Origin of the sequence: Klebsiella sp. 2-CIP_Kleb. (genome assembly GCF_050378715.1) — a bacterium.
Lineage (GTDB): Bacteria > Pseudomonadota > Gammaproteobacteria > Enterobacterales > Enterobacteriaceae > Klebsiella > Klebsiella quasipneumoniae.
In genome coordinates this window covers 1,178,232-1,235,902 of the sequence record NZ_JBNRLG010000001.1, presented here as the reverse complement: position 1 = coordinate 1,235,902, position 57,671 = coordinate 1,178,232, and the positions used below count along the sequence as shown (strand labels likewise).

The 57,671-nt window shown below is 52.7% G+C and carries 42 protein-coding genes and 1 pseudogene (2 of these 43 cut by a window edge); 29 read left to right on the top strand and 14 right to left on the bottom strand.

Annotation, left to right across the window (positions count from 1 at the left end):
- The 9 genes from xylB to ACQUTP_RS06035 form a co-directional block, all read left to right on the top strand.
- A protein-coding gene (gene xylB / locus ACQUTP_RS06075; protein ID WP_285755072.1) for a xylulokinase crosses the window boundary here: on the top strand, positions 1-548 show its end. 916 nt of this gene lie to the left of the window's left edge; the window shows 548 of its 1,464 coding nt (coding positions 917-1,464); its start codon lies off the left edge, out of view; the stop codon is at positions 546-548.
- Positions 549-617: 69 nt separating this feature from the next.
- Positions 618-1,895, top strand: a complete 1,278-nt coding sequence (dalT, locus tag ACQUTP_RS06070; RefSeq protein WP_064189981.1) for a D-arabinitol transporter — start codon at positions 618-620, stop codon at positions 1,893-1,895.
- Positions 1,896-1,943: 48 nt separating this feature from the next.
- The gene (locus tag ACQUTP_RS06065; protein ID WP_285755069.1) at positions 1,944-2,606 is read left to right on the top strand and encodes an HAD family hydrolase; all 663 of its coding nucleotides are present in this window, start codon (positions 1,944-1,946) and stop codon (positions 2,604-2,606) included.
- A 297-nt stretch (positions 2,607-2,903) separates the two neighbouring features.
- Positions 2,904-4,058: a mandelate racemase family protein gene (locus ACQUTP_RS06060; protein WP_004214749.1), complete on the top strand. Its 1,155-nt coding sequence runs from the start codon at positions 2,904-2,906 to the stop codon at positions 4,056-4,058.
- A gap of 119 nt (positions 4,059-4,177) precedes the next feature.
- Positions 4,178-5,800 (top strand): ABC transporter substrate-binding protein, encoded by a 1,623-nt coding sequence (locus ACQUTP_RS06055; RefSeq protein WP_004180553.1) that lies wholly within the window; start codon positions 4,178-4,180, stop codon positions 5,798-5,800.
- Entirely contained in the window at positions 5,797-6,834 is a 1,038-nt protein-coding gene (locus ACQUTP_RS06050) for an ABC transporter permease (RefSeq protein WP_032456380.1), read from the top strand. Before ACQUTP_RS06055 ends, ACQUTP_RS06050 begins: the two co-directional genes overlap by 4 nt.
- A complete protein-coding gene (locus tag ACQUTP_RS06045; protein ID WP_004200464.1) occupies positions 6,831-7,736 on the top strand; it encodes an ABC transporter permease in 906 nt (301 codons plus the stop codon). The genes ACQUTP_RS06050 and ACQUTP_RS06045 overlap by 4 nt, the downstream gene beginning before the upstream one ends.
- The gene (locus tag ACQUTP_RS06040) at positions 7,708-8,571 is read left to right on the top strand and encodes an ABC transporter ATP-binding protein (RefSeq protein WP_004175147.1); all 864 of its coding nucleotides are present in this window, start codon (positions 7,708-7,710) and stop codon (positions 8,569-8,571) included. The genes ACQUTP_RS06045 and ACQUTP_RS06040 overlap by 29 nt, the downstream gene beginning before the upstream one ends.
- A 10-nt stretch (positions 8,572-8,581) precedes the next feature.
- Positions 8,582-9,355: an ABC transporter ATP-binding protein gene (locus ACQUTP_RS06035; RefSeq protein WP_285755066.1), complete on the top strand. Its 774-nt coding sequence runs from the start codon at positions 8,582-8,584 to the stop codon at positions 9,353-9,355.
- A gap of 240 nt (positions 9,356-9,595) precedes the next feature.
- Here the strand turns inward: ACQUTP_RS06035 and yegS are convergent, their stop codons facing one another.
- The 8 genes from yegS to ACQUTP_RS05995 form a co-directional block, all read right to left on the bottom strand.
- Positions 9,596-10,492 (bottom strand): lipid kinase YegS, encoded by an 897-nt coding sequence (yegS, locus tag ACQUTP_RS06030; protein ID WP_017899357.1) that lies wholly within the window; start codon positions 10,490-10,492, stop codon positions 9,596-9,598.
- A 242-nt stretch (positions 10,493-10,734) separates the two neighbouring features.
- Positions 10,735-12,096: a tRNA 5-hydroxyuridine modification protein YegQ gene (yegQ, locus tag ACQUTP_RS06025; RefSeq protein WP_222903550.1), complete on the bottom strand. Its 1,362-nt coding sequence runs from the start codon at positions 12,094-12,096 to the stop codon at positions 10,735-10,737.
- Between the two features lie 317 nt (positions 12,097-12,413).
- Positions 12,414-13,136, bottom strand: a complete 723-nt coding sequence (gene baeR / locus ACQUTP_RS06020) for a two-component system response regulator BaeR (protein WP_048325120.1) — start codon at positions 13,134-13,136, stop codon at positions 12,414-12,416.
- Entirely contained in the window at positions 13,133-14,629 is a 1,497-nt protein-coding gene (baeS, locus tag ACQUTP_RS06015) for a two-component system sensor histidine kinase BaeS (protein WP_017899359.1), read from the bottom strand. Before baeS ends, baeR begins: the two co-directional genes overlap by 4 nt.
- Positions 14,626-16,041, bottom strand: a complete 1,416-nt coding sequence (locus ACQUTP_RS06010) for an MFS transporter (protein WP_017899360.1) — start codon at positions 16,039-16,041, stop codon at positions 14,626-14,628. The genes baeS and ACQUTP_RS06010 overlap by 4 nt, the downstream gene beginning before the upstream one ends.
- A 1-nt stretch (position 16,042) precedes the next feature.
- Positions 16,043-19,120, bottom strand: a complete 3,078-nt coding sequence (gene mdtC / locus ACQUTP_RS06005) for a multidrug efflux RND transporter permease subunit MdtC (protein WP_135722251.1) — start codon at positions 19,118-19,120, stop codon at positions 16,043-16,045.
- Complete coding sequence (locus ACQUTP_RS06000; RefSeq protein ID WP_017899361.1) at positions 19,121-22,243, bottom strand: MdtB/MuxB family multidrug efflux RND transporter permease subunit; 3,123 nt, start codon at positions 22,241-22,243, stop codon at positions 19,121-19,123.
- Positions 22,243-23,481, bottom strand: a complete 1,239-nt coding sequence (locus tag ACQUTP_RS05995; protein WP_004201552.1) for an MdtA/MuxA family multidrug efflux RND transporter periplasmic adaptor subunit — start codon at positions 23,479-23,481, stop codon at positions 22,243-22,245. The genes ACQUTP_RS06000 and ACQUTP_RS05995 overlap by 1 nt, the downstream gene beginning before the upstream one ends.
- Before the next feature lie 300 nt (positions 23,482-23,781).
- On the opposite strand from ACQUTP_RS05995, the gene ACQUTP_RS05990 reads away from it, so the two are divergent.
- Positions 23,782-25,056, top strand: coding sequence for a dicarboxylate/amino acid:cation symporter (locus ACQUTP_RS05990; protein WP_032456376.1), 1,275 nt, complete (start codon positions 23,782-23,784; stop codon positions 25,054-25,056).
- Between the two features lie 274 nt (positions 25,057-25,330).
- Here the strand turns inward: ACQUTP_RS05990 and ACQUTP_RS05985 are convergent, their stop codons facing one another.
- The 5 genes from ACQUTP_RS05985 to yegD all read right to left on the bottom strand — a co-directional run bounded on the left by ACQUTP_RS05985 (position 25,331) and on the right by yegD (position 30,650).
- On the bottom strand, positions 25,331-25,942 hold the full coding sequence (locus ACQUTP_RS05985; RefSeq protein ID WP_004201550.1) for a helix-turn-helix transcriptional regulator: 612 nt from the start codon (positions 25,940-25,942) through the stop codon (positions 25,331-25,333).
- Positions 25,943-26,058: 116 nt separating this feature from the next.
- Entirely contained in the window at positions 26,059-26,199 is a 141-nt protein-coding gene (locus ACQUTP_RS05980; RefSeq protein ID WP_004146563.1) for a small membrane protein, read from the bottom strand.
- Between the two features lie 237 nt (positions 26,200-26,436).
- Positions 26,437-27,138, bottom strand: a complete 702-nt coding sequence (locus tag ACQUTP_RS05975; protein ID WP_428902357.1) for a response regulator transcription factor — start codon at positions 27,136-27,138, stop codon at positions 26,437-26,439.
- A gap of 14 nt (positions 27,139-27,152) precedes the next feature.
- Entirely contained in the window at positions 27,153-29,009 is a 1,857-nt protein-coding gene (locus tag ACQUTP_RS05970; RefSeq protein ID WP_049116340.1) for a sensor histidine kinase, read from the bottom strand.
- A gap of 288 nt (positions 29,010-29,297) precedes the next feature.
- Positions 29,298-30,650 carry a molecular chaperone gene (gene yegD / locus ACQUTP_RS05965; protein ID WP_004201546.1) on the bottom strand — a complete coding sequence of 451 codons (1,353 nt, stop codon included), beginning with the start codon at positions 30,648-30,650 and terminating at the stop codon, positions 29,298-29,300.
- Between the two features lie 137 nt (positions 30,651-30,787).
- Here yegD and alkA point away from each other — a divergent pair, with 137 nt between their 5' ends.
- The 4 genes from alkA to asmA all read left to right on the top strand — a co-directional run bounded on the left by alkA (position 30,788) and on the right by asmA (position 34,942).
- A complete protein-coding gene (gene alkA, locus ACQUTP_RS05960) occupies positions 30,788-31,636 on the top strand; it encodes a DNA-3-methyladenine glycosylase 2 (RefSeq protein ID WP_053810147.1) in 849 nt (282 codons plus the stop codon).
- 114 nt (positions 31,637-31,750) lie between these two features.
- Positions 31,751-32,392 (top strand): uridine kinase, encoded by a 642-nt coding sequence (gene udk, locus ACQUTP_RS05955; RefSeq protein ID WP_002912442.1) that lies wholly within the window; start codon positions 31,751-31,753, stop codon positions 32,390-32,392.
- A 90-nt stretch (positions 32,393-32,482) separates the two neighbouring features.
- Entirely contained in the window at positions 32,483-33,064 is a 582-nt protein-coding gene (dcd, locus tag ACQUTP_RS05950) for a dCTP deaminase (protein ID WP_004151145.1), read from the top strand.
- A 30-nt stretch (positions 33,065-33,094) separates the two neighbouring features.
- Entirely contained in the window at positions 33,095-34,942 is a 1,848-nt protein-coding gene (gene asmA / locus ACQUTP_RS05945; protein ID WP_285755059.1) for an outer membrane assembly protein AsmA, read from the top strand.
- 241 nt (positions 34,943-35,183) lie between these two features.
- Here asmA and ACQUTP_RS05940 read toward each other — a convergent pair whose 3' ends face one another.
- Positions 35,184-36,767: a TerC family protein gene (locus ACQUTP_RS05940; RefSeq protein ID WP_117263282.1), complete on the bottom strand. Its 1,584-nt coding sequence runs from the start codon at positions 36,765-36,767 to the stop codon at positions 35,184-35,186.
- 758 nt (positions 36,768-37,525) lie between these two features.
- Here ACQUTP_RS05940 and galF point away from each other — a divergent pair.
- From galF to gndA, 15 genes and pseudogenes are all read left to right on the top strand, one after another.
- Positions 37,526-38,499, top strand: a pseudogene (gene galF / locus ACQUTP_RS05935) (GalU regulator GalF).
- 315 nt (positions 38,500-38,814) lie between these two features.
- Complete coding sequence (locus ACQUTP_RS05930) at positions 38,815-39,444, top strand: phosphatase PAP2 family protein (protein WP_080847733.1); 630 nt, start codon at positions 38,815-38,817, stop codon at positions 39,442-39,444.
- A 958-nt stretch (positions 39,445-40,402) separates the two neighbouring features.
- On the top strand, positions 40,403-41,842 hold the full coding sequence (locus ACQUTP_RS05925) for a capsule assembly Wzi family protein (protein WP_428902356.1): 1,440 nt from the start codon (positions 40,403-40,405) through the stop codon (positions 41,840-41,842).
- A gap of 145 nt (positions 41,843-41,987) precedes the next feature.
- The gene (locus tag ACQUTP_RS05920; RefSeq protein WP_080847736.1) at positions 41,988-43,127 is read left to right on the top strand and encodes a polysaccharide export protein; all 1,140 of its coding nucleotides are present in this window, start codon (positions 41,988-41,990) and stop codon (positions 43,125-43,127) included.
- A gap of 6 nt (positions 43,128-43,133) precedes the next feature.
- Positions 43,134-43,568 carry a protein tyrosine phosphatase gene (locus tag ACQUTP_RS05915; protein ID WP_080847737.1) on the top strand — a complete coding sequence of 145 codons (435 nt, stop codon included), beginning with the start codon at positions 43,134-43,136 and terminating at the stop codon, positions 43,566-43,568.
- A 17-nt stretch (positions 43,569-43,585) separates the two neighbouring features.
- Positions 43,586-45,748, top strand: coding sequence for a polysaccharide biosynthesis tyrosine autokinase (locus ACQUTP_RS05910; RefSeq protein ID WP_080847739.1), 2,163 nt, complete (start codon positions 43,586-43,588; stop codon positions 45,746-45,748).
- A 101-nt stretch (positions 45,749-45,849) separates the two neighbouring features.
- Positions 45,850-47,277: an undecaprenyl-phosphate galactose phosphotransferase WbaP gene (gene wbaP, locus ACQUTP_RS05905; RefSeq protein ID WP_080847741.1), complete on the top strand. Its 1,428-nt coding sequence runs from the start codon at positions 45,850-45,852 to the stop codon at positions 47,275-47,277.
- 38 nt (positions 47,278-47,315) lie between these two features.
- Positions 47,316-48,230 (top strand): glycosyltransferase family 2 protein, encoded by a 915-nt coding sequence (locus ACQUTP_RS05900; protein ID WP_080847744.1) that lies wholly within the window; start codon positions 47,316-47,318, stop codon positions 48,228-48,230.
- 163 nt (positions 48,231-48,393) lie between these two features.
- Complete coding sequence (locus ACQUTP_RS05895) at positions 48,394-49,644, top strand: hypothetical protein (protein ID WP_080847747.1); 1,251 nt, start codon at positions 48,394-48,396, stop codon at positions 49,642-49,644.
- Between the two features lies 1 nt (position 49,645).
- Positions 49,646-50,776 carry a polysaccharide pyruvyl transferase family protein gene (locus ACQUTP_RS05890; RefSeq protein WP_080847749.1) on the top strand — a complete coding sequence of 377 codons (1,131 nt, stop codon included), beginning with the start codon at positions 49,646-49,648 and terminating at the stop codon, positions 50,774-50,776.
- Between the two features lie 11 nt (positions 50,777-50,787).
- Positions 50,788-51,978, top strand: coding sequence for an O-antigen polymerase (locus ACQUTP_RS05885; protein ID WP_080847751.1), 1,191 nt, complete (start codon positions 50,788-50,790; stop codon positions 51,976-51,978).
- Positions 51,979-51,995: 17 nt separating this feature from the next.
- Positions 51,996-52,919 (top strand): glycosyltransferase family 2 protein, encoded by a 924-nt coding sequence (locus ACQUTP_RS05880; protein WP_080847752.1) that lies wholly within the window; start codon positions 51,996-51,998, stop codon positions 52,917-52,919.
- A 1-nt stretch (position 52,920) separates the two neighbouring features.
- A complete protein-coding gene (locus ACQUTP_RS05875; protein WP_428902355.1) occupies positions 52,921-54,048 on the top strand; it encodes a glycosyltransferase WbsX family protein in 1,128 nt (375 codons plus the stop codon).
- A gap of 205 nt (positions 54,049-54,253) precedes the next feature.
- Positions 54,254-56,212: a pyocin knob domain-containing protein gene (locus ACQUTP_RS05870; protein WP_142256707.1), complete on the top strand. Its 1,959-nt coding sequence runs from the start codon at positions 54,254-54,256 to the stop codon at positions 56,210-56,212.
- A 146-nt stretch (positions 56,213-56,358) separates the two neighbouring features.
- Positions 56,359-57,671, top strand: partial view of an NADP-dependent phosphogluconate dehydrogenase gene (gene gndA, locus ACQUTP_RS05865; RefSeq protein WP_080847758.1) — the 5' portion only. 94 nt of this gene lie beyond the right edge of the window; only the first 1,313 of its 1,407 coding nucleotides appear in the window; its start codon is at positions 56,359-56,361; its stop codon lies off the right edge, out of view.

Here is a 57,671-nt window from a genome sequence, read left to right as displayed (position 1 = left end):
GCCTCACCGGCACCACGGAGGTGGCGCTGCTGGCGGAGATTGCCGAGCTAAGCGAGGAGGAGAAAGCCAACGCGCCGTTCTTCCTGCCTTATCTCTCCGGGGAACGAACCCCGCATAACGATCCTGACGCCCGCGGCATCTTCTGGGGCATGACCCACTCCAGCCTGCGTGCCCAGCTCGGCTACGCGGTGCTGGAAGGGGTGAGCTTTGGCATCAATGACGGTCTGCAGGCATTGAAAGAGAGCGGGACACCGATCGCGCAGTGCTCGCTGGTGGGCGGGGGCGCCCGCAGTCCGTTCTGGGCCCAGCTGCTGGCCGATATTCTCGCTATGCCGGTGGTGACCCACAAAGGCGGAGAGACCGGCGGCGCACTGGGCGCGGCGCGGCTGGCCTGCCTGGCGACGGGCAAACCCATTGACGCGGTGTGTGAAAAACCGGAAGTCTGGCAGACCTGGCGTGCGGATCCTGTTCGCCACCACACCCTGATGCAACGCTACGCGCAGTTTAAGGCCCTGTATTTAAACGATCTGCACTATCGGCAGCACTGATTTTACCACCACAGCCGCTTCGTTGAACGTCGCGGAGCGGCCACCCTGTACCCTGAAAACGAGGTCATTATGTCTATCAATAATAAACAGTGGCTCGGTTTACCCCTGAACCTGCTCTGGGGATACATCGCCATTGCCGTATTTATGACCGGCGACGGTTTTGAATTAGCGTTTCTCTCACACTATATCAAAGCGCTCGGCTTCTCTCCGGCGGAGGCCTCCTTTGCCTTTACCCTCTACGGCCTGGCCGCCGCGCTGTCGGCGTGGATTTCCGGCGTGGTGGCGGAAATTATCACCCCGCTGAAAACGATGATGATTGGCTTCGTACTGTGGTGCGTGTTCCACGTGCTGTTCCTCGTTTTCGGCCTCGGTCACGCCAACTATGCGCTGATCCTGCTTTTCTACGGCATCCGCGGCTTCGCCTATCCGCTGTTCCTCTACTCGTTTATCGTGGCGATTGTCCATAACGTCAAAAGCGACAACGCCAGCTCGGCCATCGGTTGGTTCTGGGCGGTCTATTCCATCGGCATCGGGGTCTTCGGCAGCTATATTCCGAGTTTCACCATTCCGCATATTGGCGAAATGGGCACCCTGTGGCTGGCGCTGGCCTTCTGCCTTACCGGGGGGGGGATTGCTCTGGCTTCCCTGCGCCATATTCAAACGCCGCAGCATATGCAGAATCTCACCACCCGTGAGAAGTTTGCCGAGCTGGGACGCGCCGCGACGCTGCTCTATACCAACCGCAATATTCTGCTGTCGAGCATGGTCAGGATCATCAATACCCTCTCGCTGTTCGGGTTTGCGGTGATTATGCCGATGATGTTCGTTGATGAGCTGGGCTTCAGCACTTCAGAATGGCTTCAGGTGTGGGCGGTCTTCTTCTTCACCACCATTTTCTCTAACGTGCTGTGGGGCATTTTGGGTGAAAAACTGGGCTGGATGAAGGTGGTGCGCTGGTTCGGCTGCATCGGGATGGCGCTCTCCAGCCTGGCGTTTTACTACATTCCTCAGCACTTTGGCCATAGCTTTGCGATGGCGCTGATCCCCGCCATCGCCCTCGGGATCTTTGTCGCCGCCTTCGTGCCGCTGGCGGCCGTGTTCCCGGCGCTGGAGCCGAAGCATAAAGGCGCGGCCATTTCGGTCTATAACCTGTCGGCGGGGATGTCGAACTTTCTCGCGCCGGCGATTGCCGTGGTGCTGTTGCCGTTCTTCAGCACCATTGGGGTAGTCATCGCCTATACCGCATTGTACGTGGTGGCCTTTTTCCTCTGCGCCTTTATTCGCGTGGAGCAGCCGGGGTTCTCCCACAAGGAAGCGACTGCCCGCGAGCAGGTTGAATTCTCATAGGTACTGCGGCTGGCATGCGCTTCATGCCAGCCTTAATGAGGTGAACGAATGGGTATGCAGGCGGTTATTTTTGACATGGATGGCGTGATTATTGATTCCGAGGCGCTCTGGCGTCAGGCGCAGATTGACGCCCTTGCGCAGTGGGGAGCAACGGCGAGCGTGGCTGAGTGTGAAACCCTGACCAAGGGCAAGCGTCTCGACGAAATCGCCGACACCTGGTGCCGCTATTTTCAGCTTAACCTTGCCCCATCGCTGCTGGAAGAGGCCATATTGCAGCGCATCACCGGCCTGATTGCCGCCGATGGCGAGCCGATGCGTGGGGTGCAGGAGGCGTTACGCTATTTTCGCGAAGCGGGTTATAAGATTGCGCTCGCCACGTCATCATCTCGTCAGGTTATTGCCGCTGTGCTGAACAAGCTTTCGCTCTGGCACTTTTTTGACGCGATCTCCAGCGCGGATGATGAACCACACGGCAAACCGCACCCGGCGGTGTACCTCACGACGCTGCGGAAGCTCAATCTCAACGCCAGCCAGTGTCTGGTGATTGAGGATAGCTTTACCGGCTTTTGCGCGGCCCAGTCGGCGGGGATTGCCACGATAGTGATTGCAGAAGATAGCCAGCACGCGCGTTTTAAGGCCGCCGCTGGCCGCTATCAAACCTTACCTGAACTGCTGGAAGCGCTTAGCGCGGAGCCAGCGGCGGCGGTTTAAGTCAGCCATTTGTGGGCGCAGACATTCCCGGGATGTAGCTGGTCGGTTAATCTCTTCTCTGCGCTCACGCCCTTTTTTCTCCTGGTCGATCTGCCTCACATTTCGCTCATCTTTTGTGAAAACAGTCACGTCTTGTTGTGCCAATGCCCAAATTTATGGCCTTGCTTAGCGGTGTTTGTCCGAGGCACTACTACGAAGTTGTGCTTAGATTATATATTGAAACGTATTTTCAATAATGTGAAACCGCTTTGCCGATTTGATTATGTCGATCGGATTTGGCCGTGATAAGGACCGAGCATGAAAATTGAATCTGTGAATGTCACCGTTTTCCAATATCCCACTCGTCGGGTTTCCGACAGCGCCGGGCACTCCCATCCGGGGGGTGAAAGCATGGCCAAAATGGCGATGCTGACCATCACCGCTGATGATGGGGCGCAGGGCTTTTCGTTTGCGCCTCCGGAAGTCGTGCGCCCGTTCGTGGTGAATACTTTTTTTCGCAAAGTGCTGGTGGGACAGGACCCGTTTAACCGTGAGCGTATCTGGCAGGATCTTAACCACTGGCAGCGCGGCAGCGCACATCAGCTAACGGAGCGCGCGCTGTCGTTTGTTGAACAGGCGCTGTGGGACCTGATCGGCCGCAGCCTTAAGATGCCGGTTTATAAGCTGCTCGGCGGCTATCGCGACACTGTCCCGGCTTACGGTAGCACCATGTGCGGCGACGATCTGCCGGGCGGCCTGTCGACCCCGGAAGAGTATGCGGCTTTTGCTGAGAAGCTGGTCGCCCGCGGCTACAAGGCCATCAAGCTGCACACCTGGATGCCGCCAATCTCTTTTGCGCCCAATCCCAAAATGGACATTAAAGCCTGCGCGGCGGTGCGCGAAGCCGTAGGGCCGGATATTGACCTGATGATTGATGGCTATCACTGGTACAGCCGCGCCGAGGCGCTGTGGATCGGCAAAGAGCTGGAAAAACTCAATTTCGCCTGGTTTGAAGAGCCGATGGAGGAGGATTCGATGTCCTCCTATGCGTGGCTGGCGGAAAACCTGTCGATTCCCATCGTCGGGCCGGAGAGCTTCGGCGGCAAGCACCACATGCGCGCCGAATGGGTGAAAGCCGGGGCCTGCGACATTCTGCGCGCCGGCGCTAACGGCGTGGGGGGGATTACACCGACCATGAAGGTGGCGGCGCTGGCGGAATCTTTCGGCATGGATTGCGAAGTCCACGGCAACGGAGCGGCAAGCCTGGCGGTGGTGGGCGCGATCCGCAACTGCCGCTGGTACGAGCGCGGCCTGCTGCATCCGTTCCTCGACTACGATGAACCGGCGGCCTATCTCAACAGCATTGTCGACCCGATGGATGACCAGGGATTTGTGCATTTGTCACAACGTCCGGGTCTCGGTGAAGACATTAATTTTGCGTATATCGAAGCCAATACCGTTAGCCACGACTGATTTAAAAAAATAAATACCCGATGGCGCTGCGCTTATCGAGCCTGCGGCCCGGTAGACCGGATAAGCCGAAAATGCCGCCATCCGGCAACATGTACCCTACAGTACAGGCAAACAGAGATATGAAAAAAACCTCCTTACTGGGAGCGTGTATTCTCGCGCTCGCCATGTCGATGGGGAGCGGGGAGGCGGTGGCGAAAACGCCGCCCGACCAGCTGATCATCGGCATGAATATGAATAACCTGCTCACCCTTGACCCGGCGGCGATGACCGGTAACGAAGTGGTGGGGATCGTGGTCAACCTCTACGACTCGCTGGTGGAGCTTGACCCTGAGCAGCTCACCACCGTCAGGCCCGCGCTGGCGAAATCCTGGGATATCAGCCCCGACGGCAAAACCCTGACCTTTCATCTGCGCGATGACGTTAAGTTTCACTCCGGCAACCCGCTGACCGCCGCCGACGTCGTGTGGTCAATGCGGCGCATCCTGCACCTCAACCTGGCCCAGGCCTCAGTATGGAAATCCTATGGCTTCAGTAAGAAAAATATCGACAGCCAGGTCAGCGCGCCGGACCGCTTCACGGTGCAAATCGTATTACCCAAAGATAACGATCCGCAGCTGGTGATTTACTCGCTGGCGGCGCTGGGCAACCTCGGAGTGCTGGACAGTAAAACGGTGCAAAGCCACCAGCAGGATAACGACTGGGGTAACCGCTGGCTAACCACCCATGAAGCCGGTTCCGGGCCGTTTATCCTCGAAACCTGGCAGGCGAAAGATGTGCTGCGCATGAAGCGCAACCCTGACTACTGGCGCGGCGAGGCGAAAATGAGCCGCGTGGTACTGCGTCATTTCCAGGAGTCGCAAACTCTGCGCCTGATGATCGAAAAAGGCGACCTTGATATTGCCAACAATATGGCGGTTTCCGATATCAACGCCCTGCGCAGCGATCCGCAGCTGACCGTCGATGCGGTGCAGCGCGGCACCATGTACTACGTGGCGATGAGCATGAAAGAGGCGCACTTCGCCAATCCGAAAGTGCGCGAGGCGGTGCGCTATCTGATTGATTACCAGGGTATCAATAAAGCGCTGATGCCGGGCTACGGCGTGCTGCACCAGCGGCCTATCAAAGCGGGAATGCCGTCCACGCTACCCGATCCCGGCTACAGGCTGGATGTGGCGCGGGCGAAAAAGCTGCTGGCGGAAGCGGGATATCCCAACGGCTTTGATACCACGCTGCGGGTACTCTCCGATCAGCCATTTCTTAACATCGCTATCGCCGTGCAGTCGACGCTGATGCAGGCGGGGATTAACGCCAAAATCATCACCGGCACTGGTAACCAGATCTACGGCGCAATGCGCGAGCGTAAATTTGACCTGCTGGTAGGTCGCGGCGGCAGCGGGATGGAGCCGCATCCGCACTCCAGCCTGCGCGCGCTGGTCTATAACCCGGATAACAGCGATAAGGCGCGCCTGACCAACTTCCAGGGCTGGCGTACCGGTTTTTACGACCCGCAACTGAATACGATGATTGACCAGGCCCTGCTGGAACGCGATCCGCAAAAACAGGTGGCTGACTACCAGGCCATCCAGACACGCTACGACCAGCTGGTTCCGGCTTTAATTCCGCTTTCGCAGATGGTTGATTCGGTCGTCGTGCGCAACGAGGTACGGGAGTATCAGCCGCACCCCTCCGCCACCACTTTTCTGCGTGACGTCTATAAAGTCCGCGAAGGAGAGAAAGGATGAGTACCGCAATCCTTGCGCCCGGCTCACGCGGCCGGCGCTTATCAAAACGGCTACTGCAGGTGGTGATTACACTGTTCGGCCTGCTGCTGCTGACCTTTACCATTGGCCGCGTCATGCCCATCGACCCGGTGCTGGCGATTGTCGGCCCGGATGCTGACCAGAGTACCTATCAGCAGGTTTACCAGCAGCTGGGGTTTGATAAATCGCTGACCACCCAGTTTGGCATCTATTTCGTCAACCTGTTGCACGGCGATCTGGGCAACGCGCTGCTGACCGGGAAACCGGTGGTGGACGATATTATCCGCGTCTTCCCGGCCACCATGGAGCTGGCAACGATGGCGATTATTGTCGGCGCGGGTCTTGGTATTCCGCTGGGCGTGTTGGCGGCGGCGCGGCGCAATAGCGTCTCCGATTATGTGGTACGCATTATCAGCCTGGCGGGCTACTCGATGCCGATCTTTTGGGTCGGGATGATGGGGCTGCTGGTGTTCTATGCCTGGCTTGGCTGGGTAGGCGGCGCCGGGAGGGTAGAGCTCGGGCTGGATGGTGTGGTGCCGCGCTGCACCGGGCTGATGACCGTTGATGCGCTGCTGGCCGGCAACGGCCAGGTGTTCTGGAACGCCATTAATCATCTGATTCTTCCCGCCTCGCTGCTGGGTTTTCACTCGCTGGCTTATATCAGCCGTATGACCCGCAGCTTTATGCTGGCCCAGCTGTCGCAGGAGTTCATTATTACCGCCCGGGTGAAAGGGCTGACCGAGCGCCAGGTTATCTGGAACCATGCGTTTCGTAACATCCTCGTGCAACTGCTGACGGTGGTGGCGCTGGCCTACGGCGCGCTGCTGGAAGGCGCGGTGCTGATTGAAACCGTCTTCTCATGGCCGGGGTTTGGCTCCTACCTTACCGGAAGCTTGCTGCTGGGCGATATGAATGCGGTGATGGGCTGCGTGCTGCTGGTGGGGGTGATCTTCGTGATGCTCAACCTGCTCTCCGACATGCTGTATCAATTCTTTGACCCGAGGACAAAATCATGACCGTTTCTCTGGATTCGCCGCTTTCGGGTGGTGCGGGCGAAGGCCGTCAGCGGCTGCAACGCGCGGCGGCGCGGGCCGTCGGGTTTATCGGCAAAATGGCGCGCAATCCGCTCACGGCCATCGGCGGAGGAATTATCTTTATGCTGCTGGTGGTGGCGATTTTCGCGCCGCTGATTGCGCCTTATAACCCGCTGGTACAGGACCTGAATAGTGCGCTGGTCGCGCCGAATGCGCAGCACTGGTTCGGCACCGATGAGTTTGGCCGAGATATCTTTAGTCGCCTGGTGTACGGCTCCCGCATCACGCTCTATATCGTGCTGCTGGTCTCAGTGACCGTCGGTCCGCTCGGACTGCTGCTGGGCGTCAGTGCCGGCTATTTCGGCGGTAAAGTCGATATGGTGCTGATGCGCGTCACCGATATTTTCATCTCCTTCCCGAGTCTGGTCCTGGCGCTGGCGTTTGTCGCCGCTTTAGGACCGGGGCTGGAGCACGTGGTTATCGCCATCACGCTGACCGCCTGGCCGCCGATTGCCCGTCTGGCGCGCGCCGAAACGCTCTCTCTGCGCCAGGCTGATTTTATCTCCGCCGTGCGTCTGCAGGGCGCTTCATCGGCCCGCGTCCTCTGGCGCCATATCGTGCCGCTGTGTCTGCCCTCGGTCATTATCCGTATCACCATGAATATGGCCGGGATCATTCTGACCGCGGCCGGCCTAGGCTTTCTCGGCCTCGGCGCGCAGCCGCCAGAGCCGGAGTGGGGAGCGATGATCTCCAGCGGGCGCACTTATATGATGGAGTGCTGGTGGGTCGTAACCATTCCGGGGCTGGCGATTTTGATCAATAGCTTAGCGTTCAACTTCTTAGGAGATGGCCTACGTGACATCCTCGATCCCCGTAGTGAATAATGCACCGCTGCTCGACGTGCGCGATTTGTGCGTCGACTTTGTTAACGGTAGCGCGGTGACCCACGCCGTGCGCGGCGTCTCCTTCCAGCTGGGGCATGAGAAGCTGGCTATTGTCGGCGAGTCCGGTTCGGGTAAGTCCACCGTTGGGCGCGCGCTGCTGCAGCTGCATCCGAAAAAGGCCCGCGTCAGCGCCAGCCGGATGCAGTTTGCCGACCTCGATCTGCAGCATCTTAGCGAAGCGCAGATGCGCGGCGTACGCGGCAAACGTATCTCTATGATTATGCAGGACCCGAAATATTCGCTTAATCCGGTGGTCTGCGTGGGTAAGCAAATCGCCGAGGCCTGGCTTACTCATCATCCCGGGCGCAAAGATGAGGCGAAAGCCAGGGCGCTGGAGATGCTGGAGGTGGTGCGTATTCGCCAGCCGGAGCGCGTTTATCAGCTTTATCCGCATGAAATATCCGGCGGACAGGGGCAGCGCATCATGATCGCCATGATGCTGATTACCGACCCGGAGCTGATCATTGCCGATGAGCCCACCTCCGCGCTGGACGTGTCGGTGCGCCTGCAGGTGCTGGGCCTGCTGGATGACCTGGTCCAGTCGCGCGGGCTGGGGCTGATTTTTATCAGCCACGATATCAACCTGGTGCGCAGCTTCTGCGACCGGGTGCTGGTGATGTACGCCGGACGGGTAGTGGAGTCCATCGCCGCTAAAGATCTCGATCACGCCCGTCACCCCTACACTCAGGGATTGATTAACTCGCTGCCGGATATGCAGCATCGTCGCCCGATACTGCCGGTGCTGCAGCGTCAGGCCAGCTGGTTAACGGATTAAGGAGCGGATAATGATTGAAGTTCAACATCTCAACCTCGCGTTTGGCGAGGGGGAGAAGCGTAACCAGGTGCTGTATGACGTCAGTTTCCACGTTAAGCCCGGCGAGATCTACGGTCTGGTAGGAGAGTCCGGTTCCGGTAAAACGACGGTGCTCAAGTGCCTGGCGGGGCTGTTTACCCACTGGCAGGGGAAACTGACCATCGATGCTCAGCCCTTAGGGCATGAAATTAGCCGCGAGCGCTGCCGTCAGGTGCAGATGGTATTTCAGGACCCCTACGGATCGCTGCATCCCCGTCACACCATTGGCGATATCCTCGAAGAGCCGCTGCAGATCCATCGTATCAACGACCGCGACCGGCGGATCAATGTGCTGCTGGATAAAGTTGGCCTCAACCGCGCCTTTCGCGAGCGCTATCCGCATCAGCTCTCCGGCGGGCAGCGGCAGCGCGTGGCGATAGCCAGAGCGCTGATTCTTGAGCCTCAGGTGCTGCTGCTGGATGAGCCGACGTCGGCGCTGGATGTGTCGGTGCAGGCTGAGATCCTTAACCTGCTGGCAGAATTGCAGCGGGAGGCTAAGCTCACTTACCTGATGGTCACCCACGATCTTGGGGTTATTGCCCACTTATGCCAGAAAGTGGCGGTGATGCAGTACGGGAAGATCCTCGAAACCCTGACGGTCGATGCGCTGGTCAGCGGCCAGGCGCAGACGGCCTATACGCAGATGCTGGTTAACGCCAGTCGGCAATATACGCGCGAAATGGCGCGTGAGGTGGCGGAATACTAAGCTTTATGGCGCATTGTCTCACGGCAGATGCGCCCATTTTAATAGGTAACTATTTGATGTTATAGGTTTTTTGTGGTTGTGGGTATCGTCTATTAATGTAAGCGCGTTGTTTGGATCGATATCCTGCCTAGGTTTTTCCTGCAGCCGCAGGTGCCGTTTTACCTTAACATTCAGAGGCTCAATCAACGAACCCGGCTGCTGTATACCAGCCGGGCACCGTCTTTGCTTTGCGAAGCCTGATCAGCGTAGCAGCGGGCAGTCGGGCGGCAGCCGGCAGCGCAGGGCCGCCGGTAACAGCTCCATACGGAAGGTTTTGCCGCTGAGCGGCTCGCCGTCGAGGTTAAACGTCATCTCATGGGGGGCGGTGATCTCAAACCAGGAGGAGACGCCGTCGACAATATTCGGCGAGTTTTCCGGATTCGCCAGGGTGCTGAAGAGGGCAGGGATCAGCTCTTCGCCGGTGAAAATGCGCAGATGCAGCAGACCATCGTTAATCAACGCCTCCGGACATAGCTGCTGGCCGCCGCCCGCCTGGCGGCCGTTGCCGATGCCGATGACCAGCGCATCGCCCTGCCAGTGAAAGTTCTCCCCGCGGATCTCGCAGCGGTCCGGCTTCAGGGTATCCATGCGCATCAGGCCGTGGATTAAATAAGAGACACCGCCGAGCGCGGCTTTGAGCTTTTCCGGCGTTTCGGTGGTGATCCGGGTGCCGAACCCGCCGGTCGCCATATTAATAAAGCCGGTCTTATCATTAACCCGGGCGATATCTATCGGCACATCGCGACCGACGATCGCCAGCTTGAGGGCGCTCGCCAGATCCTGTGGAATACCGACGCTGGTGGCGAAGTCGTTGGCCGTGCCCAGCGGTAAAATCCCCAGCGCCATGTTGCTGCCGCGCTCCACCAGCGCGGTCGCCACTTCATTAATCGTGCCGTCGCCGCCGCCGGCGATCACCGTTTCAACGTTCAGCTGCAGGGCTTCATCGATAAACCGCGCGGCATCGCCCTTTTCCCAGGTCACGCGGACGTGAATATCAATCCCTTCATCGCGTAACAGGTTAACCGCTTCGCGTAGCTGCGGTTCATTGGCACCTTTGCCGTTAAGGATCAGTAAGCTGGCAGGAAACGTAGACATCATCAAGGGAACCTTTATTGCTCAATGTTGCATAAAGTGTACCGCATGACGCAAGTGAAGGCCGGAAGAGAGGCAAAAAAATAAGCCCGCGTAAGGGAGATTACGCAGGCTAAGGAGGTGGTTCCTGGTACAACTAGCATTTATGGGTTATGTTTTTCAGCGAAATGGATGATACCTGTTTCGATCGAAACGGTATGTGATCCGATTCTAATATCCTTACATCGTGAAAAAATAACGCAAATTAACTAGTTACCGTGCGGGTTTCTGGTTGTCTGACCAGTAAAGTTGCGCATCAGCAGCGCATACTGCAGGGGCAGGTCGTCCGGCACAGGCAACCATACGGTATAGCCGTCGCCCGGGGCCACCGGCATGGCTTCGCCTTTGCCATTTACCATATGCTCGAGGGTGAAGTTGACGTTACCCTGCGGAGTCATCAGTTCAAGGCTGTCGCCAACGCTGAATTTATTTTTGACCGCCACTGCCGCCAGCGGGCCGTTACGCTCCCCGGTGAATTCGCCGACAAACTGCTGGCGTTCGGAGAGGGAGTAGCCATATTCGTAGTTCTGGTAATCGTCATGGGTATGGCGGCGCAGGAAGCCTTCGGTGTACCCGCGATGGGCCAGCCCCTCAAGGGTTTCCAGCAGGCTGGTATCGAACGGTTTGCCGGCGGCGGCATCATCGATCGCCTTGCGGTAAACCTGGGCGGTGCGCGCGCAGTAGTAGAAGGATTTGGTGCGGCCTTCGATCTTCAGCGAGTGAATGCCCATCTGGGTCAGACGCTCAACGTGGGCGATAGCCCGCAGATCTTTCGAGTTCATGATGTAGGTGCCGTGCTCATCTTCGAAGGCGGTCATGTACTCGCCCGGACGTTTGGCTTCCTCGATCATAAAGACTTTATCGGTCGGCGCGCCAATGCCGAGGGTTGGCTCCACGGTCTGCACCGGAATCGGCTCATATTTGTGAACGATGTTGCCGACGTCGTCCTCTTTACCTTCCGCCACGTTGTATTCCCAGCGGCAGGCGTTGGTGCAGGTTCCCTGATTCGGGTCGCGCTTGTTGATATACCCGGAGAGCAGGCAGCGGCCGGAGTAGGCCATGCACAGCGCGCCGTGGACGAAAATCTCAATTTCCATCTCCGGCACCTGGCGGCGGATCTCTTCGATTTCATCCAGCGACAGTTCACGCGACAGGATCACGCGGGTGAGGCCCATCTGCTGCCAGAATTTGACCGTCGCCCAGTTGACGGCGTTGGCCTGCACTGAAAGATGGATCGGCATATCCGGAAAGTTTTCCCGCACCAGCATGATTAAACCCGGATCGGACATGATCAGCGCGTCCGGACCCATCTCCACCACCGGCTTCAGATCGCGAATAAACGTTTTCAGCTTGGCGTTATGCGGGGCGATGTTGACCACCACATAGAATTTTTTACCCAACGCGTGGGCTTCATTGATGCCGAGCTGCAGATTTTCGTGATTGAATTCGTTGTTACGCACGCGCAGCGAGTAGCGCGGCTGGCCGGCATAAACGGCATCGGCGCCATAGGCGAAAGCGTAACGCATATTCTTCAGCGTTCCCGCCGGGGAAAGGAGTTCTGGTTTAAACATGGTGTTCTCGTTCTGATGACAGGTCAGATTCGCCGCACCGGGTGCGGCGAGTTGGGGAGTGTCCCCACATTAAGGGCGGGCATTGTAGCGCCGCGGCGAAGGGGAGTAAATATCAGATGGGTATCTTTCAGTATGGCTAATTTGTTTGCCATTTTGAACCTGGGCAGTGCTCACACTGACAGCACTCATAACGCCTGGTGGGATAGACGCTACGGAGTTTCCCGGGTTGCGGGGTAAACGCCTTACCCGGGTTACGGATTGCAGACGGCGGTGGACTTGTAGCCCGGCTAAGCGCAGCGCGAGCCGGGAAAGGCTCACTACGCCAGCCGGCAGGCGTCGGCTTCCCAGCGGTAGCCAACCCCGTACACGGCGCGGATAAACGACTGTTCGGCGTCCAGCGCCTCCAGCTTGCGCCGCAGGTTCTTGATGTGGCTGTCGATGGTGCGGTCGGTGACTACCCGATAGTCGTCATACAGATGGTTGAGTAGCTGTTCGCGGGAGAACACTTTGCCCGGCTCCTGGGAGAGGGTTTTCAGCAGCCGAAACTCGGCGGGGGTGAGGTCCAGCAGCTTGTCGCGCCACGAGGCCTGAAAACGGCCCTCGTCGACAATCAGCGGACTCTGCGCGTCCAGCGCCTGCAGGTCGCGCTGCGGCTTGCAGCGGCGGAGAATGGTTTTCACCCGGGCGACCACTTCCCGCGGGCTGTAAGGCTTGCAGATATAGTCGTCGGCGCCAATCTCCAGCCCCAGCAGGCGGTCGATCTCTTCGATTTTCGCCGTCACCATCACCACCGGAACGTCGGAGAAGCGGCGAATTTCGCGGCACAGCGTCAGGCCGTCGGTACCGGGCAGCATCAGATCCAGCAGGATCAGGTGCGGCGGAGTCTGCCGAACGTAGGGCAGGACCCTGTCGCCATGGTTAATCAGCGTAGGCGCATAGCCGGCGGCCTGCAGATAATCAATCAGCAGCTGGCCGAGCTTGGGTTCATCTTCCACGATAAGAATGCGCGGGGTGTTTTCATCTACAGGCAATTCAGTCATACGTCTCTCGGTAAATCATGTTCCAGAGGTAACTCAACTTTAATGCTAACCCCGCCAAAAGGCGAATGGTCGGCACGCAGGGTGCCGCCGTGGGCCGCTACGATATTGAGGCAAATCGCCAGCCCAAGGCCGGAGCCACCGCTGGCGCGGTTGCGCGATCCTTCTGCCCGGTAAAAGCGCTCGCACAGGCGGGCCAGCTGCTCATCGCTGACCCCGGGGGCGCTGTCGGCGAAGTCGATCACCAGCATCCGTCCGCTGCGGCGGGCGGTGATGTGCAGGCTGCCGCCGCTGTCGGTATAGCGCAGGCTGTTTTCCAGCAGATTGTTAAAGAGCTGCATCAGGCGGTCGCGGTCGCCGAAGATCATCGCCTGCTCCGGGAGCGACACCTGGATGCTCAGCTGCCGGCCGGCGAAGCGCTCGCGAAAAGCGCCTGCAGCCACCTCCAGCAGGGTGATGATATCCAGCGAGGTTTTCTGGTAGGCCAGCGCTCCCTCATCGGACATCGACAGCTGATGGAGATCGTCTACCAGCTTGGTGAGGGTGGCCACTTCAGCCTGCAGAGAGGGAATGGATTCAGGGGTAAAACGCCGGACCCCGTCCTGAATCGCCTCCAGCTCGCCGCGCAGCACCGCCAGCGGGGTACGCAGTTCATGGGAGATATCGGCCATCAGATCGCGACGCATCTGCTGGTTGCGCTCCAGGGTGCTGGCGAGCTGGTTAAAATCCTGCGCCAGGCGGCCGAGCTCATCGCCGCCGGTCACCGTCACGCGGGTGGAAAAGTCGCCCGCCGCCAGCTTATGGGTGCCTTCCACCAGCCGTTTCACCGGCGCCAGCAGGCCGCGGGCCAGCGGGAAGGTGGCCAGCGCGGCAAGCAGGGTGGCGAGGGCGACAATCAGCCAGCTGGTGCGCTTCTGCTGCCGGTCGAAGTTAATGTCGGTATTGCGGGTTAGCCGCTCCACCGGCGAGGCGATCACTCTGCCTACCTCCACGCCGTTGACCATAATGCTGCGCTGGCTGCCGTCCTCCGGCACGCGCTCGCGGGGGCCCACCAGCACCCGGCCAGACTGATCGACCACCCAGAACATGGTGCGCCAGCCGTGGGGCGGCATTTCCGGCCTCGGGCGCGGGCCGTCAGGGGGACCATCCGGCGGCGGCCCATCGGGACCGGCGTCCGGCGCGTCCATCGCCCCCGGCTTCATGGCGTGCCCCGGCGGCGAGCGGTCGTCATTATCCCGTTCGAAGGTGCGCAGCAGCTGGAAGATAAAGCGGTCATTGTTGCGCAGAAATGCCCAGCTGCCGTGCTGGGCATACTGCTCGCTCAGCGCGTCGCTAAGCATGGTTAACCGCTGCTCATTGCCGCGCTTGATGTAATCGATAAACCCGCGTTCGAAACTGATGCGCACCGCCCAGTGCATGCTGATCAGCAGCACGATGCAGGTGGCGAAAATAGCGAGGAACAGCTTGCCGGTAATGCCCGGGCGCCAAAATTTCACGATCCACTCCTGTTGCGTCGACGGATGACGGTATTGCTGCCGACGTCATCCGGTACCCGGGAAAAGATGAGCGCCGGCAGGGCGATGATCGCCGCCATGCTCAGATAGGTATAGAGAAAGACCTGATGGGTGCCGGCGGCGTCGAGGCTCAGATGCTGCTGGCCGTACAGCCCCAGCAGCAGCCCGGCGATGGTCACGCCAATACTCATCGACAGCTGCATCACCATCGACAGCAGGCTGTTGCCGCTGCTGGCCAGATCGTCCGGGAGATCTTTCAGGGTCAGGGTATTCATCGACGAGAAGCGGCTGGCGTTGATCATCCCCTGCAGAAACAGGATCAGCGGCAGCGCGTAATACCAGCCCGCCAGGGCGCAAAACATAAACAGCAGGCTGACCGCCGCCAGCCCCAGAGTGCTGGCGACCAGCACCCGACGGTAGCCGAAGCGGTTGACCACCTGGACCACGATCCGCTTCATCCCCATGCTGCCGAGCACCATCGGGATCATCATCAGCCCGGCGTGGAAGGGGCTAAAACCGAGGCCGATCTGCAGAAACACCGGGGTCATAAACGGCAGCATGCCGCTGCCGATGCGCCCGGCGAAGCTGCCGCCGAGGCCAAGGGAAAAGGTGCGGTTGCGAAACAGGTTAAGGCTGAACAGCGCCCGGGCGTTACCGCGAGCGTGCCACAGGTAGAGCAGCAGGGCGGCGAGGCCGACGGCCACCAGTCCCGCCAGCCAGGCGGGGGAAATGCCGAGCCCTTTCTGGCCATCCAGCGCCAGGGTCAGGGTCGCCATCCCGGCCGCCAGCAGCACAAAGCCGGCGAGATCGAAGCGTCGGGTCTGCATGGTGTAGTTGGGCATCAGGCAGAGGGTGGCGATGGCGCCGACGATCCCCACCGGGATGTTAATGAGGAAGATCCAGTGCCAGGAGGCGTACTCCACCAGCACCCCGCCCAGCGCCGGGCCGAGCAGCGGGCCGATCTGGCCCGGCAGGGTAACGAAGGTCATCGCCGCCATGTACTGATCGCGCGGGACGATCTTCATCACCGTCAGGCGGCCGACCGGCACCATCATCGCGCCGCCGATACCCTGCAGCACCCGCGCCATCACCAGCTGGTCAAGGGTGCTGGCCTGGGCGCAAAACAGCGATCCAGCGGTAAACAGCACGATGGCGGTAAAGAAAATATTGCGCACCCCGACCCGGTCGGCCAGCCAGCCGCTGGCCGGCAGCATCACCGCCACCGTCAGGACATAGGAGACGATGATCATATGCATATGCAGCGGACTCTCCCCGAGGCTTTTGGCCATCGAGGGGAGGGCGGTGTTGACGATGGTGGTGTCCAGCGACTGCATAAAGAAGCCGAACGCCACTATCCATAGCTGCCAGCGCACGCTGGCCGGGAGGTCTGTCATCTTATTCGCTTACCGGTTGAGTGGAATGACGCGAAAAACGCAGCCGCAAACGGTCAAAGAAAAGATAGACCACCGGCGTGGTGTAGAGCGTTAACAGCTGGCTCATCACCAGACCGCCGACGATGGTGATCCCCAGCGGCTGGCGCAGCTCGGAGCCGTCGCCGCCGGAGAGCACCAGCGGCAGGGCGCCGAACAGCGCGGCGAGGGTGGTCATCATAATCGGCCGGAAACGCAGCAGGCAGGCCTGGAAAATCGCCTCTTCCGGCGTCAGGTTGCCGGTGCGCTGCGCCTCAAGGGCAAAATCAACCATCATGATGGCGTTTTTCTTCACGATGCCAATTAATAACATGATCCCGATAAGGGCGATGAGGCTGAACGGGGCATCGAATATCTCCAGCGCCAGCAGCGCGCCCACCCCGGCGGAGGGCAGCGTCGAAAGGATAGTCAGCGGATGCACATAGCTCTCGTAGAGCATCCCCAGCACGATATAGACCGTGGCGATGGCCGCGAGGATCAGGATCACCTGCGCGTTCATGGTCTGCTGGAACACCTGAGCGGTACCGGCAAAGGAGCCACGTACGGTGGACGGCACCCCGAGCTGGGTCATCGCGCGGTTAATCGCCTCGCTGGCTTCCGACAGCGAGCGGCCGGTGGGCAGGTTAAAGGAGATAGTGGACGCCGCCGACAGCCCCTGGTGGTTCACCGACAGCGGGGCGTTGGCCGGCTGCCATTTGGCGAAGTAGGCCAGCGGGATCGGCTTGCCCTCGCTGTTGATGACAAACATCTTATCCAGGGCGCTGACGTCCTGGGTATAGGCCGGGTCGACCTGCATCACCACTTTATACTGGTTCAGCGGCTGGTAGATGGTGGAGATTTGCCGCTGGCCGAAGGCGTTGTTCAGCAGGTTGTTGGCGTCCTGAACGCTGATGCCAAGGCGCGACATGGTATCCCGGTCATAGACCAGGTCCATTTCGGCGCCATTATCCTGCTGATCCGAGTTGACGTCCGCCAGCTCAGGCAGCGCCGCCAGCGCTTTGCGGATCTTCGGCTCCCACTCGCGCAGCGCCGACAGGTCATCGGACAGCAGGGTGTACTGATAGCTGGCGTTCGACTGCCGGCCGCCGACGCGGATATCCTGCACCGCCATCAGGAACAGGTTAGCCCCGGGCTCGTTGGCCAGCTTTTTGCGCAGCCGGTCGATCACCTGCTGCGCCGTCTCGTGGCGCTGGTCGCGCGGCTTGAGGGTGATAAACATCATCCCGCTGTTGACCCGCGAGCCGCCGGTAAATCCGGTGACGTTATCCACCGCCGGATCTTCGCGAATGATTTTCATAAAGTCCTGCAGCTTGCCGCGCATCGCCTGGAAGGAGATGCTCTGGTCGGCCTGAATGCCGCCCATCAGCACGCCGGTGTCCTGCTCCGGGAAGAAGGTTTTCGGGATCGAGATATAGAGCCAGACGCTGAGGGCGATGGTGCCCAGCACCACCAGGCCGGTCAGGCGGCTGTGCTTCAGCACCCATTTTAACGATTTACCATAGCCGCCCTGTACGGCCACCAGCAGGCGGCCAAAGCCGCGGTTGCGCGTCGGCTGGTGGGGTTTGCCGCTTTTTAGCAGCCAGCCGCACATCATCGGCGTCAGGGTGAGGGAGACCGCCAGCGAGATGCCGATCGCCACCGACAGGGTGACGGCGAACTCGCGCAGCAGGCGGCCCGGCAGGCCGCCCATCAGCAGCAGCGGTAGAAACACCGCCACCAGCGACAGGCTCATCGACAGCACGGTAAAGCCGACCTCGCGGCTTCCCTGCAGCGCCGCCTGCAGCGGTTTCATCCCCGCCTCCAGATGGCGGGAGATATTCTCCAGCACCACGATGGCGTCATCCACCACGAAGCCGGTGGCGATAGTCAGGGCCATCAGCGACAGGTTATTGAGGCTGAAACCGCATAAGTACATCGCGGCGAAGGTGCCGATTAAGGAAACCGGAACGGCGACGGCGGGGATCAGCGTGGCGCGTCCGGAGCGCAGGAACAGGAACACCACCAGGATCACCAGCGCCACCGAAATCACCAGCGTCTGCTCCACCTCCTCCAGCGAGGCGCGGATGGTCGGCGAGCGATCCTGGGCGATCTGCAGGTCGATGGCCGCCGGGATGGTCTGCTGTAGCTCCGGCAGGCGGGCGCGGATGCTGTCCACCGTCTGAATGATATTGGCTTCCGGCAGCTTGCGGATCATCAGCAGGATCGCCGGCTTGGCGTTGGTCATCCCGGCGTTGCGCACGTCCTGCACCGAATCTGAGACGGTGGCAACATCCCCCAGCCGCACCGCAGCGCCGTTCTGGTAGTGGACGATCAGCGGCTGATAGTCGGCGGCGGTCTTCAGCTCATCGTTGGTATGCACCTGCCAGCGGTGGGCGCTGTCCTCCAGCGCCCCCTGCGGCTTGCGCACGTTGGCGTCGCTGATGGCGGTGCGCACCGCGTCCAGCGACACGCCCTGGTTGAACAGCGCCTGCGGGTTGAGGTCGACGCGCACCGCCGGCAGGGAGCTGCCGCCGACGTCGACATCGCCGACGCCGTCAATCTGCGCGATGGTCTGCGCCAGCTGGGTGGAGGCGAAATCATACAGCTCACCCTGGGAGTAGGTGTCGGAGGTCAGCGTCAGGATCATGATCGGCGCATCCGACGGGTTGGCTTTGCGGTAGGTCGGCCGGCTGGGCATCCCGCTCGGCAGCAGGCTTTGCGCGGCGTTGATCGCTGCCTGGACATCGCGCGCCGCGCCGTTGATATCGCGGTCGAAGTTAAACTCGAGAATGATGCGGGTGCTGCCGAGTGAACTGGAGGAGGTCATCTCATTGACCCCGGCAATCCGCCCCAGGGAGCGCTCCAGCGGGGTGGCCACCGACGAGGCCATGGTCTCCGGCGAGGCCCCCGGCAGCGAGGCGCTGACCATAATCACCGGGAAATCGACCTGCGGCAGCGGGGCCACCGGCAGCAGCCGGAAGCCGAGAATGCCGCACAGGGTGATGGCCAGCGAGATGAGGATCGTCGCCACCGGGCGGTAAATGAAGAGGGCGAAAAACTTCACTTACGCCTCCTCTTCCTGACGCGGGAAGCGGCGCTTCAGGTGCAGCGACAGGCGGTCGAACAGCAGATAGATCACCGGGGTGGTGAACAGGGTCAGCACCTGGCTGAGCATCAGGCCGCCAACCATGCCGATCCCCAACGGACGCCGCAGCTCCGCGCCGACGCCGGTGCTCAGCATCAGCGGCAGGGCGCCGAGCAGGGCGGCGAGGGTGGTCATCAGGATCGGTCGGAAGCGGAGCAGACAGGCCTGGTAGATCGCCTCCCGCGGCGGCATGCCCTGCTCGCGCTCGGCGGCCAGCGCGAAGTCGATCATCATGATGGCGTTCTTCTTCACGATGCCGATCAGCAGAATGATGCCGATGATGGCGATCACGTCCAGCTCGCTGCCCGCCAGCCACAGCGCCAGCAGCGCCCCGACCCCGGCCGTGGGCAGAGTGGAGAGAATGGTGATCGGATGGATAAAGCTCTCATACAGCACCCCCAGGACGATATACATCGCCACCACCGCGGCCACGACCAGCCAGACGGTGCTGCCCAGCGCCGACTGGAAGGCCAGCGAGCTGCCCTGGAACTGAGTGCGAATATCGCTCGGGAAATCCAGCGACTGTTCGGCGGTGAGGATTGCCTCTACCGCTTCGCCCAGCGAGTAGTTGTCCGGAACGTTAAACGAGATGGTGGTCACCGGGAACTGATCGAGGTGGTTCACCGACAGCGGGGTAAAGCGCTGCTCCACCGTGGCGATGGCGGTCAGCGGCACGATGCCGCCGTCGCTGCTGGTCAGGCGGATATTATCCAGCGCCGCCAGGCCCGGGGTCGCCTCGGTATCCTGCTCTAGCACCACGCGATACTGATTCGCCTGGGTGTAAATGGTGGAGATCAGCCGCTGGCCGAAGGCGTTGTACAGCGCGTTATCGACATCGGCCATCGAGATGCCGAGGCGGCTGGCGCTGTCCCTGTCCACCTTGATATAGGCGGCCAGGCCTTTGTCCTGCCAGTCGCTGCTGACGTCGGCCAGCTGCGGCTGGGCCTGCAGGCGACTGAGCAGCGGCGGCACCCAGGTGCTCAACGCCTCGAGGGAGTTCGCCTGCAGAGTGAACTGGTACTGGGTGCGGCTCACCGTGGTGTCGATGGTCAGATCCTGGGTCGGCTGCAGATAGAGCGCCACGCCCGGGACACCGGCCACCGCCTGCTGCAGACGGCTAATCACCGTCTGGACGCGGTCGTCGCGTTCATCCAGCGGCTTGAGGTTGATCTGCAGGCGGGCGCTGTTCAGCGCCGGGTTGGTGCCGTCGACGCCGACGAACGAGGTCAGGCTCTCCACCGCCGGATCCTTGAGAATAATGTCGGAAACCTGCTGCTGGCGCTGGGCCATACTGGCGAAGGAGACCGATTGCGGCGCCTGGAGGGTGCCCTGGATAATGCCGTTATCCTGGATCGGGAAAAAGCCTTTCGGGATAAAGACCCACAGCAGAATCGACAGCGCCAGGGTGCTCAGGGCGACGCCGAGTGTCAGCCAAGGATGGTTCAGCACCCGGCTCAGCCAGCGGCCATAGACGGCGATCACCCGGTCGAAGAAGCGCTCGCTGGCCCGCGAGAAGCGGTTCTGCTTACGCAGCGATTCGTGGCTTAACATGCGGGCGCACATCATCGGCGTCAGGGTCAGGGAGACCACCGCCGAGATCAGGATGGCGACGGCAAGGGTAACGGCGAATTCGCGGAACAGGCGGCCGACGATATCGCCCATAAACAGCAGCGGGATCAGCACCGCGATCAGCGAGAAGGTGAGGGAGATGATGGTGAAGCCGATTTCTCCCGCGCCTTTCAGCGCAGCGGCCAGCGGCTTCTCGCCTTTCTCGATATAGCGCGAGATGTTCTCGATCACCACGATGGCGTCATCCACCACAAAGCCGGTGGCGATGGTCAGGGCCATCAGCGTCAGGTTGTTGATCGAGAAGTCGAGGAATACCATCACCGCGAAGGTGCCCACCAGCGACAGCGGCACCGCGACGCCGGGAATAATGGTCGCCGGCACGTTGCGCAGGAACAGATAGATGATCATCACCACCAGGGCGATGGCCAGCATCAGCTCAAACTGGGTGTCGCGCACCGAGGCGCGAATGTTGGTGGTCCGGTCGGAAAGAACCTGCACCTTCACCGATTTCGGCAGGCTCTCGGTGAGCTGCGGCAGCATCTGGCGAATGCTGTCGGCGGTGTCGATGATGTTGGCCCCCGGCTGACGCTGGACGTTCATCACGATCGCCCGCTGCTGGTTGGCCCACGCCCCCAGCCAGCTGTTTTCGGCCCCTTGTTCGACGCTGGCGACATCGCCGAGCCGGATCGGCGCCCCGTTCTGATAAGCGATAATCAGGCGGCGGTAATCCTCAGCGGACTGCATCTGATCGTTAGCGGAAAGCGTTACCGCGCGGGCCGGGCCGTCGAGGCTGCCTTTCGCCGAGTTAACGTTGGCGCTGGTGATGGCGGTGCGCACGGTTTCGCTGGTCAGGCCGAGGGCGGCGATGGCCTGGGCGTTAAGCTTCACCCGCACCGCCGGGCGCTGGCCGCCGGCGAGGGTCACCAGACCGACGCCGGAAACCTGAGAGATCTTCTGCGCCACCCGCGTCTCCACCATATCCTCTACCTGGGTCATCGGGATCGCGGAGGAGGTAACGGCGAGGGTCATGATCGGCGGATCCGCCGGGTTCACCTTGCTGTAGACCGGCGGGTTGGGCAGATCGTTCGGCAGCAGGTTGGTGGCGGCGTTGATGGCCGCCTGCACTTCCTGCTCGGCAACGTCCAGCGGCAGGGTCAGCTGGAACTGGAGCGTGACGACCGAGGCGCCGCCGGAACTTTGCGACGACATCTGCTTGAGGCCGGACATCTGGCCGAACTGGCGCTCCAGCGGGGCGGTGATGGCGGAGGTCACCACGTCCGGGCTGGCGCCCGGATAGAGGGTGACCACCTGGATGGTCGGGTAATCGACCTCTGGCAGGGCGGAGACCGGCAGAAAACGGTAGCCGATGATCCCGGCCAGCAGGATCGCCACCATCAGCAGCGTGGTGGCCACCGGACGCATAATAAAAAGCCGGGACGGGCCGCCGGTGCGGCCTGGGGGTAACACCTGCATCAGGAACGCGCTCCGTGTTTACCGCTCTGGCGCGGGGCGGGCTGCGCCTGCTCGCTGCCGCTGGCGGTGACAACTTCCACTTTCGCCCCTTCGGTCAGGCGGTCAATCCCGTCGGTGACCACGCGATCCCCGGCAGAAAGCCCGGCGCTGATGACCACTTTCTGGCTGTCCTGGATCCCCGGGGTGACGCTGTGTTTGCTGACCTTATTCTCATCGTTCAGCACCCATACAAAATGCCCTTCGTTGCCCATCTGCAGGGCGGCGGCAGGGATGACCACCGCGTTCTGCTGGGTGTCCACCAGCAGGCGGGCGTTAACGAACTGGTTGGGGAACAGGGCGTCGTCCAGATTGCTGAAGCGCGCCTTCAGCTTGATGGTCCCGGTGGTCGCATCGATCTGGTTGTCGAGGCTCAGCAGCTCCCCGACGCTGATTTTCTGCTTATTGGTGCGGTCCCAGGCTTCGACGCTGAGCGCTTTACCCGCTTTCTGCGCCTGCACCACCGTGGCGATGCTGTTTTCCGGCAGGGTAAAGACCACGTCGATCGGATGCGTCTGGGTGAGAACCACAATCCCGGTGGTATCCCCGCTGGAAATTTGGTTGCCGATATCCACCTGCTTTAACCCAACGCGGCCGTCGATCGGCGCGGTGATGCGCGTCCAGTCCAGCTGCAGCTGGGCGCTGGCGACGGCTGCTTCATCGGCTTTTACGGTGCCAGCGGATTCCACCACCAGCGACTGCTGGGTGTCGAGCTCCTGGCGGGAGACGAGATTGGTTTTCACCAGCTGCTGGTAACGGGCGAGATCGCGGCGGGCATTCGCCAGAGTGGCGTTATCTTTCGCCAGCTGACCCTGCGCCTGGGCGAGGGCGACTTTAAACTGGCTGGGATCGATCTGCGCCAGCAGATCGCCGGCTTTGACCTGCTGACCCTCCTGGAAGTGAAGGCTAAGCAGCTGGCCGTCGACCCGGCTGCGCACGGTGACGGTATTGGCTGCCGTCACGGTACCCAGCCCGGTGAGATAGCGCGGGACCGCTTGTTCGGTCGCGGTGGCGGCCTGCACCGGCGCCAGCGCGCCGCCAAAGCGGCCATGGCGCGCGCCGCCCGGCCCCTGCGGACCCTGCCCGGCGGCGGGCGTCCCGCTGCCGCTCGTTCCACGATCGTGCCAGAACCAGTAGGCGGCCCCGGCGATAATCACTACCGCCAGCGCGGCGCCCCAACGACGTATGTTACTGCCTTTCATTAGTTTACGGTCTCATCCTGAAGCGTTTCGCTGAATGATACTAGTTTAGTGAGGGAAGGGGCCGTAAAAATGGAGGAATTATGAAAAGAAGGTTGAGAAATGTCTGGATAACGGCCGCGACGCCGGGCGTTCTCGCCGCTGATTTCCGGGGTGATATCAACTTTTAGTTTAAAAAAGCAAAAAATAGTTGTATCCGCGGGGGCTTTAATTAGATTTATGCGGTGAATAAATCAGTGCATTCTCATAATAATAAAATATGCACTTAAAAATCAACGTGTTAAATAATCAGGGGTCATTGCTGTGGCAAACGCAAACAAACTCACGCTCTTCATCGTCGTTTTTATGCTGATGGGGATCCTCTCCGGCGCGGCTATCCATGCCTACGCGACGCCGACTACTATCTCCGCTTGGGCAGACAACATCACGCTGCTGACCGATCTGTTTCTGCGCTTAATCAAAATGGTTATCGCGCCCTTGGTGTTCAGCACCCTGACGGTCGGGATCATGCGCCTCGGCGAGACGGCGACCATCGGCCGGGTGGGCGGTAAGGCGATGGTGTGGTTTATCACTTCATCGGTATTATCCATTCTCGTCGGGCTGGTGATTGTCACCTTCCAGCACCCGGGCGCCGGGCTGAACCTGACGGTACCGAAAGAGGCGGTGGATACCGGCCTGGCGGTCAGCGGCATGACCCTGAAAGGGTTCCTGTCGCATACCATCCCTACCAGCATCACTGAGGCGATGGCCAACAACGAGATCCTGCAGATCGTGGTGTTCTCGATGTTCTTTGGCATCGCTGGCGCGTCGCTGGGCGAGAAGTTTAATGCTCCGCTGGTGGCGGCCCTAAACGTGGTGTCGCACATTATGCTGAAGGTGACCGGCTATGTGATGTACGTTGCGCCGCTGGCCATCTTCGCCGCCATCTCGTCGGTGATTGCCTCGCAGGGGTTGGGGATTTTGCTCAACTACGCTTCGTTCATCGGCGGTTATTACCTGGCGGTGCTGTTGACCAGCGCGGTGCTGATTGCCGTCGGCTATATGGTGCTGAAGAAAGAGGTCTTCCGTCTGCTGAACATGCTGAAAGATCCGGTGCTGGTAGCCTTTACCACCAGCAGCTCGGAAGCGGCCTATCCGAAGACCCTCGAACGGCTGGTGAAGTTTGGCTGTTCGCGCAATATCGTCTCGTTCGTTCTGCCGATTGGCTACTCGTTTAACCTCGTCGGCTCGATGGTCTACTGCTCCTTCGCTGCGATGTTTATCGCCCAGGCCTACAACGTCCCGCTGAGCTTTAGCGAGATTACGGTCATGATGTTGACCCTGATGCTGGCCTCGAAAGGCATCGCCGGGGTACCGCGCTCGGCGCTGGTGGTGCTGGCGGCCACTATCCCCAGCTTCCATATCCCGGTTGCCGGGATCCTGCTGCTGATGGGCATCGATCATTTCCTCGATATGGGGCGCTCCGCCATCAACGTACTGGGTAACGGCATCGCCACCGCTATGCTGTCGAAAAACGAAGGTCTGCTGACCGACGAGGAAGCGCAGCCGGACTGGCAAGTGGAGAAAGTGGAAGCCTGATCCTGCCGCGCCCTCGCGCAGAGGGCGCCATTCCACACCGAAAAAAAGACCCCTGACAGGCACGTCAGGGGCAATGTGACGAAGTATCAGTTTTCCTCGTAAATAGTCTTTTTTCTTATATAAAGGCGCGCGGTAACGTCTTTATACCGAGGAAGCGTCAGAGTTTAACGTTATGTCTGGCAGCGCTGGCGCTTTTTTAGCATCCTGTGGCTATTTTCGGATTTACGACAATATCGCCAGGCGAATATCTTATTCTCTTCTGCTCGCTATTTACCTACCAGCGCTCTCGTAACAGATTCATAAACTGGAAAAAGTCATGGTTATTATTCAGACTGTATTTTTCCATAATCTTATTTTTATGATAGGCGGCGGTACGGGGACTGACGCGCTGCAGGGCGGCGATTTTACTCATATCCATCCCTTCGAGAATACCGTGCACCACGGCGGTCTGCGAGCGCGACAGCACGCGGTGCGGGCAGCTGGCGCAGCTGAGTTCCCGACCCGCGGCGTCGGTGGCTGACGGGCTCATACAATGCTGGAGCTCGCTTTTAATGATCGTCAGCAGTTGCGGAATACTGGCGGTTTTTAGCGAAACAAAAATAACCCCTTTCAGGCAGTTAATCATGAAATCATCTTCCGGCAACTGGTCGTAGCTGTGGAGGATAATCAGCGAACTGCCTTTTTTCCTGTTTTTAATCAGCGTATTGCACAGGTAGATTTCGCCGGGGATCACTTCGCAAATGATGATGTCTTCCCCTGACAGGTCATTATTACGCCAGGAAAAACGCGCCCGTATTTCGCCCTGCGTGAGGTCATTGACCATAGCCATCAGCGATTCACGGACAAAGGTATTGCGGGTGTTGATGGTGACATTAATGTTTCTCATGGCGTTATTTCCTTACGCAAAAACATAACGCCATGCTGTGACACATCCTCCGGGCGTATGCGGTGTGTTGACTGTATTAAAGTACCTACAATATGTTTTTATTATTCTACAGTGAATTATTTACGACGCATTGAACGCTTATCGTTAAAGGTAAATTTCTGCCGTCTCCTGTCTTTCAGATAGGAAATAAAACTGTATACAGAGATGCTGAAGAAAAAAATGCATAGCAATAAAACTAACCACGTTTGCATGGCCATTGTTTATACCTTGTTTGTGTTGCATGGTGTCAGAATTTGCCGCGAACGGCTAATACGTTTTGTTATATGCTTTTCTGTCCGATGAAAATCATACGACATCATCCTGATGTAGTAGCACTATAAGAAAGTTCTTAAGGTCATCGTCAGTCTCATTCCTCTCATTTCTCTCAGAAAATGAGAAAAATTAACACTTGCGAGTCATTCATATCCCGCGCGGCCGCCGACATGCCCCGTCGTTCAGGAGATAAAGGCCAGCCCCTTACCAAAGATTGCGCGTACGGGCAGGTGGATCCCCTGCTGGCGAGCCTTGTGGCGCAGGCGGCTAACCACCACGTCGATACGGTGCAGGTCAGGCTCGCTTTCATGGGCAAACAGGCAAGCATGAAGCTCCAGTTTGCTACACACTTCGTTGCGATTGCGCATTAAGAGTTCCACCAGGCGATATTCCTGCTGGGTTAATTCCAGCGTCCGGGCGTCTGGGGAGATCAGTTTATCCTCATGCAGACGCCAAAGTCCGGTAGCGGGAGCGGGGGCGGCGCTGGCCATCTCTGGCTGCTGAGGGGCCGGCCGATCCTGCTGCAGGCGGGCGCCGAGGGCGGTCAGGGTCTCCGCGAGATGGGCGAAGTTAACCGGCTTGATCAGATAGGCATCGGCCCCGAGGCTCAGCGCCTGCAGTTTATCCTGCTGTTGGCCGCGGGTGCTGACCACCACCAGACCGTAGTGCCCCAGCTCGTGCAGGTAGCTCAGCACGCTGAAGCCATCCTCGCCGGGCAGACCGATATCAATCAGCACGATGTCCACCGGATGGCTGTGCAGTTGCCGCCAGAAGGCCTCAGCGCTCCGCGTCCCCCATACCTCGAAGCCGCGATAGCCCAACCAGGCCAGCAGTTCATCCAGCAGATCGGGGTTATCTTCAATTATCGCCAGCCGTAAAGCCATGCGTCGTTCTCCTCTTAAGCAACCGTGGGGAGGGTGAGAATAAAGGTGCAGCCGTCCGGGCCATGCTCGGCCAGCCACAGTTTGCCATCATGAGCCTGCACGATCTGACGCGCAACATACAGTCCGAGACCGGTGCCGCCCGGCACCGGCGACGTATGTTCCCCGCGGCGATAGCGCTCAAAGATCAGTTCCGCCTGTCCGGCGGGGAGCCCAGGACCGTAGTCGCGAATGCGCAGCTCTGTTTGCCCGGCATCAGCGTGAATATCGATGGTGATTTCGCCCGGCGGCGAATACTTGACCGCGTTATCCAGCAGGTTAGCGATGGCGATGCACAGCAGGCCGGCATCGGCCTGCAGCTGGGGGCTTTCCACCGCGCCGTGATGGCGGATGTTCAGGTAGTGATCATGGGAGATGGCCACCACCGAGGCGGCCATGTTGATCACCGCCAGCAGGGCGGTCTGCTGGCGGTCGACGTGCAGATCGTGGGAGGCGAGGCGCGCGTCGGCGAGGCAGTTATCGGTGAGCTGTACCAGACGGGTGGCGGCGCGGCCGATGCGATCGAAGCGCGCCTCCTGGCTGGCGGAAGCTGCCGAGAGGCGGAGATTCTCCAGCGCCGCCTGGATCACCGCCAGCGGGGTGCGGAATTCGTGCGCCACCATGCCCATAAACTGCCGCTGGTGGAAGCTGGCCTCGCGCTCAATCTGCAGCTCGCGCGCCAGGCGCTGCTTCTGCTCCAGCTGGCGGTTTTCAGCCCGCACCCGCAGGATGGCAATGATCAGCACCGTAATGATGTGGACGATCAGCGCATACTGCCAGAGGGAATAGATCGCCATATGAAACGGGATAATACCGTGGATCGACAGCTGCACCAGCACCGCGGCGGCGACATAGAACGGCGGCAGGAGCCCCAGCAGGAGGGTGTTGCGGTCGATAGCTTTTTTGCGCCACAGCCACCAGGAGGTGAACAGCAACACCGGAGTGATAATGATAAAGATCACTCCTTCAATCTGCATCGCGAGGCCGTAAAAACCCAGCGGAATACTGACCTGCAGCAGCAGGTTGAGCACCACGGCGGCGATCAGCAGCCGGTAAAGCCGCGGCATATTTTTCTTTAAATCGAATATCTCACTGTGCAGCCAGAGGGCGGTGGCATAGCTGAACAGGGAGAGGCTACTGATCATAAAATCCTGGAAGGGCAGCGCGGCGTGGCCGAAGAACCACTCCGGGAAGCCGTGCAGGGCAGCCACCAGCGGATAATTGAGCGAGAAGAAGCAGATGCCCCATAGCAGACGCCGGCGCAGGGCCAGGGCCAGCCACAGCGCCACGCCGCTGGCGACCGCCGCGAGACCAAAATAGAAGCTCCAGAAGGCGGTGTCGGCGGCGGCCCGTTGCACATAGGTCTGCGGCGAGGAGAGCGAGGCCAGCAGGATCAGAGTGCTGGTGCTCTGCAGACGAAAGACTATCTCATAGCCGGCGGCGGTCGGCGGCGGAGGGAGGATCAGCACGCTTTCCCGATAGTGAAGATCGCTCTCGCGGGCCGGGTCGCGGTCGCCAAAGGTACGCGCTGTCCACGGGGCATCGCTACCCAACGGCCGGTAATAGAGGGTCAGGTGATCGACAAAAGAGGGGCCAATCTGCAGCCAGCGCGACTCGTCGGCAAACCAGCTGCCAGGCAGTTCGCTGCGCAGCCACAGGGTTTTGCGCGAATAGCCAAAAGAGGGGATCTGCCGGGTGGTGGCGAGCCGGTCCACGGGCAGGTCGGCAAAGCGATCGATGGTCATCTGGCCGCTGTCGTCCGCGTACCATTCGACGGGGATATCCGTCCCCAGTTGTCGGGGCGCCGACTGCGCCTGCGGAGCGATCAGCAGCAAGAGCAATCCGCAGCTGACCAGCCAGCCTGCCAGGAACTGCGGCCGGCAACGCCGGACCGCCGCGAAAATCGCAGACACCCTTTTCAATCACGCCCCCTTGCGGCATGCAAAGATTACTGACCGCAGACGACTGGCTACGGTATGGATAATACGCCCCCGGAAGCGGAGGAAAGTGGACAGGCCTGTCCGGAAGAACAGGCCATTTTGCGTGGGAGACCAGGAATATTCCAGCGTAATCTGCAGCGCCACGATCAGGACAGACCTGCTGCGCGGCAGCGCCGGGGGGGACTAGCGGAAAACCACCTGCGCCCAGCGGGCCAGCCCGGCGGTTACCGAGCCAAAATCATCGCCACCGGCCAGCGGAATACCGGGCAGCCGGGCCGCCAGCGCCTTTTTGATCAGCGGCGAGCGGGCGCTACCGCCGGTAAGATAGATCACATCCGGGGTGGTCTGGCTGCTGTCGAGGGCGAGCTGCACCTGCTCCATAATGCGGGCCAGAGGCTGATCCAGCGCCGCTTCCAGACCCTGCTGAGCGATATCGGTAGCCAGCTCGTCCTGAATAAACGGCAGCGCGGTCTCAACGCGGGCGGCGCTGGAGAGGGCGATTTTGCTCTCTTCGGCGCTGCGCACCAGGCGATAGCTCAGACGCTGACGCCAGACCTTCAGCAGCAGGGCCACCTTATCGGCATCCCGGGCGCTACGCAGCAGATCGTTCAGCAGTCGGCCATTGGCGGTACTGTAGAAATCGCTCTGCGCCGGGACGTCGTTGATCGCCACCGCATTCCACCACGGGAGGATCGGCAGCGCGGTGCCTTTCTCCGTTTCGCCGCCCATGCCGAGGAGGGGCATCAGGCATTTAAAGGCCAGGGCAATGTCGAGGTCGTTACCGCCGATGCGGCAGCCGCTGTGGCCGAGCAGGCTCTGCTGGCGGTCGGCGCGCTCCCGCCACTGCGGGCCCATCAGCAGCAGGGAACAGTCGGTGGTGCCGCCGCCGATATCGACGACCAGCACCCGCTTCTCTTCATTGAGGGTAGCTTCGAAATCCAGGCCGGCGGCCACCGGTTCAAACTGGAAGACCACGTCGCGAAAACCGGCGCGGAGGGCGGCCCGCTCAAGGATCCCCTGCGCCTGGGCGTTGGCGTCGTCGCCGCCGAGGCCCTGGAAGTTAATCGGTCGGCCAATCACCGCCTGGTCAATCTGCTCGGGCAGCTGGCTTTCCGCCTGCAGTTTGATGTGCAGCATCATGGCGCAGACCAGGTCTTCAAACAGGGCCACCTGCTGCGGCTTGAGGCCGCTGGCGCCGAGGAAGGACTTTGGCGATTTAACGAAGTAGACCTCTTGCGGATCTTCAACATATTGATGCAGTGAGGCGAGGCCGAACTGCACGCTGTTGCGCAGCACCTCGATGTCTTCGTCGCGGTTGGCGGCAATCGCCCGGCGCAGCAGCGCCTGGTTTTCGTCGCTGTGGGTGGGCACATCGTGATGGCGATAGAGCCACTCGCTGACCGCTTCGCGCGTCGGCGCGCAGAGCATGGAGGGCAACAGGGCGCTGCCGTTTTCCAGCGTCAACAGCTGGGGCTTGTTTTCCCGCATCACGGCCACCGAACAGTTGGCGGTGCCGTAGTCAAAACCAATAAACATCGTCTGCAAAATCCCCATGCCGGTGAAGAAGGGGGGCGACTTTAGCGGATCGCCGTCATGCCGACAACCGGAATTTAAAAGCAAGGCGCTGACGGTGAAGGGCGACTATCATTGAAACGCTATATAAAGGAGAGCTTATGGTGCTGTTACCCTGGACCCCGCCTTACGACTGGGCGTGGATGGTTGGTTTTCTGCAGGCGCGTGCGGTCGCTGGCGTCGAGCGTTTTCATGACGGCGGCTACAGCCGCAGCTTTCGCGTAGCAGGCCACGGCGGGCTGATTCATCTGGCGCCGGACGAGGAGGCGCAAGGCCTGCGGGTGACGCTCTCCCCGGGGCTGCAGCCGGTGGCTGAGATCTGCTATGCGCGAATTGGCCAGCTGTTCGATCTGGCCTGCGACCCGCAGCAGGTCGCTCGCACGCTGGGCGACCTGGCACAGGCGCGACCGGGGCTGCGCCTGCCCGGGGCGCTGGACGCTTTCGAACAGGCGGTGCGCGCGGTGCTCGGCCAGCTGGTGAGCGTGGCGATGGCCGCCCGGCTCACCGGCAAAGTGGCGGCCGGCTGGGGCGAACCGCTGGCGGACGCCCCCGGCTATGTCTTATTTCCGACGCCGGAGGCGCTCTCCCGGGCCGATCCGCAGGGGCTGAAGGCGCTGGGGATGCCGCTTCGCCGCGCGGAGGCGCTGATCCACCTCGCCCGGGCGGCGCTCAGCGGCGAGCTGCCCCTGACGGCGCCAGCGGACATCGACGCCGGGCTGCGTCAGCTGCAGACTCTGCCCGGGATTGGCCGCTGGACGGCAAACTACTTTGCCCTGCGCGGCTGGCAGGCGAAGGATATCTTTTTGCCGGACGACTACCTGATTAAACAGCGCTTTCCGGGAATGACGCCAGCCGCCATCGCCCGCTATGCCCGCCGCTGGCAGCCGATGCGATCTTATGCGCTGTTGCATATCTGGTATACCGATGACTGGGCGCCGGCGGCGGAATAGCCGTCCGGGGCGCATACCACTGGTATCGGGACGCTGAAATCCCTATAATTGCCGCGTTTGGCGGTCCGCCGCCACCCTCCATCTCTATCCAGGTTAATCAGGTCGCAAAAATTTATGACTGATATGTCCCATCAGTGCGTCATTGTAGGTATCGCCGGCGCATCGGCTTCTGGCAAAAGTCTTATTGCCAGTACTCTCTATCGCGAATTGCGTGAACAAGTTGGCGACGAACATATTGGCGTCATTCCGGAAGACAGCTATTACAAAGATCAAAGTCATCTGTCGATGGAAGAGCGCGTCAAAACCAACTATGACCACCCGAGCTCAATGGACCACAGTCTGTTGTTCCAGCACCTGCAGATGCTGAAAAGCGGCCAGCCGATTGAACTGCCGGTCTACAGCTACGTCGAGCATACCCGCACGCCGAACACCATTCACGTCGAGCCGAAGAAGGTGATTATTCTTGAAGGGATCCTGCTGCTGACCGACGCGCGTCTGCGTAACGAGCTCAACTTCTCTATTTTCGTCGACACCCCGCTCGATATTTGCCTTATGCGCCGCATTAAGCGCGACGTAAACGAGCGCGGCCGCTCCATGGACTCGGTGATGGCCCAGTATCAGAAAACCGTGCGCCCGATGTTCCTGCAGTTTATTGAGCCGTCGAAGCAGTATGCCGACATCATCGTGCCGCGCGGCGGCAAAAACCGCATCGCGATTGATATTCTGAAGGCCAAAATCAGTCAGTTCTTTGAATAACCTGGCCGAATTGTGTAACGTGCAAAGAGTAGCCCTGTTGCCCTCTCCGCCGCGAAGCGTGCGGGAAGCAGCCTTATAAGGAGAAAGCCCATGCGTCTGTGTGACCGAGATATTGAAGCCTGGTTGGATGAAGGGCGACTGGCCATCAATCCGCGCCCGCCCGTTGAGCGTATTAATGGCGCGACGGTTGATGTACGGCTGGGTAATAAATTCCGCACCTTCCGCGGCCACACGGCGCCGTTTATCGATTTAAGCGGCCCGAAGGCCGAGGTCAGCGCCGCGCTGGACCGCGTGATGAGCGAAGAGATCGTTCTGCCGGAAGGGGAGGCCTTTTTCCTGCATCCGGGCGAACTGGCGCTGGCGGTGACCTACGAGTCGGTCACCCTGCCTGCCGACCTGGTGGGCTGGCTTGACGGACGCTCCTCGCTGGCGCGCCTGGGGCTGATGGTGCACGTGACTGCGCACCGCATCGACCCGGGCTGGTCCGGCTGCATCGTGCTTGAGTTCTACAACTCCGGCAAACTGCCGCTGGCGCTGCGCCCGGGGATGCCCATCGGCGCGCTGAGCTTTGAACCCTTATCGGGCCCGGCGGCGCGGCCATATAATCGCCGTGAAGACGCCAAATATCGCGACCAACAAGGCGCGGTGGCGAGCCGAATCGACAAGGATTGATAACGTCAATGGGGTGTTGCTGAGGGTGCCATGAGACGAATACTGACAACGCTGATGATCCTGCTGGCGGTCATTGTCGCCGGGCTTACCTCGTTGGTATTGCTGGTCAATCCCAACGATTTTCGCGCCTATATGGTGCATCAGGTGGCAGAGCGCAGCGGTTATCAGCTTGAACTCGATGGCCCGTTGCGCTGGCACGTCTGGCCGCAGCTCAGCATTCTCAGCGGACGCATGACGCTGACCGCCCGAGGCGCCGAGGAGCCGGTGATCCGCGCCGACAACATGCGCCTCGACGTGGCGCTGTTGCCGCTGCTTTCGCACCAGCTGCAGGTGAAGCAGGTGATGCTCAAGGGGGCGGTGATCCAGCTGACCCCGAAAACCGAGGCGGTTCGCGAAAGCGCGGCGCCGGTGGTGCCGCATGACAACACCCTGCCGCTGGCTCCGGAGGACCGCGGATGGTCCTACGACGTGCGCCAGCTGCAGGTGGCCGACAGCGTGCTCTTCTTCCAGCATGAGAACGGCGAGCAGGTGACCGTGCGCGACATCCGCCTGCAGATGGAGCAGGATGAGAACCACCGGGCCACCGTCGATTTCTCCGGCCGCGTCAACCGCGACCAGCGCGACCTGGCGCTGAGCTTCTCCGCCACCGTGCAGGGTGGCGACTATCCGCACTCGTTAAAAGCCGACTTTAGCCAGCTCAGCTGGCAGCTGCGCGGCGCCGAGCTGCCCCCCGACGGCATCAATGGTCAGGGGAACCTGCAGGCCAGCTGGCAGGAAGATAGCAAGACCCTGCGCTTTGATAATCTGAACCTGATGGCCAGCGGCAGCACCCTCACCGGCAACGGCAGCGTGGTGCTGGGAGACCGCCCGGACTGGTCATTGGATCTGCACGCCACCACCCTGAATCTTGACAGTCTGCTGGCATCCTCTTCGCCGGCGACCGACAGCAGCGCCAGCCCGCAGGGCCAGAGCCAGACGCGACCGCTGCGTCCGGTGATCGCCGACAGCGATGAGCGCGAAGATTACCAGAGCCTGCGCGGCTTTAACGGCCGGATGGCCCTGAGCGCCGACCAGCTGCAGTGGCGCGGCCTGAACTTCACCCAGGTGCAGAGCGAAATCAGCAATCAGCAGGGGCTGCTGACGGTCAGCAAAATGCAGGGCAACCTCGACGGCGGCCAGCTCTCCCTCCCCGGGACCCTTGATGCCCGCGGCGACACGCCGCAGGCGACGTTCCAGCCGGCGCTGCAGAACGTGGAGATTGGTTCGCTGATCAAAGCCTTCAACTATTCATTAAGCCTGACCGGCAAGCTGTCACTGACCGGCGAGTTTTCCGGAACGCGCATTGACGCGGATGATTTCCGCCGTCACTGGCAGGGCCAGGCGCAGCTCCAGATGACCGATACCCGAACCGAAGGACTTAACTTCCAGCAGCTGGTGCAACAGGCCGTTGAGCGCAGCACCAACGTGCGGGCGCAGGAAAACTATGACAATGCCACCCGCCTGGATGCCGTGAGCAGCCAGCTCACGCTGGATAACGGGCTGGTGACGCTGAACCGCCTGCAGGGGCAGTCCGATGTGATGGCGATGACCGGCGAAGGTCAGCTCGATCTGCAGAAAGAGAACTGCGATATGCGCTTTAACGTGCGCGTGCTCGGCGGCTGGAAAGGCGAGGGCAAACTTATCGACCGCCTGAAACAGACCGCTATCCCGCTGCGCATCTATGGCGACTGGCAGTCGCTGAGCTACAGCCTGCAGGTCGACCAGATCCTGCGCAAACAGCTGCAGGATGAAGCGAAGCAGCGCCTCAACGACTGGGTCGAACGTAATAAAGGCAGCAAAGAGAGCAAAGACGCCAAAAAGCTGCTCGATAAGCTGTAATCGTCCAGACCAGCAGCCCGGGAGTTCCGGGCTGTGTCATTGTCGTCAAAGTGTGTTGTCATATTGATGCCGGGCGGCGGATACGCCTGATCTGGCCAGGGCTGTGCGATAGGGGTAATCCCTCGGTCTGTGTCGCCCTCCCGTAGGCCTGATAAGCGAAGCGCCATCAGGCAATAAACAGGGTACCTGGCTATCAATTCTACGGCCCGGGATACCCCGGGCCGTTATTTATCCCTTAGGATTACACCTCATAATCCAGCTCATCCTGCTTTACCGGCGGGACGATCTGCACCTTTTGCACCCGATGGCTGTCGACCTGCAGCGTGCGCAGGGTATAACCGTCAATCTCAATGGTTTCTCCCACCTGCGGCACATGCTGCAGATACTCCATCAGCAGACCGGCAACGGTGTGGTACTCACGCTTATCATCCAGTGGCAGCGGAACGTACTGCACCAGATCCTCCAGCGGCATATGGCCGTTAACTGTCCACGAACCGTCCTGATGATGCTGAATATCATGTCGGGCGTCGATCTCCTCCACCTCGTTGGGCAGATTGCCGGCGATAGTCTCCATCACGTCGCTCAGGGTCACAATCCCCTCGACGGAGCCAAACTCATCCACCACAAAGGCAAAGTGGGTGCGGGCCTGACGGAACTGCTCGAGCGCGGAGAGGAGCGGCAGCCCCTCCGGAAAGACCAGCGGTTGGCGCACCAGCGCCTGCAGATCCAGCGGCTCCTGGCGCAGGGACTGCTGGAGCAGGTCGATAACATGCACCACTCCCAGCAGGTCTTCATTATCTTTCCCGCCGGTCACCACCAGGCGGGTATGCTGATTTTTTTCCACCAGGCTGCGGATCTCTTCCTCCGGCGCACTGAGGTTGATGCGCTCGATATCATGGCGCGACGTCATAATACTGCTGACGCTGCGCTGATTCAGGTTCAGCACCCGCTCAATCATCAAGCGTTCCTGCGGATTAAACAGTGGATGATGATCCTGATCGGCGACTAGTGACGCTGTGTCAGCATCCAGTTCAGCTTTTTCTTTCTGACCGCTCAGCAGGCTCATCACCGCCTCGGTGGTACGCTGACGCAGCGTCATATTGGCGGAAAGAAAGCGACGGCGGTTAAACAGCGCCAGCTGGTTAAGGGCTTCAATCATCACCGAGAAGCCAATTGCCGCATATAAATAGCCTTTCGGAATAATAAAGCTGAAGCCTTCAGCAATCAGGCTGAAGCCGATCATCAGCAGGAAGCTAAGACAGAGGATCACGATGGTCGGATGGCTGTTAACAAAGCGCGTCAGCGCCTTGCTGGCCATCAGCATCAGGCTGATAGCGATGATCACCGCGGCCATCATCACCGCCAGGTGGTCGACCATGCCGACGGCGGTGATCACCGAGTCGAGCGAAAAGATGGCGTCGAGCACCACGATCTGCGCCACCACGGCCCAGAATTTCGCCCCTTTGCGCTGGGTGGGGTTATCGCTGTCTTTCCCTTCCAGCCGCTCATTAAGCTCGACGGTCGCTTTGAACAGCAGGAATAAGCCGCCAAACAGCATGATTAAATCGCGGGCGCTGAAGCTGAAGTCGCGAAAAGCAATTAACGGTTTGGTCAGGGTGACCAGCCAGGAGATAGAGGCCAGCAGCAGGAGACGCATGACCATCGCAAGCATCAGACCAGTGATCCGCGCGCGGTCGCGCTGGGCGGGCGGGAGCTTTTCGGCGAGGATAGCGATAAAGACCAGGTTATCGATGCCCAACACCAGTTCGATAACCACCAGCGTGACGAGACCTGCCCAGATTGACGGATCGGCAATCCATTCCATATGTATTAAAACCTGTACGACTGCGGTATGTGTTACCACGATCATGGATAAGATGAGTCTAAAATGCAATAACGACGCGGATATCACCCTGCCATGGATGGATATATTTCCAGCACATAAAGCGAACCGATAAGAATTATGTTCCGGTAAAGAACAGTGAAAAAATAACACCATGGCGACTGCTCTGGAATAAGCGAGCCGGTATCAGAACTTTTTCGGCTGCGTATCAACGAGGGCGGTAAAAGGGCTTCATCCCACGGTTCGTTACGGCGAGCATTGATGCGCACAGGAGAAACGAAGCGCGAAGCCCGCTCACAAAACCGTCAAAATTCATATTATGAAGTGAGCGCAGAATAGGGCAGCTCGCAGTTCATAGACGCCGAATTGCGGTAATATGTCACCATATCTGGCTGTTTATGCTGAAGTATATTGCCTGGCGAAATTTATTATCTATATCTATTCTTGGCGGGCACAGGCGCGGCGTGGCGGGCCCGGCGCCCCTGAAAGCGCGCCTGGCGCGCCTCTCCGCCACATGGCGCCGTGCATGAAACGAGCGGCTGAATAACCTGAACGAAAATAAGATTATTCTCAGCTCTAACTGTTGGTAAATGGAAGTTGTGTGTATTCTTTTACGTGACAGTGAATTTAAGAATTTGGCGGGCAGATGCCCGGGCAGTATCCGTGTATTATCAGTTTCAATGGATTTGTGACATGTACAATTTTGCATAACTGCGTGTTTTGCAACCAAACAGGTGAAGATGAATATGGCGAATTTGAAAGCGGTTATTCCGGTCGCAGGACTAGGCATGCATATGCTGCCGGCCACAAAGGCAATTCCAAAGGAGATGCTGCCGATCGTTGATAAGCCAATGATTCAGTACATCGTTGATGAAATCGTCGCCGCCGGGATCAAAGAGATTGTCCTGGTGACGCACTCCTCGAAGAACGCTGTGGAAAACCACTTCGACACCTCCTACGAGCTGGAAGCTCTGCTTGAGCAGCGCGTGAAGCGCCAGCTGCTGGCGGAAGTCCAGGCCATTTGCCCGCCGGGCGTGACCATCATGAACGTGCGCCAGGCACAGCCGCTGGGTCTGGGCCACTCCATCCTCTGCGCCCGCCCGGTCGTCGGGGATAATCCGTTTGTCGTGGTGCTGCCGGATATCATCCTCGACGGCGGCACTGCGGACCCGCTGCGCTATAACCTCGCCGCCATGGTCGCCCGCTTTAACGAGACCGGCCGTAGCCAGGTGCTGGCGAAACGCATGCCGGGGGATCTCTCCGAATATTCCGTGATTCAGACCAAAGAGCCGATGGTGGCGGAAGGGCAGGTTGCGCGTATCGTTGAGTTTATTGAAAAACCGGACGAGCCGCAGACCCTGGACTCCGACCTGATGGCGGTGGGCCGCTACGTGCTGTCGGCGGATATCTGGGCCGAACTGGAGCGTACCGAACCGGGTGCCTGGGGCCGTATCCAGCTGACCGACGCCATTGCCGAACTGGCGAAAAAGCAGTCCGTTGACGCGATGCTGATGACCGGCGAAAGCTATGACTGCGGTAAGAAAATGGGCTATATGCAGGCCTTCGTCACCTACGGAATGCGTAACCTGAAAGAAGGTGCCAAATTCCGCGAAAGCATTAAAAAACTGCTGGCCTGACCGCTGGCGTAAAGATGAGCGGCAGGGCAGAACCTTTCGCCACGCCGCTCATAACGTTATGCAGAAATTATTCATAACGTGAATGTTATAACGATTGTAAAGAAACGTATGGCTTCGGAGACTTCTGGTAGTTTGTCTCTGGCCTCTGTGGTGCAATGGTCGGAGTAGCGGCAATAATGCTTTGCGAATAGTCACTTAGTGCGACAATTCCTAAAGTGCAGGGTAAGCGGTCAACGTCAGCCAAAAATAAAACTTGACTGCGATCATGTTTCCGCTTTAAACATCTCACTTGCATGCATAAAAATGTGAAATGAATTGGCATGCGAGCTGGTACAGACATTACGGATAATCCCTGAGCACGGCAGTGGACATCATCGAAGGATCACAGGTATATGAACTGGCAACTCATCTCATTTTTTGGCGATAGCACCGTTTTGCTGCCCAGCGCAGCGGCGCTGTTTATTGTCCTGATGCTGCGTAAAACGTCGCGGTTGCTGGCGTGGCAGTGGAGTTTGCTGTTCGGCATCACTGGCGCTATCGTCTGCGCCTCCAAACTGGCCTTTATGGGCTGGGGTCTGGGCATTCGTGAGCTGGATTACACCGGCTTCAGTGGCCACTCCGCGCTCTCCGCGGCCTTCTGGCCTATCTTCCTGTGGCTGCTTAGCGCCCGTTTTTCGGCGGGTGTGCAAAAAGCAGCGGTCGCCGCCGGCTATATTCTGGCCGCTGTGGTGGGGTATTCACGGCTGGTCATTCATGCGCATTCCGTCTCGGAAGTGATCGCTGGCCTGCTGCTCGGTGCTGCTGGCAGCGCTTTGTTCCTGCTGCTGCAAAAACGTACCACCCATTCGGAAAGCGTGAGTATTTCCTGGGGCGGCGTCGCGTGCCTGGTGATGGTCCCCCTTATCCTGTTGCATAGCGGCAATAAAGCGCCGACTCAGTCCCTGCTGGGGCAAATCGCCACTGCAATTGGACCGCTGGATAAACCCTTTACTCGAACTGATCTACATAAGCAGGTCTGGTAATCGCCATTTGTTTTACAGGGGAAATTAAGTTTTCGCCGGTTAATTAGACAAATAAGAAAATAATCTACTATATGCCAGGCAATTGATAATTCATATTTATGAAATAATGAAGTGCTACTACATTGCTATTGCATATTTGCCTGGATATAGCAGGTATGAGACGTTTCTTAAATGCACTGAGAAAGGACCTGGAGCACGTATGCTGAATATTCTGATACCAGGAAACTATTAGAAATTGTAGTTGACTTAGACGCCATCATCTGATTTTTGAATGTCGCGACCTTTCCGTAAAATATCTTGTTTTACAGATGGTTAGCTTCATGCTTGATAGTGTGGCAACAACGTGACACTGTTTGGCCGTTTAACGTAGTGAATAATCTTAAGCGTTGATCCGCTTATTTTCGCCAATAAAAGGGCAAGCAGCATTAATTGGCAGATATTCGGCAGCAAGACTCCCAATTGTGACCGAAATCCCGTAGACTTAACGCCGCAAAAAATAAAGGCCTGACCAATTTATCACCCACAGGCCGATTAAATACGCCGTTCAGGTAGTCAGTGCGCTGGTAGCTGTTAAGCCAGGGGCGGTAGCGTCGCTGAAACCGCCTGCTGCAACACAAAACACTTTCTTTGAACGGCTATAAAAATCGACACTCTCTGGGTGATTAACGCGATGAGATATCTATGATGCTTATCAGATATCCTCAAAAACGGGTCAGGAGCGGCTGCTGATATCACCTGTAAACCAACTTTCCCGTCTCATCGATAGCCTGTACGGTAAAATTCGCCTACATTGTGAGCTGGGTGGATGTTATAAGGGTTACAAGCAGCTTAGGGTAACTGTACTTGCCTCGCCGGTGTTGCACAGTGAAGTCAGCTGGTGCCGCGAGCGCTTTCTATCTTGGTATTCCCCTCATTCTCATTGAGATACGACAGCGGGGCTGAAAATGGATCTTGTACAATGATAAAAATTGCGCGCATTGCCGTGACGTTGGGTTTGCTTTCCTCACTGGGAGCCCAGGCTTACGCGGCCGGGTTAGTAGTAAATGATAATGATCTGCGTAACGACCTTGCCTGGCTTTCCGATCGCGGGGTCATCCATCTGAGCCTGTCGACCTGGCCACTGAGCCAGGAAGAGATCGCCCGGGCGCTAAAAAAGGCCAAACCTTCCTATTCTTCTGAGCAAGTGGTGCTGGCTCGTATCAATCAGCGACTGTCAGCGTTAAAAGCCGATTTCCGGGTCACCGGCTACACCTCAACCGACCAACCTGGCACTCCGCAGGGGTTTGGTCAGACGCAGTCGGCAGATAACTCGTTAGGCCTGGCGTTTAACAACAGCGGCGAATGGTGGGATATCCACCTCCAGGGCAATGTCGAAGGGGGAGAGCGGATCAGCAACGGATCGCGCTTCAACGCCAACGGCGCCTATGGCGCAGTGAAGTTCTGGAACCAGTGGCTCTCCTTTGGTCAGGTTCCGCAGTGGTGGGGGCCGGGCTATGAAGGCAGCCTGATCCGCGGGGATGCCATGCGGCCGATGACCGGTTTCCTGATGCAGCGAGCCGAGCAGGCGGCGCCGGAAACCTGGTGGCTGCGCTGGGTAGGCCCGTGGCAGTATCAGATCTCTGCTAGTCAGATGAATCAATATACGGCTGTGCCTCATGCCAAAATTATCGGCGGACGTTTTACCTTCACGCCGTTCCAGTCATTAGAATTAGGTGCGTCGCGTATTATGCAGTGGGGCGGGGAAGGACGCCCTGAATCACTCAGCAACTTCTGGGACGGTTTAACTGGCAAGGATAATACTGCCGCGAATGATCCCAATGAACCGGGCAATCAACTGGCCGGTTTTGACTTTAAGTTCAAACTCGAGCCGACCCTAGGCTGGCCGGTAAGCTTCTACGGACAGATGATCGGCGAGGATGAGTCAGGTTTCCTGCCTTCAGCAAATATGTTCCTCGGCGGGATTGAAGGGCACCACGGCTGGGGTAAGGATGCGGTAAACTGGTACGTGGAAGCACATGACACGCGCACCAATATGAGCCGAATCAATTACAGCTATACCCATCATATTTATAAGGATGGCTACTATCAGCAGGGTTATCCGCTGGGTGATGCGATGGGCGGGGATGGTCAACTCGTTGCCGGTAAGGTCGAGCTTATTACGGAGGATAACCAGCGCTGGAGTACGCGCCTGGTTTACGCCAAAGTTAACCCGGAGAATCAGTCGATCAACAAAGCATTCCCTCATGCTGATACCTTGAAGGGGGTCCAGCTGGGTTGGAGCGGAGATGTTTATCAGTCGGTCCGTCTGAATACCTCACTGTGGTACACCAACGCTAACAATAGCGACAGCGATGACGTTGGGGCTAGCGCAGGGATAGAGATACCGTTTAGTTTATAAGGCTGAATGCTGAAAACAGGGGAGAGAGGGTGGTAGCGCTGCTGGACGCAGTCAGCTTTTATCTCTCCACAAGCCGGCAGGGAAGCAACGGCTATGACAGCTGCTCAGGAATTGGCAAATCTTGATTTACTGATAATGTGACATTATGAAGAAAAAAATTGTTAGATTTTCGGCATTAGCGTTGGCAATTGGGTTTTTATCGGGTTGCACAATCATCCCTGGTCAGGGGTTAAACAGTCTGCGTAAAAACGTAGTAGAGCTTCCAGACAGCGACTACGATCTGGATAAACTGGTTAATGTCTACCCGATGACGCCGGGTCTGATCGACCAACTCCGTCCGGAGACTGTACTCGCTCGTCCAAACCCACAGCTAGATAATTTACTACGCAGTTATGAATATCGCATTGGTGTGGGCGATGTATTGATGGTTACTGTTTGGGATCATCCGGAGCTGACAACGCCTGCAGGGCAGTACCGTAGCGCCAGTGACACCGGTAACTGGGTGAACTCAGATGGCACCATTTTCTATCCTTATATCGGGAAGGTGCAGGTGGCGGGTAAAACCTTAAGCCAGGTACGACAGGATATTGCCAGTAGATTAACCACTTATATAGAAAGTCCACAAGTAGATGTAAGCATAGCCTCTTTTAGATCGCAAAAAACATATGTAACAGGTGAGGTGGTCAAATCTGGCCAACAACCAATTACGAACATTCCTTTGACTGTTATGGATGCCATTAACGCAGCTGGAGGATTGGCTCCAGATGCCGATTGGAGGAATGTTGTTCTAACGCATAATGGCAAAGATACTAAAATATCATTATATGCTCTGATGCAAAAAGGTGATTTGACTCAAAACCATTTACTATACCCAGGTGATATTTTATTTGTACCGCGCAATGATGATCTTAAAGTTTTTGTCATGGGTGAAGTAGGAAAGCAAAGTACAATGAAGATGGATCGCAGTGGTATGACATTAGCTGAAGCTATAGGTAATGCTGAAGGGATGTCACAAGCATTTAGTGATGCCACCGGGGTGTTTGTTGTTAGACAGTTGAAGAATGATAAAACAGGAAAAATAGCAAATATTTACCAACTTAATGCTCAAGACGCATCTGCTATGGTTTTAGGTACTGAATTTCAACTGGAGCCATACGATATTGTTTATGTGACATCAGCCCCGGTAGTACGTTGGAATAGAGTAATCTCGCAGTTAGTCCCAACCATTACTGGTGTACATGATATGACCGAAGCTGGTCGTTACATTCGTCAATGGAGTAATTAAGAAATCATGTTCAAATCAATATTGGTTGTATGCACTGGAAATATATGTCGTTCCCCAATTGGGGAACATTTTTTAAAACAAGGCTTGCCAAATAAGATAGTAACTTCTGCAGGAACATCAGCCTTAGTAGGTCATGCTGCAGATTCGAATGCTGTGAAAGTTGCAAACATGCATGGTATTTCACTTGATAATCATAACGCGAGGCAGTTTACTGCCTCTTTGGCACGAGAATATGACCTGATTTTAGTTATGGAAAAATCACATATCGAAGATATTGGTAGGATATCACCGGAATCTCGTGGTAAAACAATGCTGTTTGGCTATTGGATTGGTCAAAAAGAAATTCCTGATCCATATCGGAAGAGCGAGGAAGCTTTTTTTTCGGTATATCAATTAATTGAACAGGCTGGTCAGCGTTGGATTGAAAAGCTGAATGCTTAATTATTTGGGAAACAACAATGTCTTCAGTAAAAAATAATGTAACTAAAGAATCCGATGAGTTAGATTTAGGCCGGTTACTGGGTGAGTTAATTGATCACCGCAAACTTATAATATCCATAACTACTTTGTTTACTGTAATATCATTAGTGTATGCAATATTTGCAACGCCGATATATCAAGCTGATGCTTTAATACAGGTTGAACAGAAACAAGCCAATGCTATTTTGAGCAATCTTAGTCAAATTTTACCAGATAGCCAACCGCAATCTGCTCCGGAAATAGCTCTTTTACGATCAAGAATGATTATTGGTAAAACAGTCGATGATTTAAATTTGCAAACTACTGTTGAGCAGAAGTACTTTCCCATTTTTGGTAAGGGTTGGAATAGATTAATCGGTAATGAACCAGGTAAATTATATATTTCAAGGCTTTATGTTTCTGGTAACAATAATGATAAAGTAGAACTTGAACTGGAAGTTTTAGATGATAAGCACTACCTTATCACAAAAGATGAGCAACAAATAAAAGGTATGGTTGGAGAGTTAGTTGATGCAGGTAATTTATCAATAAAGGTTGACAGCATCGACTCTCAACCTGGAACTAAATTTAGAATTCATTATGTAAGTCGGCTTAAAGCTATTACAGATTTACAAGAGATATTAGCTGTGTCCGATCAAGGGAAAGATACAGGAATTCTGATGTTATCTTTGACCGGTGATGATTCAGAAAGAATTGAAAAAATACTTGATAGTATAAGTGGGAATTATTTAGCACAAAATATTTCTAGACAAGCAGCTCAAGATGCAAAAAGTTTAGAGTTTTTGAATCAGCAATTACCTAAAGTTCGCGAAGACTTAGACGTATCTGAGGATAAATTAAATCAATATCGTAGGAAAAGTGATTCTGTTGATTTATCTCTAGAGGCTAAATCTGTATTAGATCAAATTGTCAATGTAGATAATCAGCTTAACGAACTAACATTTAGAGAGTCGGAAATATCGCAGTTATATACAAAAGAACATCCGACCTACAAGGCACTGATGGAGAAACGAAAAACATTACAAGATGAAAAGATAAAACTTAATAAACGTGTTTCTGCTATGCCTGAAACACAACAGGAGATTCTTAGGTTAAGCCGTGATGTTGAGTCTGGAAGAGCTGTATATATGCAGCTATTAAACCGACAACAAGAATTAAACATTGCGAAATCTAGTGCAATAGGCAATGTTCGTATTATTGATAACGCGATTACACTTCCAAAGCCTGTAGCGCCAAAAAAAGTTTTAGTTGTTTTAGTCGGGATAATACTTGGGGCTATGGTATCCATTTCTCTTGTGTTGGTTAGAGTATTTTTAAGGCGTGGAATTGAGTCTCCGGAACAATTAGAAGAGCTCGGTATTAATGTATATGCGAGTATTCCAGTATCGGAAACTTTTACTAAACAAAATACAGGAAATAAATTAAAGGCTAGAAATTTTGGCACATCACCAACAGGATTCTTGGCTTTAGAAAACCCTGCAGATTTGGCGATCGAAGCGATACGTGGCTTACGGACTAGCTTACATTTTGCTATGATGGAAGCGCGGAATAACATCTTGATGATTTCTGGTGCAAGTCCAAATGCGGGTAAAACCTTTGTCAGTTCAAACCTTGCCGCTGTAATTTCACAAACGGGCAAGAAAGTTTTGTTTATTGATACTGATATGAGAAAGGGCTATACACATAAACTTTTTGGCATCAATAATGATAATGGCCTTTCAGATTTATTATCAGGAAAAATAAAAGTATCAGAAGCTCTGAAGAAACTATCAAAGCTGAACTTTGATTATATTTCTAGAGGAATGTCACCACCAAATCCGGCAGAGTTACTGATGCATAAGAACTTCAATGAGTTGATGAATTGGGCGTCCAGTAATTATGATATTGTTATCCTTGACACTCCTCCTATTTTGGCTGTAACTGATGCTGCGATTATAGGTGGTTATGTTGGAACTACATTACTAGTGGCAAGATTTGAGTTAAATACTCCAAAAGAAATAGAGGTTAGTGTTAAAAGATTCGAACAAAGCGGTGTTCAAATTAAAGGTTGTATCCTCAATGGAATACAGAAAAAAGCTAGTAGTTATTACGGGTATGGATATAGTCATTACGGCTATTCATATACAAACGGAAAACATTGATTATAGTTCGGGCCCAATGGGCCCGATTCCCGATTGAAGAATAGTAATTAACTATTAATTTAAATAATATCACTGATGGGTTATCCTGATTAGAGGGATTTATGATGCTCCTAAACAAAAGTTATCTTGTTAGCATCGCACTGGCTATGTCTGATTTTCTTAGTTTTATAATTTCATTATACATTACAGTATGGATATTTTCAGTTGGAAATATAGGTGATGATTTTAATTCATTTGTTTCTCATTTAGACGGCTGGATTGCGTTGCATTGGTTATTGGCAATTTGCTGTGTAACTTGGTACTCAATACGTCTCCGACATTATTTTTACCGTAAAACTTTTTGGTTCGAATTAAAAGAAATATTACGTACGTTAGTGATATTCGCTATTATTGAAATAGCTGTTATGGCTTTTACGACATGGGACTTTTCAAAATATATATGGCTATCTACATGGTTGCTTATATTATTGCTACTTCCTGTTTCAAGAATGGTTACAAAAGTATTTTTGGACAGGTTAGGCTATTGGAAACGCGAAACTTGGATTATTGGTAGTGGGCCTAATGCTTGTGAAGCTTTCAGGGCTATTAGCAGTGAAAGAAATTTAGGATTAAATATTGTTGGCTTTATCGAAAGCCAAGGGGGTGTTTCAGCAGGAGAAACAATCGACAATATACTTGTTATGCCAAGTGATTTAAATTGGTTAAGCAAGGTTGATAGGAAGACGCAATTTATTGTTGCTGTTGAGTCACATCAAGGTGATATACGAAATACTTGGCTCAGAAAATTCATGATACAGGGCTATCGCTATGTGTCAGTAATACCAACTCTACGTGGAATGCCTTTAGATAGTACAGATATGTCATTTATTTTTAGCCATGAAGTTATGATTTTTCGGGTTCAACAAAATTTGGCAAAGTATTCTTCACGGTTGATAAAAAGACTCTTTGACTTGACTGGTTCGATTATTATTATCGCTTTATTATCTCCTTTACTATTTTATATTAGTATTAAGGTAAAAAAAGATGGTGGACCGGCAATTTATGGCCACGAACGTATCGGAAAAGATGGCAAACCATTTAAATGTTTGAAGTTTAGATCAATGGTAATAAACTCAAAAGAAGTATTAGATGAATTATTAAGAACGGATCCCGAGGCAAAAAAAGAATGGGATGCTACGTTTAAGCTTAAAAAGGATCCGCGTATAACCAAGATAGGTACATTTCTTCGACGTACGAGCTTGGACGAGTTACCACAACTCTTCAATGTATTAAAAGGTGAAATGAGTTTAGTTGGACCTAGACCTATAATTACAGCAGAGCTTGAGCGATATAATGACGAGGTTGATTACTATCTTTTAAGCAAGCCAGGTATGACAGGCCTTTGGCAAGTTAGCGGTCGGAGTGATGTTGATTATGAGACGAGAGTGTATTTAGATGCATGGTACGTAAAAAATTGGTCTATGTGGAATGATATTGCCATCCTTTTCAAGACAATTAGTGTAGTATTGAAAAAAGACGGTGCATATTGAAAACATCAAGTTTATTATTTATGATAAGTCTGATATAGATGAAATATTTTATTGCAATTCCAACTTACAATGCGGGCAATATTTGGCAAGAAGTTGTCTCGAATATCAAAAAATATGCCCCTGATAATATTTATGTTCATGTAATAGACTCTGGGAGTACAGATCAAACGGTAGAGATAGCGAGAGAGGCAGGTTTTAATGTTGTTACTATTACAAGCCAAGAATTTAATCATGGAGGTACAAGGAATCAAGCTGTTTTTAGCTGTATAGGTTCATATGATATTGTTATCTTTCTTACGCAAGATGCGGTACCCCAACAGTATTTTATAGAAAATATCATTTCTGTATTTAAAGATAATAATGTTGCTTGTGCTTATGGCAGGCAACTACCACACACAGATGCAAATCCATTAGCGAAGCATGCAAGGGAATTTAATTATTCTGCTAAAAGCTATATTTGCGGAAAAAAAGACATTCCGCGAATGGGTTTAAAGACTGTATTCATGTCAAATTCATTTTCAGCCTATAGATTGTCATATTTCCAACAATTGAATGGTTTTCCATCGGAGACTATTTTATGTGAGGACATGTTTTTTACTGCAAAAGCTATATTAGCTGATTATCAAGCAGCTTATGTTGCAAATGCAATGGTACGCCATTCTCATAACTATTCGGCAACTGAGGAGTTTAAACGCTACTTTGACATTGGTGTTTTCCATACTGATGAGCCTTGGATCCAAAAGGAATTTTCAGGGGCTGGTGGTGAAGGGAAAAAATATATAATTTCGGAGATTAATTTTTTATTGAGAGAAGCACCACTTTGGATACCTGTTGCCTTCATAAATAATGCCATGAAATTTTTAGGATATAAATTTGGCAAGATGTATAAGTTATTTCCTCTTAAAATTGTAAAAAAACTTAGTATGCATAAAAAATACTGGAAAAATAATTAAATCCACTGATATCTTTTAATTTAATTAATTAAAGGCAATGCAAATAAAATTCTTTTCAATGAGATTTTAATTTGACACACTTCATTTAATGTCTACTCAGGGCATTGTATAAGATGAAAAATTGTACTTTAGTTAATTCATGGCTTATTAAGCTGGAGAAAGAATGAGTTTTTTAAAAAATGTATCATGGATGGGTTCTGGTACAATAATAAGTGTTTGCATATCTGCTCTTTCAGTTCCTATTCTTTTGAAGGCCTTTAATATCACAGAGGTGTCCTACTTTCTTTGGCTTTGGACACTAATTGGAATTATGAATCTAGCTGACATGGGGGTTAGTAGAGGAGTCAGTAAATATATTAGTGCGTTTCATAAAAAAAAAATAATATTAAAGTATGCTTTTTTTTACGTGTTAATTATATTTACACTTGTAGTAGCAATAAGTTTTATTCTACTTTTCCTTACCAAATATGAACCATGGTTAAAATTGCCGGACTTTGTTAAAATTAGTTCATTGTTAATTGTTTTTTTTGGCTTTCTTTCATTTCCTCTTGCTGGTTTTGTCGAAGGTAGTGGTGGGTTTCAATACATTTCTATAGCCAAAAACCTTTGTACAATTTTTTCATATTCACTCCCGATTTTATACTTGAAATTAGGATTTGATATTGAAAAAACTATATATTTGTCAGTTGTGTTATCTCGACTACTCTTATGTCTCCTGCTTTCTTTCTTTACTTGTTTTCATGTGAAAAAGATTGACGGAGATGAGGGCGATGTTAAATTTAAAAATTTTTATTCTTTCTGTCTTTCCGTTGGGGTTGCTAGTTCCTTAGGTATCATTTTTTTATATTGGGATAGGTTCCTGGCAGTTTCCGTCCTTTCCCATAATCTTTCAGTTTATTATATTGCTTTTTCAGAACTGGTCATAAAGGGTTACGCAATACCGGGAATAATTGTTGGAGTAGTTTTTCAATACTTTAGTTCTGGAAAATATAAAAAAAATTATGTAAAACTAGCAATTTTGATGAGACCCAGAACGGCGGTAATGTTCTCCTGTGGTATTTCTATAATAGCTGTTTTTATATACTATCTTCTGCATAATAAGTTTAATGATATATTGTTTCATAATATTAATGTGGGTGATTTATCAGTAGCTATGTATATTATAGTTTTTTTCTCAGTGTTGAATTGTTTCAGCATGGTAATTACAACGATAGGACAGGCTTTAGATAATCATAAGAAAATATTGTATTATCAGATTTTCATGTTGCCTTTCTTCACCACATTTTCATATTTAACTGCAATCCAAGGATATTTCACACTATCGTTAGTGATATGGTTCTTTCGTATACCAGTGGTATTATATTTAACATTAACTGTAAATTATTCTAAAATAGCGTATAAGGACGATTTGTAAAATGAAAGTATTAATTATTAACCAACATACAAATAATTTTGGTGATGATGCTGCGGGAGTTGCTCTGGTTTCAACGCTATTAAAATCCAAGCATTGTGTGGATGTGACTTATATTTGGAATAAAAATGGAACGAAAATCCCCATTGAAGACGCAGCGCTTACTCATTATGCAGAAAAGAATCTTAGCCGTGCTAATTTACTAAAACAATTATTTGCCTTTATTTTCGGCAACGATAGTTATTTTCATCTTATTAAAAAACTATCCATGAATGCTGATTATGTACTGGTATCTCCTGGCGGAGCTAATATAGGTATTTATAAAGACTGGGCGTATTTGGTAAATGTAATAATTGCGCGTAAATATAATAAAAATGTGGTTTTTCATTTAAATACTATTAGTAAGAGTAATAGTATATTATTTAATTTAATAGCAAAATGCGTATTGAAAAAATGTGTTATGTTCGTTAGGGAAAAGGCATCTTATGATTTGCTTAGATCGCAAGGTATTGTCTCGACGCTTGGAGTTGATACAGCTTTTCTTTTAGATAAACGTTCGAAAAGCGAGCGATATGAAGGAAAAAAAATTCTTACATTCGTTCCTACTGAACTAAGCAATTGGCATGTTCATTTCAAAAATATTAATGATCACGATTTATTAGCAAATAAAATAGTACCTTCAATTTCCAAATTTGCAAAAAATGACGGTTATATAGTTAAAATTCTCCCTCATTTATATGCATCAGAAGCAGAGGGGAAATTTCTTCATTCATTAAAAGAACAATTTAATGCGCATAACGTAGAATGTTTTATTGATACAGAAGTGACAGATTTCTACAAATACGATCAAAGCGTAACCGATTCGTCTTTGGTTGTTAGCATGAGATATCATGGTGTGGTTCTATCAGTTAAAAACAATATACCAGTAATCAGTCTTTCATATGAGAATAAAATGAAAGAATGTTGTCGTTACTCTGGCATATTATCACAAAATATTGATTTGTTAAATTTTGATATTGAAAGATTTAACGAATTATTAAATTCAATAAATGAAAATACTAATCAAGTCGATAATGGATTCTTAAAAAAAATGGCATCCTCCGTGGTAGACTTTATCACTGTTTATAGTAGGTAAGGTATTTATTCATGAAGATCATAAATAATCTTTATTTTGTTGTTTTATTTTCATTTGTAATATCATTCGCCTTGTTTCTTCTAAAATTATCAGGGATTTATCCTGATACGAGTTTCGGTTTTTTTTTGTTTTTCTTATCCTTCTTATTGGCTTTATTTATCTTTGGCCTATTTATGTCCGGAAGTTTTCGTAAATGGTTCGCCTTAGCTAGAGTTAGTGTCGAAAGAAATTCTGAGGTGTATAGTTTCAAATATTGGCCGATAATTACTATCCTAATTTTTTTGGTTATTGAAATTATTTATAATAGAAAGATACCTATTCTTGAAATGTTAAGAGGTAATCAATACGACTATAGAGATTTCACATTTCCTGGGTTGCATGTATTTTTTACATCATTAACAACTTTTTACTGTATAAAATCATTTTTTAATTATATTGCATTTAAAGAAAAAAAGGCTCTATATGTTTCGATTATTTGTATATTGATTTTTGCCACGTTAATGTACAGAAGTAATATTATGTTTTGCATATTGAACATGGTTTTCTTATTCATTTTGTTTAAAAGAGTAAACATTAAAAGGATTTTTAAAGTAGTTTTCTTTGTTCTGTGTTTAATGTATGTATTTGGTGTGGCAGGGGATTTAAGGAGTAAAGCTCAAACAGGTGATAGCGATTTCAGTATCACTAATATTATGAATGCAACACAAGCATCTTCTAGTTTTGAGAACAATAGCTTTTTATCGCCTTTCTATTGGGCTTATTTATATATTAGCTCTCCAGTTGCGAACTTTCAGAAAACTGTAAATGTTTATACTACTCATAATGAGACTGATGGTATATCAAAGTTTGCCATTTATGAAATATTACCCGATATAATTGGTAAAAGGGTCGCAGCACTGGCTGGTTATGATGAGGATTATTCACCTCTTGCTAGAGTTATTGATTTTTTAACGGTAGGAACGATTTTTGCGGATTCATTTGTTTTTGTTGGGTGGTTTGGACCTATCATCTTAATGATGTTATTTATAATTACGCCAATTGCATTTTTGTCTGCTTGTCCCAAAAATTATATATTTTTTGTTCAGTTTTCTATATGTACTATTTTATTAATACTTTGTACATTCTCGAATATGTTAGTTTACTCGACATTATCGCTACAACTTTTCTACCCCTTATTATATAGGAAATTTAGATTCTCCTAATTAGTGGATGCACTCAAATGAGATTGAATCAAAATAAAGTTGCTATACTATTATCAACTTATAATGGTGAGAAGTATATTTGTGAACAACTGGATAGTTTACTTGCATCAACTGTACCCGCTGATATTTATATCAGAGATGACGGTTCTCAAGATTCTACACTAGAAATAATTGCTGAGTATACTTCCAAACATATCAATATCGAGTTAATTCCAGGTGATAATATTGGTGTTGTAGGAAGTTTTTTTAATCTAATTAGTTATGTTAATGATAAGGATTATGATTTTTATTGCTTCTGCGATCAAGATGACTTTTGGGAAAATAAAAAAATTAGTGCTGCCATTGACAAAATTAGTTATAGCCATACATGCGTTATGTATTGTTCAATATTAAAAGTTGTCGATGAGGATTTATGCTTTAAATTCAATTCTGTATACCCAAATAAAGAAATTGGCTTTTCTAATGCACTTGTAGAAAATATTGTTACTGGTTGTACCGTTGTCTTAAATAAAGCCGCTTTTGCTGAGATAAAATATAACCTACCGGATCCAAGAAAAATAGTAATGCATGATTGGTGGTTTTATTTGGTGATGTCAGTAAAAGGAAAAATTATTTATGACTCTGATTCATTTATTAAATATAGACAGCATGGACATAATGTTGAGGGTATGAAAACCCCAATAAAACGAATCATTTCAAAGTTCATAAAAGGTAGAAATAATAAGTATCCCAGACTTACCACGCAACTAAAAACATTTGATAATTTGTACGTCCAATGTTTCTCTGCTGAACAAGAAAAAAAAATACATTTACTTATTTCCGTGTTAGAGAAAAGAAGATATTTTTCATTCCTTTCTCTTCTAATCAGAGGCAAGATCTATAGAAACACTTTAAGTGATAATATGTCTTTGCTCTATTCATTCATTACAGGCCGAATTTAATATGAAAGTTAAAAAAAACATCGATCATGTTCTTGCATTTTATCTCCCACAATTTCATCCTATTAAAGAGAATAATGAATGGTGGGGAGAAGGATTTACTGAATGGACTAACGTTACTAAAAGTAATAAAAGATTCATTGGTCATCGTCAACCGCAATTACCCGCAGACTTGGGGTTTTACGATCTACGCCTTTCCGAATCTCGAGAAGCTCAAGCTAAGTTAGCTAAAAAATATGGTGTTACAGGTTTTTGTTATTATCATTATTGGTTTAATGGCAAACAATTACTCGAACGACCATTGCAAGAAGTGCTTGCTTCTAAAAAACCAGATTTCCCATTCTGTATTTGTTGGGCAAACGAAAATTGGACGCGTGCTTGGGATGGAATGGACAAGCAGGTTCTGATTCAACAGGATTATACAACCGACGACTCACAAAAACATTTCGAAGTCTTACTACCATATTTTCAAGATGAAAGATATATTAAAATAGATAATAAACCATTGTTTCTAATTTATCGTTTCGACCATATAAAAGATTCCGGTGAATACTTTGCGCAATGGCGTCTTTTAGCTAAAAAACATGGGTTTAATGATCTTTTTATTTGTGCAGTGAAAAATGGTTTTGTCACTGATGAACCGAAGAGAATTATATCTAATGGTTTTGATGCAGTATTAGATTTTCAGCCTAATCGTAAAAACTTCCCAACAAATACAACTGGCAAGCAAAAAGTTATTCAATTTGCTCAAAAGGTTTTACCATCATCCTTTTATCAGTGGTTGAAAGTTAATGGGAGTGCTGTTAACAAAATATCTTATAAAGGAATAGTCGATGGAATTGTATCTTCAAAATGGTATGATGATTGTACAGTCTTTCCATGTGTTTTCCCAAGTTGGGATAATTCGGCTCGCAGAAAAACACCTACTGTAATTCAGAATGATGACCCTCAAGAATATAAACGATGGCTAAAACATGCAATTAATATCGTCGCAGATAATGATGAAGGAAAACGAATAGTATTTATTAATGCTTGGAATGAGTGGGCGGAGGGATGTCATTTGGAACCTGATACTGAAATGGGGCACTCGTTTTTACAGGCGACTAAAGATGCAATCGGTTCGTTGGATTAGATGATTTTTTGAACATATATTTTAAATTTGTTATTTGTGAATATACCTCCGCTATAATCTGGCGGAGGTGACAATTTTATTTTTTACATCGATAGATATCGATATCACAGAATGTGTGTGATTATTAGTTAGAATATTTTTCGGTTCTGTATTTTTTTTCATTTACCTCAGTGGGATCATTATTATATTGCCAGAAGAGGTTGAAATGAATATCAATAGACGCTTTTTCTTCAAAAGATTATTTTCGGCTTCCGTTTTTTTTGGAATTTTTGGTAAGTCGGCTGCTAATGAGCTTAAGTTGAATGATGAAAATAATTTTATCACATCCGATTCGTTTAAAGATGTTAAAGTTTATATTGGAGATCGCTCGGGTGATATAACTAAACAACATTATATAAGTGCTAAAAAACTTGGGAATAAAAAATCAATAATTAAAATGCCATTTATTTTTGATAAAAATGGTTATTGCCCTGCTCTAAATGGTGTTAGAAGTATTGATATACCCAAAATAATTTCATTGAAAATTTATGATTTAAACGATAATCTTAAATTCTCAAGCTCGAAGTTTAATGTTACTGATAAATTCTTATCAAATTTGTTGGATCCAACAATAAAGAACAATTCAGAGGCTTTATTAAATGCTCCTTATATAATAACAGGCCGAGCAAACATTAGAAACCCGCGTTGGAATGCGCCTGTTTCTGATTTACCTGACCCCGAGGCATCAGTTGCTAATTCAGAAGCTATTAACTTAATGCTTTCAAGTGGAAATAAATATGTCGAGCTTGATGATTCTGTTCGTTACATATCAAATACATTGATACCTCAAGATAGCATTACTATTGTTGGCGCTGGACGATCCGTATCATCTTTAATATGGTGTGGTGGAGACAGGCCAATAATAAGCAGGGGAAATTATCAAGAATCCAATGCAAAAGGAATATCTAATATTAGATTGATTGATTTAAAGATTCAAGATAATGCTCCTTACAGAAATCAGCATTACTCTATAGACTTATCCAATGGCAATAGTTGTGGCTTAGAACGATGCTGGTTAGATGGGAATTCTGGGAGTTCTCCTGGAGATAAATATGGTGTACTTTTGGGTACATCTAAATCCTGTAAAGATCCAAATATGAAATCATTTGTCGCACATTTTAGAGATTCACGACTTTCGAAGGCGACGTTGGTAATGAACACTACTGATTATTATATATCAGGTTGTGAATTATGGGGTGATGACCGTTTGAATGCTGTTGAGTTAGGTGGTGGCGGTACTATAGCAGACGGCACTCAAATAGTTCCAGGCTGTAATTCTGGCATTTTTCTGTTTAACAATTTCGGATATGACATTGATACCCTTAAAATAATTGGTGTTTATTTTGATGGTTCTACAAATAAACATCTTTTTACTGGTTGGGGGATATTAAGTGATAAGGGCGTCGGGTTAGTTAGTGCAGAGATAATAGGTTGTGATTTTTGGCATTTAAATAAAGGTGGGGTTTATTTAAATAGATTTTATTCATCTACTTTACAATCAAATTTTAGGGATTGTGATTCGGATGATACTGGTGAAAGTGATATCATAATAGATGATATTTTTTCCTCCTATATTTATAATAGACATTTTAGAAGTGTTGCGCCAAAATCAAATCTTACAAAAAGAGTTAGTATTGCTTCACCATATGTCTTAAATGGAAAAAAAGGATATCCAATTTCGTCTGTTGGTGGGCAGGTCGCTTTTTCCTCGTCTTATAGTAAAAGTGTTTGTATTAATACTGAATGTTTCGAGTTTCTGGGTGGAAGCGCAAGGACCGTTGATCATTATGCCAATTTTCCATCACCTTATGAATTTGAAGGCAAAGTGATTAATGTTGCCGGAATGCCATATTTTTCTGACGGGAATGTTTTTTCTTCATTGTCTAATGACGCTCATATAGTTAAAGATTTAAATTTTAATTTAAATGAGATGACTCATTCTGGCAATTATATAATTCAAAAGCCAAACCGTGCTATTAATCCTGTATGGGTATCTGATCTGAACTTTCCTATTTATCTTAAGGTAATTAACGCCGATAATACAATTGTTATTCAAAAAATTCAAAGTCTTTCCGATGGCAAGGAATTAATAAGATATAGATCTAATAATCAATGGAATAAATGAAGTGTGGTTATTTAATAGTTGAAACTCATCAAAATAATTTTTGTAAGCATTTTGTGTGTTTCTCGGTGAAACTTGAGTTAAAATGTATAGCTCTTACTTAACTGCCAATAGACGTCATGCAGTGTTCACACTAACAGGAGTAAATAATGTCTAAGCAACAGATCGGAGTTGTCGGTATGGCTGTGATGGGGCGTAACCTAGCGCTGAACATCGAAAGCCGTGGTTATACCGTCTCCGTTTTCAACCGCTCCCGTGAAAAGACCGAAGAAGTGATTGCCGAAAATCCAGGCAAGAAACTGGTCCCTTATTACACAGTACAAGAGTTTGTTGAATCCCTCGAAACACCACGTCGTATCCTGTTGATGGTGAAGGCCGGGGCTGGCACCGACAGCGCCATCGATTCCCTGAAGCCTTACCTCGACAAAGGTGACATAATCATTGATGGCGGTAACACCTTCTTCCAGGACACCATCCGTCGTAACCGTGAACTGTCTGCCGAAGGTTTTAACTTTATCGGTACCGGTGTTTCCGGTGGTGAAGAGGGGGCTCTGAAAGGGCCTTCCATTATGCCTGGTGGCCAGAAAGAAGCTTATGAGCTGGTTGCTCCAATTCTCAAGCAGATTGCTGCGGTTGCAGAAGACGGTGAGCCATGCGTCACCTATATCGGTGCTGACGGTGCTGGCCATTATGTGAAGATGGTTCATAACGGCATCGAGTATGGTGACATGCAGCTGATTGCTGAAGCCTATGCGCTATTGAAAGGCGGTCTGGCACTTTCCAACGAAGAGCTGGCGAAGACATTCACCGAATGGAACGAAGGTGAGCTAAGTAGCTACCTGATCGACATTACCAAAGATATCTTCACTAAGAAAGATGAAGAAGGTAAGTACCTCGTTGATGTCATTCTTGATGAAGCTGCAAACAAAGGTACCGGTAAGTGGACCAGCCAGAGCTCACTGGATCTCGGCGAACCTCTGTCTCTGATCACCGAGTCTGTATTTGCTCGCTATATTTCTTCGCTTAAAGACCAGCGTGTCGCCGCGTCGAAAGTGCTGAGTGGTCCGCAGGCTCAGCCGGCTGGTGATAAAGCTGAATTTATCGAAAAAGTGCGTCGCGCGTTGTACCTCGGTAAAATCGTTTCCTATGCTCAGGGCTTCTCCCAACTGCGTGCTGCTTCTGACGAGTACAACTGGGATCTGAACTACGGCGAGATCGCTAAGATTTTCCGCGCTGGCTGCATCATTCGTGCGCAGTTCCTGCAGAAGATCACCGATGCTTATGCGCAAAACGCTGGCATTGCTAACCTCCTGCTGGCGCCGTACTTCAAACAGATCGCTGATGACTATCAGCAGGCGCTACGTGATGTCGTGGCTTATGCCGTGCAGAATGGTATTCCGGTACCAACGTTCTCAGCCGCAATCGCCTACTATGACAGCTACCGTTCCGCTGTTCTGCCCGC

Coding starts and splice junctions, on each gene's coding strand:
- ACQUTP_RS05920 (WP_080847736.1), top strand. CDS start 41,988: ATGAAGAAAAAAATTGTTAGATTTTCGGCATTAGCGTTGGCAATTGGG.
- ACQUTP_RS06000 (WP_017899361.1), bottom strand. CDS start 22,243: ATGCAGGTGTTACCCCCAGGCCGCACCGGCGGCCCGTCCCGGCTTTTT.
- dalT (WP_064189981.1), top strand. CDS start 618: ATGTCTATCAATAATAAACAGTGGCTCGGTTTACCCCTGAACCTGCTC.
- ACQUTP_RS05890 (WP_080847749.1), top strand. CDS start 49,646: ATGAAAGTATTAATTATTAACCAACATACAAATAATTTTGGTGATGAT.
- ACQUTP_RS05980 (WP_004146563.1), bottom strand. CDS start 26,199: ATGGCCATGCAAACGTGGTTAGTTTTATTGCTATGCATTTTTTTCTTC.
- ACQUTP_RS05870 (WP_142256707.1), top strand. CDS start 54,254: ATGAATATCAATAGACGCTTTTTCTTCAAAAGATTATTTTCGGCTTCC.
- ACQUTP_RS05975 (WP_428902357.1), bottom strand. CDS start 27,138: ATGGCTTTACGGCTGGCGATAATTGAAGATAACCCCGATCTGCTGGAT.
- ACQUTP_RS06035 (WP_285755066.1), top strand. CDS start 8,582: ATGATTGAAGTTCAACATCTCAACCTCGCGTTTGGCGAGGGGGAGAAG.
- baeR (WP_048325120.1), bottom strand. CDS start 13,136: ATGACTGAATTGCCTGTAGATGAAAACACCCCGCGCATTCTTATCGTG.
- alkA (WP_053810147.1), top strand. CDS start 30,788: ATGGTGCTGTTACCCTGGACCCCGCCTTACGACTGGGCGTGGATGGTT.
- ACQUTP_RS05885 (WP_080847751.1), top strand. CDS start 50,788: ATGAAGATCATAAATAATCTTTATTTTGTTGTTTTATTTTCATTTGTA.
- ACQUTP_RS06045 (WP_004200464.1), top strand. CDS start 6,831: ATGACCGTTTCTCTGGATTCGCCGCTTTCGGGTGGTGCGGGCGAAGGC.
- yegQ (WP_222903550.1), bottom strand. CDS start 12,096: ATGTTTAAACCAGAACTCCTTTCCCCGGCGGGAACGCTGAAGAATATG.
- ACQUTP_RS06010 (WP_017899360.1), bottom strand. CDS start 16,041: ATGACAGACCTCCCGGCCAGCGTGCGCTGGCAGCTATGGATAGTGGCG.
- ACQUTP_RS05880 (WP_080847752.1), top strand. CDS start 51,996: ATGAGATTGAATCAAAATAAAGTTGCTATACTATTATCAACTTATAAT.
- udk (WP_002912442.1), top strand. CDS start 31,751: ATGACTGATATGTCCCATCAGTGCGTCATTGTAGGTATCGCCGGCGCA.
- ACQUTP_RS05985 (WP_004201550.1), bottom strand. CDS start 25,942: ATGAGAAACATTAATGTCACCATCAACACCCGCAATACCTTTGTCCGT.
- yegS (WP_017899357.1), bottom strand. CDS start 10,492: ATGATGTCTACGTTTCCTGCCAGCTTACTGATCCTTAACGGCAAAGGT.
- ACQUTP_RS05910 (WP_080847739.1), top strand. CDS start 43,586: ATGTCTTCAGTAAAAAATAATGTAACTAAAGAATCCGATGAGTTAGAT.
- ACQUTP_RS06060 (WP_004214749.1), top strand. CDS start 2,904: ATGAAAATTGAATCTGTGAATGTCACCGTTTTCCAATATCCCACTCGT.
- ACQUTP_RS06055 (WP_004180553.1), top strand. CDS start 4,178: ATGAAAAAAACCTCCTTACTGGGAGCGTGTATTCTCGCGCTCGCCATG.
- asmA (WP_285755059.1), top strand. CDS start 33,095: ATGAGACGAATACTGACAACGCTGATGATCCTGCTGGCGGTCATTGTC.
- ACQUTP_RS05875 (WP_428902355.1), top strand. CDS start 52,921: ATGAAAGTTAAAAAAAACATCGATCATGTTCTTGCATTTTATCTCCCA.
- ACQUTP_RS05930 (WP_080847733.1), top strand. CDS start 38,815: ATGAACTGGCAACTCATCTCATTTTTTGGCGATAGCACCGTTTTGCTG.
- ACQUTP_RS05895 (WP_080847747.1), top strand. CDS start 48,394: ATGAGTTTTTTAAAAAATGTATCATGGATGGGTTCTGGTACAATAATA.
- ACQUTP_RS05915 (WP_080847737.1), top strand. CDS start 43,134: ATGTTCAAATCAATATTGGTTGTATGCACTGGAAATATATGTCGTTCC.
- ACQUTP_RS05900 (WP_080847744.1), top strand. CDS start 47,316: ATGAAATATTTTATTGCAATTCCAACTTACAATGCGGGCAATATTTGG.
- ACQUTP_RS05925 (WP_428902356.1), top strand. CDS start 40,403: ATGATAAAAATTGCGCGCATTGCCGTGACGTTGGGTTTGCTTTCCTCA.
- dcd (WP_004151145.1), top strand. CDS start 32,483: ATGCGTCTGTGTGACCGAGATATTGAAGCCTGGTTGGATGAAGGGCGA.
- ACQUTP_RS06050 (WP_032456380.1), top strand. CDS start 5,797: ATGAGTACCGCAATCCTTGCGCCCGGCTCACGCGGCCGGCGCTTATCA.
- ACQUTP_RS06065 (WP_285755069.1), top strand. CDS start 1,944: ATGGGTATGCAGGCGGTTATTTTTGACATGGATGGCGTGATTATTGAT.
- ACQUTP_RS05995 (WP_004201552.1), bottom strand. CDS start 23,481: ATGAAAGGCAGTAACATACGTCGTTGGGGCGCCGCGCTGGCGGTAGTG.
- yegD (WP_004201546.1), bottom strand. CDS start 30,650: ATGTTTATTGGTTTTGACTACGGCACCGCCAACTGTTCGGTGGCCGTG.
- ACQUTP_RS05940 (WP_117263282.1), bottom strand. CDS start 36,767: ATGGAATGGATTGCCGATCCGTCAATCTGGGCAGGTCTCGTCACGCTG.
- wbaP (WP_080847741.1), top strand. CDS start 45,850: ATGATGCTCCTAAACAAAAGTTATCTTGTTAGCATCGCACTGGCTATG.